The sequence below is a fragment of the Pseudomonas sp. p21 genome (assembly GCF_001642705.1).
Classification (GTDB): domain Bacteria; phylum Pseudomonadota; class Gammaproteobacteria; order Pseudomonadales; family Pseudomonadaceae; genus Aquipseudomonas.
This window is the reverse complement of sequence record NZ_LWBV01000006.1, coordinates 343,403-400,551: the sequence shown is the minus strand read 5'-3', so window position 1 is coordinate 400,551 and position 57,149 is coordinate 343,403. Positions and strand designations below refer to the sequence as shown.

The 57,149-nt window shown below is 64.3% G+C and carries 49 protein-coding genes and 1 tRNA gene (1 of these 50 cut by a window edge); 23 read left to right on the top strand and 27 right to left on the bottom strand.

Features of this window, described 5'->3' with window-relative positions:
• Together A4C63_RS19185 and A4C63_RS19180 are read right to left on the bottom strand one after the other, a co-directional pair.
• Positions 1–630, bottom strand: the 5' portion of a protein-coding gene (locus A4C63_RS19185) for an acyltransferase (protein ID WP_063914065.1). It extends 405 nt beyond the left edge of the window; only the first 630 of its 1,035 coding nucleotides appear in the window; it begins with the start codon at positions 628–630; its stop codon lies beyond the left edge, outside the window.
• A gap of 235 nt (positions 631–865) precedes the next feature.
• Entirely contained in the window at positions 866–3,166 is a 2,301-nt protein-coding gene (locus tag A4C63_RS19180; protein WP_063914088.1) for a fatty acid cis/trans isomerase, read from the bottom strand.
• 183 nt (positions 3,167–3,349) lie between these two features.
• On the opposite strand from A4C63_RS19180, the gene metH reads away from it, so the two are divergent.
• Together metH and A4C63_RS19170 are read left to right on the top strand one after the other, a co-directional pair.
• Positions 3,350–7,057 carry a methionine synthase gene (metH, locus tag A4C63_RS19175; RefSeq protein ID WP_063914064.1) on the top strand — a complete coding sequence of 1,236 codons (3,708 nt, stop codon included), beginning with the start codon at positions 3,350–3,352 and terminating at the stop codon, positions 7,055–7,057.
• A 171-nt stretch (positions 7,058–7,228) separates the two neighbouring features.
• On the top strand, positions 7,229–7,444 hold the full coding sequence (locus tag A4C63_RS19170; protein ID WP_003256398.1) for a DUF2970 domain-containing protein: 216 nt from the start codon (positions 7,229–7,231) through the stop codon (positions 7,442–7,444).
• 290 nt (positions 7,445–7,734) lie between these two features.
• Here A4C63_RS19170 and A4C63_RS19165 read toward each other — a convergent pair whose 3' ends face one another.
• Complete coding sequence (locus A4C63_RS19165; protein ID WP_063914063.1) at positions 7,735–8,811, bottom strand: ABC transporter substrate-binding protein; 1,077 nt, start codon at positions 8,809–8,811, stop codon at positions 7,735–7,737.
• Between the two features lie 213 nt (positions 8,812–9,024).
• Between A4C63_RS19165 and A4C63_RS19160 the strand changes: the two genes are divergently transcribed.
• The 6 genes from A4C63_RS19160 to A4C63_RS19135 all read left to right on the top strand — a co-directional run bounded on the left by A4C63_RS19160 (position 9,025) and on the right by A4C63_RS19135 (position 15,128).
• The gene (locus A4C63_RS19160) at positions 9,025–10,677 is read left to right on the top strand and encodes a nitrite/sulfite reductase (RefSeq protein WP_063914062.1); all 1,653 of its coding nucleotides are present in this window, start codon (positions 9,025–9,027) and stop codon (positions 10,675–10,677) included.
• Positions 10,661–11,155 carry a DUF934 domain-containing protein gene (locus A4C63_RS19155; RefSeq protein WP_063914061.1) on the top strand — a complete coding sequence of 165 codons (495 nt, stop codon included), beginning with the start codon at positions 10,661–10,663 and terminating at the stop codon, positions 11,153–11,155. The genes A4C63_RS19160 and A4C63_RS19155 overlap by 17 nt, the downstream gene beginning before the upstream one ends.
• Before the next feature lie 354 nt (positions 11,156–11,509).
• Positions 11,510–12,313 carry a 2,5-didehydrogluconate reductase DkgB gene (gene dkgB, locus A4C63_RS19150; protein ID WP_063914060.1) on the top strand — a complete coding sequence of 268 codons (804 nt, stop codon included), beginning with the start codon at positions 11,510–11,512 and terminating at the stop codon, positions 12,311–12,313.
• Positions 12,314–12,317: 4 nt separating this feature from the next.
• Positions 12,318–13,310 carry a TIGR03571 family LLM class oxidoreductase gene (locus tag A4C63_RS19145; RefSeq protein ID WP_063914059.1) on the top strand — a complete coding sequence of 331 codons (993 nt, stop codon included), beginning with the start codon at positions 12,318–12,320 and terminating at the stop codon, positions 13,308–13,310.
• Positions 13,307–14,479 (top strand): MFS transporter, encoded by a 1,173-nt coding sequence (locus A4C63_RS19140; protein ID WP_063914058.1) that lies wholly within the window; start codon positions 13,307–13,309, stop codon positions 14,477–14,479. Before A4C63_RS19145 ends, A4C63_RS19140 begins: the two co-directional genes overlap by 4 nt.
• Before the next feature lie 184 nt (positions 14,480–14,663).
• Positions 14,664–15,128 carry a nuclear transport factor 2 family protein gene (locus A4C63_RS19135; protein WP_063914057.1) on the top strand — a complete coding sequence of 155 codons (465 nt, stop codon included), beginning with the start codon at positions 14,664–14,666 and terminating at the stop codon, positions 15,126–15,128.
• On the opposite strand, the gene A4C63_RS19130 is transcribed toward A4C63_RS19135, so the two are convergent.
• A complete protein-coding gene (locus tag A4C63_RS19130) occupies positions 15,129–16,484 on the bottom strand; it encodes an ATP-binding protein (protein WP_063914056.1) in 1,356 nt (451 codons plus the stop codon). It lies immediately after the preceding gene.
• Complete coding sequence (locus A4C63_RS19125) at positions 16,481–17,191, bottom strand: response regulator (protein WP_063914055.1); 711 nt, start codon at positions 17,189–17,191, stop codon at positions 16,481–16,483. Before A4C63_RS19125 ends, A4C63_RS19130 begins: the two co-directional genes overlap by 4 nt.
• 168 nt (positions 17,192–17,359) lie before the next feature.
• On the opposite strand from A4C63_RS19125, the gene A4C63_RS19120 reads away from it, so the two are divergent.
• From A4C63_RS19120 to A4C63_RS19100, 5 genes are all read left to right on the top strand, one after another.
• Positions 17,360–18,142: a VacJ family lipoprotein gene (locus A4C63_RS19120; protein ID WP_063914054.1), complete on the top strand. Its 783-nt coding sequence runs from the start codon at positions 17,360–17,362 to the stop codon at positions 18,140–18,142.
• Entirely contained in the window at positions 18,132–18,365 is a 234-nt protein-coding gene (locus tag A4C63_RS19115) for a hypothetical protein (protein WP_063914053.1), read from the top strand. Before A4C63_RS19120 ends, A4C63_RS19115 begins: the two co-directional genes overlap by 11 nt.
• 241 nt (positions 18,366–18,606) lie before the next feature.
• Complete coding sequence (locus A4C63_RS19110) at positions 18,607–19,839, top strand: MFS transporter (protein ID WP_063914052.1); 1,233 nt, start codon at positions 18,607–18,609, stop codon at positions 19,837–19,839.
• 36 nt (positions 19,840–19,875) lie between these two features.
• Positions 19,876–20,649, top strand: a complete 774-nt coding sequence (locus tag A4C63_RS19105; protein WP_063914051.1) for a helix-turn-helix domain-containing protein — start codon at positions 19,876–19,878, stop codon at positions 20,647–20,649.
• Between the two features lie 108 nt (positions 20,650–20,757).
• Positions 20,758–21,906 carry a M14-type cytosolic carboxypeptidase gene (locus A4C63_RS19100; RefSeq protein WP_063914050.1) on the top strand — a complete coding sequence of 383 codons (1,149 nt, stop codon included), beginning with the start codon at positions 20,758–20,760 and terminating at the stop codon, positions 21,904–21,906.
• Positions 21,907–22,099: 193 nt separating this feature from the next.
• Here A4C63_RS19100 and A4C63_RS19095 read toward each other — a convergent pair whose 3' ends face one another.
• The 8 genes from A4C63_RS19095 to A4C63_RS19060 form a co-directional block, all read right to left on the bottom strand.
• Positions 22,100–23,071, bottom strand: a complete 972-nt coding sequence (locus A4C63_RS19095; RefSeq protein WP_063914049.1) for a spore coat U domain-containing protein — start codon at positions 23,069–23,071, stop codon at positions 22,100–22,102.
• Positions 23,068–25,365 (bottom strand): fimbria/pilus outer membrane usher protein, encoded by a 2,298-nt coding sequence (locus A4C63_RS19090; RefSeq protein ID WP_063914087.1) that lies wholly within the window; start codon positions 25,363–25,365, stop codon positions 23,068–23,070. The genes A4C63_RS19095 and A4C63_RS19090 overlap by 4 nt, the downstream gene beginning before the upstream one ends.
• Before the next feature lie 108 nt (positions 25,366–25,473).
• Complete coding sequence (locus A4C63_RS19085) at positions 25,474–26,250, bottom strand: molecular chaperone (protein WP_063914048.1); 777 nt, start codon at positions 26,248–26,250, stop codon at positions 25,474–25,476.
• A 39-nt stretch (positions 26,251–26,289) separates the two neighbouring features.
• Positions 26,290–26,793 (bottom strand): spore coat U domain-containing protein, encoded by a 504-nt coding sequence (locus A4C63_RS19080; RefSeq protein WP_063914047.1) that lies wholly within the window; start codon positions 26,791–26,793, stop codon positions 26,290–26,292.
• 3 nt (positions 26,794–26,796) lie between these two features.
• Entirely contained in the window at positions 26,797–27,327 is a 531-nt protein-coding gene (locus tag A4C63_RS19075; protein ID WP_063914046.1) for a spore coat U domain-containing protein, read from the bottom strand.
• A gap of 18 nt (positions 27,328–27,345) precedes the next feature.
• Positions 27,346–27,882: a spore coat U domain-containing protein gene (locus A4C63_RS19070; protein ID WP_063914045.1), complete on the bottom strand. Its 537-nt coding sequence runs from the start codon at positions 27,880–27,882 to the stop codon at positions 27,346–27,348.
• A 30-nt stretch (positions 27,883–27,912) separates the two neighbouring features.
• Positions 27,913–28,440 carry a spore coat U domain-containing protein gene (locus A4C63_RS19065; protein WP_063914044.1) on the bottom strand — a complete coding sequence of 176 codons (528 nt, stop codon included), beginning with the start codon at positions 28,438–28,440 and terminating at the stop codon, positions 27,913–27,915.
• A 193-nt stretch (positions 28,441–28,633) separates the two neighbouring features.
• A tRNA-Gln gene (locus tag A4C63_RS19060) sits at positions 28,634–28,708 on the bottom strand.
• A gap of 260 nt (positions 28,709–28,968) precedes the next feature.
• Between A4C63_RS19060 and A4C63_RS19055 the strand changes: the two genes are divergently transcribed.
• Positions 28,969–29,211, top strand: coding sequence for a DUF465 domain-containing protein (locus A4C63_RS19055; protein WP_063914043.1), 243 nt, complete (start codon positions 28,969–28,971; stop codon positions 29,209–29,211).
• A 1-nt stretch (position 29,212) separates the two neighbouring features.
• On the opposite strand, the gene A4C63_RS19050 is transcribed toward A4C63_RS19055, so the two are convergent.
• Positions 29,213–29,638 carry a DUF1810 domain-containing protein gene (locus A4C63_RS19050; RefSeq protein ID WP_063914042.1) on the bottom strand — a complete coding sequence of 142 codons (426 nt, stop codon included), beginning with the start codon at positions 29,636–29,638 and terminating at the stop codon, positions 29,213–29,215.
• Positions 29,639–29,796: 158 nt separating this feature from the next.
• Between A4C63_RS19050 and zapE the strand changes: the two genes are divergently transcribed.
• The gene (gene zapE / locus A4C63_RS19045) at positions 29,797–30,867 is read left to right on the top strand and encodes a cell division protein ZapE (RefSeq protein WP_063914041.1); all 1,071 of its coding nucleotides are present in this window, start codon (positions 29,797–29,799) and stop codon (positions 30,865–30,867) included.
• 127 nt (positions 30,868–30,994) lie between these two features.
• Here the strand turns inward: zapE and A4C63_RS19040 are convergent, their stop codons facing one another.
• Complete coding sequence (locus tag A4C63_RS19040; protein WP_063914040.1) at positions 30,995–32,884, bottom strand: propionyl-CoA synthetase; 1,890 nt, start codon at positions 32,882–32,884, stop codon at positions 30,995–30,997.
• 172 nt (positions 32,885–33,056) lie between these two features.
• On the opposite strand from A4C63_RS19040, the gene A4C63_RS19035 reads away from it, so the two are divergent.
• A complete protein-coding gene (locus A4C63_RS19035; protein WP_063914039.1) occupies positions 33,057–33,923 on the top strand; it encodes a LysR family transcriptional regulator in 867 nt (288 codons plus the stop codon).
• Here the strand turns inward: A4C63_RS19035 and A4C63_RS19030 are convergent.
• The 5 genes from A4C63_RS19030 to A4C63_RS19010 form a co-directional block, all read right to left on the bottom strand.
• Positions 33,897–35,051, bottom strand: a complete 1,155-nt coding sequence (locus A4C63_RS19030; protein ID WP_063914038.1) for an HPP family protein — start codon at positions 35,049–35,051, stop codon at positions 33,897–33,899. The two genes, A4C63_RS19035 and A4C63_RS19030, sit on opposite strands and share 27 nt — an antisense overlap.
• Positions 35,052–35,392: 341 nt before the next feature.
• A complete protein-coding gene (locus A4C63_RS19025) occupies positions 35,393–36,712 on the bottom strand; it encodes a sensor histidine kinase (protein ID WP_063914037.1) in 1,320 nt (439 codons plus the stop codon).
• A complete protein-coding gene (locus tag A4C63_RS19020) occupies positions 36,709–37,377 on the bottom strand; it encodes a response regulator transcription factor (protein WP_063914036.1) in 669 nt (222 codons plus the stop codon). The genes A4C63_RS19025 and A4C63_RS19020 overlap by 4 nt, the downstream gene beginning before the upstream one ends.
• Complete coding sequence (locus A4C63_RS19015; protein ID WP_063914035.1) at positions 37,378–37,692, bottom strand: PepSY domain-containing protein; 315 nt, start codon at positions 37,690–37,692, stop codon at positions 37,378–37,380.
• Positions 37,692–38,003, bottom strand: coding sequence for a PepSY domain-containing protein (locus A4C63_RS19010; RefSeq protein WP_063914034.1), 312 nt, complete (start codon positions 38,001–38,003; stop codon positions 37,692–37,694). Before A4C63_RS19010 ends, A4C63_RS19015 begins: the two co-directional genes overlap by 1 nt.
• A gap of 294 nt (positions 38,004–38,297) precedes the next feature.
• Between A4C63_RS19010 and A4C63_RS19005 the strand changes: the two genes are divergently transcribed.
• Entirely contained in the window at positions 38,298–39,377 is a 1,080-nt protein-coding gene (locus A4C63_RS19005; protein ID WP_063914033.1) for a patatin-like phospholipase family protein, read from the top strand.
• A gap of 53 nt (positions 39,378–39,430) precedes the next feature.
• On the top strand, positions 39,431–39,787 hold the full coding sequence (queD, locus tag A4C63_RS19000) for a 6-carboxytetrahydropterin synthase QueD (RefSeq protein WP_012271598.1): 357 nt from the start codon (positions 39,431–39,433) through the stop codon (positions 39,785–39,787).
• Between the two features lie 130 nt (positions 39,788–39,917).
• Here the strand turns inward: queD and A4C63_RS18995 are convergent, their stop codons facing one another.
• Positions 39,918–40,397 (bottom strand): DUF1289 domain-containing protein, encoded by a 480-nt coding sequence (locus tag A4C63_RS18995; RefSeq protein ID WP_172827536.1) that lies wholly within the window; start codon positions 40,395–40,397, stop codon positions 39,918–39,920.
• A gap of 404 nt (positions 40,398–40,801) precedes the next feature.
• On the opposite strand from A4C63_RS18995, the gene acnB reads away from it, so the two are divergent.
• Positions 40,802–43,411 (top strand): bifunctional aconitate hydratase 2/2-methylisocitrate dehydratase, encoded by a 2,610-nt coding sequence (gene acnB / locus A4C63_RS18990; RefSeq protein ID WP_063914031.1) that lies wholly within the window; start codon positions 40,802–40,804, stop codon positions 43,409–43,411.
• A 208-nt stretch (positions 43,412–43,619) separates the two neighbouring features.
• On the opposite strand, the gene prpD is transcribed toward acnB, so the two are convergent.
• The 6 genes from prpD to A4C63_RS18960 form a co-directional block, all read right to left on the bottom strand.
• Positions 43,620–45,104, bottom strand: a complete 1,485-nt coding sequence (prpD, locus tag A4C63_RS18985; RefSeq protein WP_063914030.1) for a 2-methylcitrate dehydratase — start codon at positions 45,102–45,104, stop codon at positions 43,620–43,622.
• A 170-nt stretch (positions 45,105–45,274) separates the two neighbouring features.
• Positions 45,275–46,465 (bottom strand): 2-methylaconitate cis-trans isomerase PrpF, encoded by a 1,191-nt coding sequence (gene prpF, locus A4C63_RS18980; protein WP_063914029.1) that lies wholly within the window; start codon positions 46,463–46,465, stop codon positions 45,275–45,277.
• Between the two features lie 134 nt (positions 46,466–46,599).
• Positions 46,600–49,188 (bottom strand): Fe/S-dependent 2-methylisocitrate dehydratase AcnD, encoded by a 2,589-nt coding sequence (gene acnD, locus A4C63_RS18975; RefSeq protein WP_025338440.1) that lies wholly within the window; start codon positions 49,186–49,188, stop codon positions 46,600–46,602.
• A gap of 169 nt (positions 49,189–49,357) precedes the next feature.
• Complete coding sequence (gene prpC, locus A4C63_RS18970; protein ID WP_013971911.1) at positions 49,358–50,485, bottom strand: 2-methylcitrate synthase; 1,128 nt, start codon at positions 50,483–50,485, stop codon at positions 49,358–49,360.
• Positions 50,486–50,600: 115 nt separating this feature from the next.
• Positions 50,601–51,491 carry a methylisocitrate lyase gene (gene prpB / locus A4C63_RS18965; protein WP_063914028.1) on the bottom strand — a complete coding sequence of 297 codons (891 nt, stop codon included), beginning with the start codon at positions 51,489–51,491 and terminating at the stop codon, positions 50,601–50,603.
• The gene (locus tag A4C63_RS18960) at positions 51,488–52,204 is read right to left on the bottom strand and encodes a GntR family transcriptional regulator (RefSeq protein WP_063914027.1); all 717 of its coding nucleotides are present in this window, start codon (positions 52,202–52,204) and stop codon (positions 51,488–51,490) included. The genes prpB and A4C63_RS18960 overlap by 4 nt, the downstream gene beginning before the upstream one ends.
• A gap of 329 nt (positions 52,205–52,533) precedes the next feature.
• On the opposite strand from A4C63_RS18960, the gene A4C63_RS18955 reads away from it, so the two are divergent.
• From A4C63_RS18955 to pabB, 4 genes are all read left to right on the top strand, one after another.
• A complete protein-coding gene (locus tag A4C63_RS18955; protein ID WP_016485910.1) occupies positions 52,534–53,070 on the top strand; it encodes an ATP-dependent zinc protease in 537 nt (178 codons plus the stop codon).
• Positions 53,071–53,075: 5 nt separating this feature from the next.
• Entirely contained in the window at positions 53,076–54,611 is a 1,536-nt protein-coding gene (locus tag A4C63_RS18950; RefSeq protein ID WP_063914026.1) for an inactive transglutaminase family protein, read from the top strand.
• Entirely contained in the window at positions 54,611–55,591 is a 981-nt protein-coding gene (locus A4C63_RS18945; protein WP_063914025.1) for an alpha-L-glutamate ligase-like protein, read from the top strand. Before A4C63_RS18950 ends, A4C63_RS18945 begins: the two co-directional genes overlap by 1 nt.
• Positions 55,592–55,792: 201 nt before the next feature.
• Positions 55,793–57,136 (top strand): aminodeoxychorismate synthase component I, encoded by a 1,344-nt coding sequence (pabB, locus tag A4C63_RS18940; protein ID WP_063914024.1) that lies wholly within the window; start codon positions 55,793–55,795, stop codon positions 57,134–57,136.
• The last annotated feature ends 13 nt before the right edge of the window (positions 57,137–57,149 follow it).

Here is a 57,149-nt window from a genome sequence, read left to right as displayed (position 1 = left end):
GCCATGGCGAATCAGCCCGCGACGGTGCAGCACGCCCAGGCCGATGCCGAGCAGGAACTCGTAGATGATGTCGTTGCTGTAGAAGCGGCTGAGCACGCCCAGCCGGCCCAGTACCTCGCTGGCCAGCAACAGTGCGGCGGTGACCAGTAGCTGCTGATGACGCTGGCGCACCAGTAAAGCCAGGCCGAACAGCAGGTAGAAGAACATCTCGAAGTTCAACGTCCAGCCCACGTTCAGGGTCGGGTACAAGCCGTAGCCACCAGGGTTTTCCGCCGGGATGAACAGCAGCGACAACAGCAGGTGGTGCCAGGTGAATGCCTGGTGCGGCAGCCACTGGCTGAAGGCCAGCAGCAGGGTTGCCATCAGCGCCGTGTAGAACCAGTAGGCCGGGACGATACGCAGTGCCCGGTTGAGCAGGAACTGGCGGGGCTCGATGGCTTTGTCGCAGGTCGACAGGTAGATGACCAGCCCGCTGATGACGAAGAAGATATCGACGCCTGCGGCGCCGCGGTCGGTGAGCAGTTGGCCGATGGGGCCGGTGGCATGGAAGTCGAAGAAGATCTGCATGAAATGGTGGCAGACCACCACCCAGGCGGCGAACGCCCGCAGTGCCTGAAGCGAATACAGCATGGAGTACCCTGCGATTGCCGGTGCATTGAGGCCCAGGCTCGGATGCAGGGGCGAGCGCTACGCGCTCGTTCGCGGGTAAACCCGCTCCCACAGGGTTAGCGCTGACCTCGAGAGTGGTGCCATACCTGTGGGAGCGGGTTTACCCGCGAAGGGCTGCAAAGCAGCCCCCTTGCAATCGATCAGGACCACCCAGCAAGTCCGACCGCAGGGTAATCGGAAAGGTCAGCCCGACCGATCAGAGGTTCTCGTAGCGGTTCATGTCCAGCACGCCCGCCTCGACCGGCTCGGTTTCCTTGATGAAGCTGTTCAGGTCATGGAAGTAGCGCCAGAACTCAGGGTGACTGCGACGCACGCCCCAGCGCATGACGATACGCTCGAACTTCGCCGCATCATCCTTCGCATACTCCATGTCCTCGACGAACTCCGGCACATCCTTGGTCGGGATGTTGAAGATGAAGTTGGGGTAGCTGCTGAGCACGCCGGGGTACAGGGTCAGGGTATCCAGCCCCGGCTGGTAGCGGTACGCCTCGCCCAGCAGGAACGCCACGTTGCTGTGCGCGCGGTTGCGCAGCAGGCTGTACACCTGGCGCTGGCCGCCCTGCCCTTCGATGCGCAGCATGGTCGCTTCGGGCAGCTGGTTGATCACCTTCAACCCGGCAGCCGGGCGCGACACCAGGCGGCTGAGCGACTGCTCGGCATTGCGGAACTCTTCGCTCATCTGCGGCCGTGAGCAGAACGCCCCCTGGCAGCGGTTGATCGGGTCAGGCGCGGCATTCAGGCTGCCGGTGCGCTGCAGCAGCTTCAGGCCGAAGTCGCGCTTGGGGTTGCGCGGGTCGAGCTGGATGCCACTCGGGGTGTCGGTGTCGATGTCTTCATAATCCATCCACATCTTCACCTTGCCGCTGTTCTGGTACCAGTCGCCGAGGATCGCCTTGCGCTGATCAGCCGGCATCAGGCGCAGGAAGTTGACCTCGGCGCCGTTGCGGATCAGGTCGAAGTACAGGCGCGTCTGCAACTGGTGCGAGACGTTGCCGAACACATCGAAGTTGACCGCCAGCTGGTAATAGGTACGTTCGAACAGCGGGTAGTCGAACAGCCACACGGTCAGCGGCACGTCACCGATCAGGCCCTTGGTCACCGAGGCGCTGTCGAAGTGGCGGAAGATGCTCAGCAACGCGTTGTCGTTACCGGCCCACAGCGTCGCCCAGCCCGGTGCCGGCATGTCGGCATAAGCTTCGCGGCGCAGTTTTTCGTACTCGTTGCGCTTGTCGCGGTAGGCGTGCCACAGGCTCAGCACACTGCCCACGTCATCAATCTGCCCAGGCATGGCCAGCAGCGGCGTGGCCTCGCCGCGGTACTTGGCATCAGTGACGTAGCGGTCATGGGCCGGTTCCTGGAACAATGCCCAGAAGTTGTCGCGGATCACATCAGTGGCAATCTGCCCACGGCATACCGGGCCACGGATGAAGGTGCGCACGAAGTACTCGGCGTTATCCAGCATGAACTGGTAGCGCGCCACCGCCGGGATCGCCTCGAAGGTTTCGAACGGGTTGGCCCGGTGGCGCGGGCCGTAGCCTGGCAGCGCGGCGGCATGCCAGTCGCCGGCATAGAACAGTTGTTTGACCCGCTTGAGCTTCTGCGGCCCCATCGGGTAGGTGATGTGCGTCTTGTGCACGATCACGCCCTGCACCGGGACCAGCCGGTAATAGAAGTCGGTGCCAGGCGGGTCGTTGGGGCGGCGCGTGGCAATCAGGTCGACCGGCTGGCCGCTCGGTGTACGCGAGCGTACCCACTGGAAGAAGTGGCCCTGCTCGCCATCGACGAAGTAGATGTGCGCCAGGAACAGGTGCTCGTACAGCCAGCGGCCGACCAGCGCCTCGGTGGAACCCGGGCGGTTGAGCAGCTCTTCCCAGTCGGCGATCTGCTTGGCTTCGGCCGCGCTTGGCTTGATCGGCTGGTACTCGACCGGCGCACCGGCGGCCAGCCAGCGGCGCATGGTGTCGTATTCGTTGTCGGTCAGCCCGGTCACCGCCAGTGGCATGCCTTCCTTGGGGTGGGCGCCGGCATAGGCATCGAACTCATGGGGCAACGGGCACATGTTGTTGCGGTTCAGGCCCAGGACGATTTCCTCGGGCAGCTTGGCGTTGGGCGTGAGCGGGGTCTTGTGCCCCAGTTCGAGCATACGCGCCATCAGTGCCGCCTGGCTGCCCTGGTTGTCGAGCACCGAGTAGAAGCCCTTCTTGCGCCACTCGCCCTCGCTGTGGGCGTCATAGAACAGCCGTGTGGTGGGTACTGCCTTGCTGCGCTCGCCCTGGTACACCGGGACCTTGCTGGCCCCGCGCACCGCGCCTTCGGGGCTTTCCAGCTTCAGCTGGCAGGCGGCGTCGTTGCAGGCGTGGCAGGCCACGCATTTCTCGGTGAAGATCGGTTGAATGTCCCGGGTGTAGGAAATAGCCGGGCTCGATTGGGGGGCTTGCCCGAACGCCACACTGCTGATGAGCAGGGCGAAAACGCCGGCAAGAATACGATGCACCATGTGCGGAAAGTCCTGGGTATTGAAAGCCATCACGATTTTTTGCCTGGTCGTCCTTGGGTGCCCTGCTTTGCCGACACCCGCCCAACATGAGCCATTTTCATGCAAATGGGCGATGTGCCTAAAAACCGCGCAGCTTTGTTATGATTCTGCACCTTCTGAAATTCGCCCGACCAGGTAGTTCCTATGTCCGACCGCAGCGCTCGTCTCCAAGCACTCCAGAACGCACTCAAAGAGCGCATCCTGATCCTCGACGGCGGCATGGGTACTATGATCCAAAGCTACCGCCTCGAGGAACACGACTATCGTGGCACGCGTTTCGCCGATTGGCCAAGCGATGTCAAGGGTAACAACGACCTGTTGCTGCTCAGCCGCCCGGATGTGATCGCCGCCATCGAGAAGGCCTACCTGGACGCCGGCGCCGATATCCTCGAAACCAACACCTTCAACGCCACGCAGATTTCCCAGGCCGACTATGGCATGGAATCGCTGGTTTACGAGCTGAACGTCGAGGGCGCTCGCATCGCACGCCAGGTGGCCGATGCCAAGACCCTGGAAACCCCGGACAAGCCGCGCTTCGTCGCCGGCGTGCTCGGCCCTACCAGCCGCACCTGCTCGATTTCCCCGGACGTCAACGACCCCGGCTACCGCAACGTCACCTTCGATGAGCTGGTAACGAACTACATCGAGGCTACCCGCGGCCTGATCGAAGGCGGCGCCGACCTGCTGCTGATCGAGACCATTTTCGACACCCTCAACGCCAAGGCGGCGATCTTCGCCGTGCAGCAGGTGTTCGAGGAAGACGGCATCGAACTGCCGATCATGATCTCCGGCACCATCACCGACGCCTCGGGCCGTACCCTGTCGGGCCAGACCACCGAAGCGTTCTGGAACTCGGTGCGTCACGCCAAGCCGATTTCCGTGGGCCTGAACTGCGCCCTTGGCGCCAAGGACCTGCGCCCGTACCTGGAAGAACTGGCGACCAAGGCCGACACCCACGTCTCGGCCCACCCCAATGCCGGCCTGCCGAACGCCTTCGGTGAATACGACGAAACCCCGGCGGAAATGGCCGTGGTGGTCGAGGAATTCGCCGCCAGCGGCTTCCTCAACATCATCGGCGGCTGCTGCGGCACCACCCCGGGCCACATCCAGGCCATTGCCGAAGCCGTGGCCAAGTACAAGCCGCGCGCGATTCCGGAAATCGCCAAGGCCTGCCGCCTGTCGGGCCTGGAGCCGTTCACCATCGACCGCCAGTCGCTGTTCGTCAACGTCGGCGAGCGCACCAACATCACCGGCTCCGCCAAGTTCGCCCGGCTGATCCGTGAAGAGAACTACACCGAAGCCCTGGAGGTCGCCCTGCAGCAGGTCGAGGCCGGCGCCCAGGTAATCGACATCAACATGGACGAAGGGATGCTCGACTCCCAGGCCGCCATGGTCCGCTTCCTCAACCTGATCGCCGGCGAACCGGACATCTCGCGCGTGCCGATCATGATCGACTCGTCCAAGTGGGAAGTGATCGAAGCCGGCCTGAAGTGCATCCAGGGCAAGGGCATCGTCAACTCCATTTCCATGAAGGAAGGCGTCGAGCAGTTCAAGCACCACGCCCGCCTGTGCAAGCGCTATGGCGCTGCCGTGGTGGTGATGGCCTTCGACGAGGTCGGCCAGGCCGACACCGCCGCGCGCAAGAAGGAAATCTGCCAGCGCAGCTATGACATCCTGGTCAACGAAGTGGGCTTCCCGCCGGAAGACATCATCTTCGACCCGAACATCTTCGCCGTCGCCACCGGCATCGAAGAGCACAACAACTACGCCGTCGATTTCATCGAGGCCTGTGCCTACATCCGCGACCACCTGCCCCACGCCCTGAGTTCGGGCGGTGTGTCCAACGTGTCGTTCTCGTTCCGCGGCAACAACCCGGTGCGTGAGGCGATCCACTCGGTGTTCCTGTATCACGCGATCCAGAACGGCCTGACCATGGGTATCGTCAACGCCGGCCAGCTGGAGATCTATGACGAAATCCCGGCTGCACTGCGTGAAAAGGTCGAGGACGTGGTGCTCAACCGTACCCCGCATGGCACCGACGCGCTGCTGGCCATCGCCGACGACTACAAGGGCGGCGGCGCAACCAAGGAAGTGGAAAACGAAGAGTGGCGCTCGCTGCCGGTGGAAAAACGCCTGGAGCACGCGCTGGTCAAGGGCATCACCGCGTTCATCGTCGAAGACACCGAAGAATGCCGCCAGCAGTGCGCACGCCCGATCGAGGTGATCGAAGGCCCGCTGATGAATGGCATGAACGTGGTCGGCGACCTGTTCGGCGCGGGCAAGATGTTCCTGCCCCAGGTGGTGAAGTCGGCCCGCGTGATGAAACAGGCGGTAGCACACCTGATCCCGTTCATCGAAGCCGAGAAAGGCGACAAGCCGGAAGCCAAGGGCAAGATCCTGATGGCCACGGTAAAAGGCGACGTGCACGACATCGGCAAGAACATCGTCGGCGTGGTGCTGGGCTGTAACGGCTACGACATCGTCGACCTTGGCGTGATGGTGCCGGCCGAGAAGATCCTGCAAACCGCCCGCGACGAGAAGTGCGACATCATCGGCCTGTCCGGCCTGATCACGCCGTCACTGGACGAAATGGTCCACGTTGCCCGCGAAATGCAGCGCCAGGGCTTCGAGTTGCCGCTGATGATCGGCGGCGCCACCACCTCCAAGGCGCACACCGCGGTCAAGATCGAGCCCAAGTACAGCAACGACGCCGTGGTCTACGTCACCGACGCCTCGCGTGCGGTGGGCGTTGCCACCCAGTTGCTGTCCAAGGAGCTGAAAGCCGGCTTCGTCGAAAAGACCCGCCAGGAATACGAAGAAGTACGCGAGCGCACCGCCAACCGCAGTGCCCGCACCGAGCGCCTGAGCTACGCCCAGGCCATCGCCGCCAAGCCGCAGTACGACTGGGCTGGCTACGAGCCAGCGGTACCCTCCTTCACCGGCGTCAAGGTGCTGGAAGACATCGACCTGCGCACCTTGGCCGAGTACATCGACTGGACCCCGTTCTTCATCTCCTGGGACCTGGCTGGCAAGTTCCCGCGCATCCTCACCGACGAAGTGGTCGGCGAGGCTGCCACGGCGCTGTACAAGGATGCCCGCGAGATGCTCGACAAGCTGATCGACGAAAAACTGATCAGTGCCCGAGCGGTGTTCGGCTTCTGGCCGGCCAACCAGGTGGCCGATGACGACATCGAAGTCTATGACGACAACGGCCAGGCACTGGCCACCCTGCACCACCTGCGCCAGCAGACCATCAAGCCGGACGGCAAGCCCAACTGGTCGCTGGCCGACTTCGTCGCGCCGAAGGCCAGTGGTGTCACCGATTATGTCGGTGGTTTCATCACCACCGCCGGCATCGGTGCCGAGGAAGTGGCCAAGGCCTATCAGGACAAGGGCGACGACTACAGCTCGATCATGGTCAAGGCCCTGGCCGACCGCCTGGCCGAGGCCTGTGCCGAATGGTTGCACGAGCAGGTGCGTAAAGAGCACTGGGGTTATGCCCGCGACGAACACCTGGACAACGAGGCGCTGATCAAGGAGCAGTACCGCGGCATTCGCCCGGCTCCCGGCTACCCGGCCTGCCCGGACCACACCGAGAAGGAAACCCTGTTCCGCCTGCTTGATGGCACTGCCATCGGCGAGACCGGGCCGAGCGGCGTGTTCCTCACCGATCACTTCGCGATGTTCCCGGCGGCGGCGGTCAGCGGCTGGTACTTTGCCCACCCGCAGGCGCAGTACTTTGCCGTGGGCAAGGTCGACAAGGACCAGATCGAGCGTTACAGCGCGCGCAAAGGCCAGGATGTAAGCGTGAGCGAGCGCTGGTTGGCGCCTAACCTCGGGTACGATAGCTAAGACCGCGTTGGCTTCTTCGCGGGCTTGCCCGCTCCCACAGGTACAACACAGGCCTCAGGTCCGGTGACATACCTGCGGGAGCGGGCGAGCCCGCGAAGAGGCCGGCAAAGCCAACCTCGATCTCATTGCCTACACTGTCCCTGATTGCCTCTGATTTCCTCAGGAGCCACCATGGACGATTCCAGCCAGGGCAAACCCCCTACCTTCTGGCAGATGCTGCACAGCATCCTCGCTGCCGCCTTCGGCGTGCAAAGCGGCAAGAACCGCGCCCGCGACTTCACCCACGGCAAGGCCAGCCATTTCATTGCGCTGGGGACATTGTTCACCTTGGTGTTCATTGCCGTATTGATCGGCCTGGTGCAGTTGGCCCTGCACCTGGCTCGCTAGCCCGCGAAGAGGCCGGCACAGGCAAAGCAAAAACGCCTGCGAGACTCCCTCCCGCAGGCGCTCTGGCTGCATCACGGTCTTGAATACAAGTCTACTGGTGGCTGACCCAATACACGGCAGTGACCACCACCAGAACGATCAGGCAGAGGATCGCCCAGGCATCGACGCTGCTGTCAGCTTTGCGGACCTTGGTTGAGTTTCCCATTGCATTGCCTCTTGTAGTGGTTATGGGAATGCACTTCACCACCAGCAGTTAAGACGAGCAATGCCCTTCACTCAAGCAGGGTCTTTCAATAATTGATTGGTGACGTCAAAAATGGGTATTGGTAGCCAGGTGGCCGCCCTTCGGCGCTGTACTGCTGGAAATCGACGCCGTAGTCGGCCCGTTCCAGCAGTTTCAGCCAATGCTTCGCCTTGGCCTGGTCGATCGGCTGCAACACCGGCGTGCGATGCTCGCGCAGACCGTCGCGGTTCACTGCCAGCCCCTGGGCATCATCGTGAAGCATCACCATGGCCCAACCGCCGAGGGTGAAATGCCCTCCCATCAGCACGCTCAGGCGCCCGTCGATACGTGCCCGCAGGGCAGCGGGCGAGCTGTTGATGGCGCTGAACAGCACATCGCGCCCCGGCTTGCGCCCCGCCTCCTCAAACGCCTGCATGGCACCAAAGGCCATCTCGTCATTGGCCGACCACACCAGGCGGGTGGCCGGGTAGCGCTCCAGCAGCTGCTGCGCCTGCTCATAGGCGCGCTGGCGGCTCCAGCCGCCATACACCACCTGACGCAAACGCACCTGGGGGAAATCGGCCAGGGCGCGGCGCATGCCTTCCTCGCGCAGCTGCGAGGCCGGCGTGGTCTTGACCCCGGCGAAGGCCACCAGGTCCACCGGCCCGCTGTCGCGGGGCAACTGCGCGACCATCTGGCGCAACATCTGGAAGCCCGCCTGCTCGTCGTTGGCCGTCAAGGTGCCCAGCAGCTCGGCATACTTGTCGGGCTGGGCCTCGATGCTACGGGCCTGGCTGGCCGTCAGGCCGTTGTTGACCAGGAACAGTTTGACCCCGCTGCCACGTGACAGGCGGATGATCTCCGGCGCCACGTACTGCTCGTTGACCAGCACCAGGTAATCCGGCCGCTGCGGCCCGCTCAGGATCGCCTTGGCCTGGGTCAGCGCCAGGTCGGCGCGGCGCTCGCTGTATTCCACGCGCAGGGTCATGCCCAGCTCGTCCGCGGCGGCCTGCATGAAGCGGGTATAACTGGTCCAGAACGTCTCGGTGGACAACCCTGGATTGAGGAAAACCACCGAAGCCGGCTGCGCGTTTGCCGCAAGCGGCAAGGCAAGACACAAGCTATGGCACAACGCCTTGAGCATGGGCTGAAATCCCTGCGAAGCAAACACCGGATTATAAACGCCAGGCCACTCCAAGCGCACAAATGGCAGTCAGTCTCACATAGTCCATTTGGTTCTTTTCATATGCAAAAACATCACTTTAGCGCATAAACACAACCTGCTATCGTTCCTCGGCTCCGAAGCGGAGTGCGCGGCCGTGCGCGCGAATAGCTGCATGCCTGAGACAGGACTTTTATGTACGTATACGACGAGTACGATCAGCGGATCATCGAGGACCGCGTCAAGCAGTTCCGTGATCAGACCCGCCGCTATCTGGCCGGTGAGCTGAGCGAAGAAGAATTCCGCCCTCTGCGCCTGCAGAACGGCCTTTACATCCAACGTTTCGCGCCGATGCTGCGTGTCGCCGTGCCGTACGGCCAGCTGAACGCCACCCAGGTCCGCACGCTGGCCAAGATCGCCCGCGACTACGACAAGGGCTACGCCCACATCTCCACCCGCCAGAACGTGCAATTCAACTGGCCGGCGCTGGAAGACATCCCGGACATCCTCGCCGAACTGGCCACCGTGCAGATGCACGCGATCCAGACCAGCGGCAACTGCCTGCGCAACACCACCACCGACCAGTTCGCCGGTGTGGCCGCAGACGAAATCGTCGACCCGCGCCCTTGGTGCGAAATCGTCCGCCAGTGGACCACCTTCCACCCGGAATTCGCCTACCTGCCGCGCAAGTTCAAGATTGCCATCAACGGCTCGCAGGAAGACCGCGCCGCCATCGAAGTGCACGACATCGGCCTGGAGCCGGTGCGCAATGCCGCTGGTGAACTGGGCTTCCGCGTGCTGGTCGGTGGCGGCCTGGGCCGTACCCCGGTGGTGGGCTCGTTCATCAACGAATTCCTGCCGTGGCAAGACCTGATCAGCTACCTCGATGCCATCCTGCGTGTGTACAACCGTTACGGTCGCCGTGACAACAAGTACAAGGCGCGGATCAAGATCCTGGTCAAGGCCCTTACCCCGGAAGTGTTCGCCGAGAAGGTCGAGGCCGAAATGGTCCACCTGCGCGGCGGCAGCACCACCCTGACCGAAGCCGAAGTGCAGCGTGTATCGCGCCACTTCGTCGACCCGGCCTACCTGGCCCTGGACAACGTCGACTACGCCGCTCAGGACGCCGAGTACCCGGGCTTCGCCCGCTGGCGCTCGCGCAACACCCGCGCTCACAAGCGCCCTGGTTACGTGGCCGTGACCCTGTCGCTGAAGCCCACCGGCGTTGCCCCGGGCGACCTGACCGACAAGCAGCTGGACGCCGTGGCCGACCTGGCCGAGCGCTACAGCTTCGGCTTCCTGCGCACTTCGCACGAGCAGAACATCATCCTTGCCGACGTCGAGCAGCGCCAGCTGCACGCCCTGTGGCTGGAACTGCGCGAAAGCGGCTTCGCCACCCCGAACATCGGCCTGCTGACCGACATCATCTGCTGCCCGGGTGGTGACTACTGCTCGCTGGCCAACGCCAAGTCGATCCCGATCGCCGAATCCATCCAGCGCCGCTTCGACGACCTGGACTACCTGTTCGACATCGGCGAAATCGACCTGAACATCTCCGGCTGCATGAACGCCTGCGGCCACCACCACGTGGGCCACATCGGCATCCTCGGCGTGGACAAGAAGGGCGAGGAGTTCTACCAGGTGTCGCTGGGCGGCAATGCCGCGCGTGGCGCGAGCCTGGGCAAGATCCTCGGCCCGTCCTTCGCCCAGGAAGACATGGCCGATGTGATCGAGAAGCTGATCGCCGTGTACGTCGAGCAACGTACCGAGGAAGAGCGTTTCATCGACACCTACCAGCGTATTGGCATCGACCCCTTCAAGGAACGCGTCTATGCAGCGAATCATTAAGAACAACCAGATCGTCGACGAAACCTGGCACCTGCTGCCCAAGGAAACGTCCTTTGACGAGCTGACCAACTGCGACGACTACATCGTCCCGCTGCAGATGTGGCGCGACCATGCCCACGTACTCAAGGCCCGCGACGGCGGCCTGGGCGTGTGGCTGGACAGCGACGAGCAGGCGGAAGAAATCGGCGAGGACGTACATCACTTCCAGGTCATCGCGCTGAACTTCCCGGCGTTCACCGACGGGCGCAACTACTCCAATGCGCGCCTGCTGCGTGACCGCTACAAGTTCAAGGGCGAGCTGCGCGCCATTGGCGACGTGCTGCGTGACCAGCTGTTCTTCATGGCCCGTTGCGGTTTTGACGCGTTCGCCATCCGTGCCGACAAGGACCCGGAAGACGCGCTGCAAAGCCTGAAGGACTTCTCGGTGACCTACCAGGCCGCCACCGACGAGCCGCTGCCGCTGTTCCGCCGCCGCTGATTGTCGCCTTGCAATGCCAGACGGCCCGCCTTCATGGCGGGCTGTTTCGTTTTCCTGTACCGGCCTCTTCGCGGGTGAACCCGCTCCCACAGGGTCTGCGCCGCACTCAGGAACGGTGCAGTACCTGTAGGAGCGGGTTCACCCGCGAAGAGGCCGGGTCAGGCTTACCCTGCATTCCTGCAGCAACAGTCACGACACAACGGCCTATTCTTGCCTCCCGGTCAAATGACCTTGGCCCCGCCCCACCTTAATCAATCCCCCTCAAAGCCGCACACTGCTCCCCACACGAAAAGCGATCGAACCCGAGCGACCAGGCTCGGCTCGGTTCACCCCTTACGCATCAGGAGCAGATCCATGAGCATTCCATCCTTCGGCCTCGGCACCTTCCGCCTCACCGGCCAGGCCGTCATCGATTCCGTCAAGTCGGCCCTGGAACTGGGCTACCGGGTCATCGACACCGCACAGATCTACAAGAACGAAGCCGACGTTGGCCAGGCTATCGCCGAAAGCGGCGTCAAGCGCGACGAACTGTTCATCACCACCAAGATCTGGATTGAAAACTACGCCGCGGACAAGCTGATCCCCAGCCTGCGCGAGAGCCTGCAGAAACTGCGCACCGACTACGTCGACCTGCTGCTGATCCACTGGCCAGCCCCAGGCAACGGCGTTGAACTGCCCGAATACATGGCCGCCCTGGCCGAAGCCAAGAAGCTCGGCCTGACTCGCCAGATCGGTGTATCCAACTTCAACATCGAACTGACCCGCCAGGCCATCGAAGTGGTCGGCAAAGGCGAAATCGCCACCAACCAGATCGAGCTCAGCCCGTATCTGCAGAACAGCAAGCTGACCGCGTTCCTCAAGGAGCAAGGCGTCACCGTCACCTCGTACATGACCCTGGCTTACGGCAAGGTCCTGAAAGACCCGGTACTGGCCGACATCGCCGCCAAGCACAAGGCCACCGTCGCCCAGGTTGCCCTGGCCTGGGCCCTGCAGCTGGGCTACGCGGTGATCCCGTCGTCGACCAAACGCGAAAACCTGGCCAGCAACCTGCTCGCCCGTGACCTGAAGCTGGACGCCGACGACATGGCGCGCATCGCCAAGCTCGAGCGCAATGGCCGCGAAGTGAGCCCTGACGGCCTGGCGCCAATCTGGGATTGATGCCATGACCACACCCCTCGAACGCCTGACCGCTGGCGGCTTCAGTGTCGGCCTGGAAGCGCCGCTGGACCACGACTGGACGCCCGCCGGTGAACAGGCACGGCGCCGCAACGGCCGCCAGTTCGGCGAGCCGGACCTGGCCCGCCATGCAGAACTGGCACAACTGGCCGACCGCCTGGGCTACCGCGCCCTGTGGATCCGCGATGTGCCGCTGTATGACCCGTCGTTCGGCGACGCCGCCCAGGTGTTCGAGGTGTTTGCCTACCTCGGCTACCTGGCCGGGGTAACCCGCGACATCCTGCTCGGCACGGCTGCCGTGGTGCTGCCGATTCGCGAACCGCTGCTGACCCTGAAGTCGGCCAATAGTGTGCAGCGCCTCAGCGGCAATCGCCTGCTGCTGGGCGTGGCCAGTGGTGACCGGCCAGTGGAATACCCGCTGTTCGGTCGGGATTTCGAGGGGCGCGGCAACGCATTCCGCCAACAGGTCGCGCTGCTGCGTGATGGTGCCAACGGCCACCTGCCCGAAGGTCTGGCCGTATTACCCGGCACCGCCTCGCCGCTGCCGTTGCTGGTAGCCGGCCTGGCCCAGCAAAGCCCGGCATGGATCGGCAGCAACCTGGACGGCTGCCTGGCCTACCCCGGCACGCCGGATGACCACCGGCGGCGGGTCGCCGCCTGGCGCGCGGTGGCGGGCGACAAGCCCTACAGCAGCTTCATCCACCTGGACCTGGCGGACAACCCCGACGAACCGCTGCAACGCTGGCGCTTCGGTTTTCGCGGTGGCCGCAAGGCACTGGCGGCCGAGCTCGGCGCCCTGCGCGCGGCGGGCGTCGACCATATCGGCCTGCACCTGCGGCGTAACGTGCGACCGCTGGACGAAACCCTGCACGAAATCGCCGAATACGTACTGCCACAGTTCCATGAGACACCAGTCAAACTGACGGAGGCCACCCCATGCCCATTGACCGAGTTGGCCGCGCCGGAGCACGCGCAATGAACGCCGGGCGCGTCCTGTTTGCCCTGGCCATCGGTGCCTTCGGCATCGGCACCACCGAGTTCACGCCGATGGGCCTGCTGCCGGTGATCGCCCAAGGTGTCGACGTCAGCATCCCCAGCGCCGGCATGCTGATTACCGCCTACGCCATTGGTGTGATGGTCGGCGCGCCGATCATGACCCTGCTGTTCAGCCGTTTCGGCAAGCGCGCCGCACTGATGGCACTGATGGCCATCTTCACCCTCGGCAACCTGCTGTCGTCGCTGTCACCGGACTACTACACCCTGCTCGCCTCGCGATTGGTCACCAGCCTCAACCACGGCGCATTCTTCGGCCTTGGCGCGGTGGTGGCCGCCAGTGTGGTGCCCAAGGAGAAACAGGCCAGTGCCGTGGCCACCATGTTCATGGGCCTGACCATCGCCAATATCGGCGGCGTGCCGGCCGCCACCTGGATCGGCCAGCAGGTCGGCTGGCGCATGGCCTTTGCCGGTACCGCCGTGCTGGGCCTGCTGGCCATGGCCGCGCTGTGGTACGCCCTGCCCAAGGGTGAACGCGGCAGCGTGCCGCATGTACGCAAGGAGCTGGCGGTCATTGCCCGCCCCAGCGTGCTGCTGGCAATGGCCACCACCGTGCTCGGTGCCGGCGCCATGTTCACCTTGTACACCTACGTGGCACCGGTACTGGCCGAACTGACCGGCGCCTCGGACAGCTTCGTCACCCTGGGCCTGATGCTGATCGGTATCGGCTTCACCCTGGGCAACAGCCTGGGTGGCCGCCTGGCCGACTGGTCGCTGGAGGGTGCGGCGCGGATCGTCCTCGCGGCACTGGCAGTGATCATGCTGCTGATGCCGCTGGTACTGGGCAGCCACATCGGCGCCGCCATCGCCTTGCTGGTGTGGGGCATGTTCACCTTCGCCGTGGTACCGCCGCTGCAGATGCGGGTGATGATCGCCGCCATCGAAGCACCGGGGCTGGCCTCGTCGATCAACGTCGGCGCGTTCAACCTGGGCAACGCCTTGGGCGCGGCGCTGGGTGGTGCGGTGATCAGCCTGGATCTGGGCTTTGCGGCAGTGCCGATGGCCGGTGGCGTGCTGGCGGCTGCCGGGCTGCTGCTGGTGTGGCTGGGTGGCCGTAGCAAGGTCGCCGGGAAAGCCGCAGCCGACGCAGCCTGATAGAGTCCCCCTGTGGGAGCGCAGCCCAAAGGACTGGGCGATCCCCCAGGGGGATTGCGCAAGCTTTCTCGACCGATCTGAATTGTTCCATGCACTGCAATTATGAAGTGCCAGGCACACCCATTCTCTGTTCGGCCATCGGCTACTACTCTCCTTCAAGCCAACCGACCTGAGGAGAACCCCGATGTCCCGCCCACCCCTGCCACCCTTCACCCGTGAAAGCGCCATCGAAAAGGTCCGCCTGGCCGAAGATGGCTGGAACGGCCGCGACCCGGCCAAGGTCGCGCTTGCCTATACCATCGACACCGTCTGGCGTAACCGCGCCGAGTTCCCCCGCGGCCGTGCCGAGGTCGAGGCGTTCCTGGCGCGCAAATGGAACCATGAACTGGAGTACCGCCTGATCAAGGAGCTGTGGGCCTTCACCGGCAACCGCATCGCCGTGCGCTATGTCTACGAGTACCACGACGACAGCGGCCAGTGGTACCGCGCCCATGGCAACGAGAACTGGGAATTTGCCGACGACGGGCTGATGCAGAACCGTCATTCGAGCATCAACGAACACCCAATCAGTGAAGCCGAGCGCAAGTTCCACTGGCCGTTGGGCCGGCGCCCGGATGATCACCCCGGGCTCAGCGAAATGGGGCTCTGATCAGCCCAGCGGCAGCATGATCCTGACTTCCAGACCGCCACCGGGGCGGTTGCCCAGGGTCACGCTGCCTCCCTGCTCCAGCACGATGGCCCGTGCTGCGGGCAGGCCCAGCCCAACACCACCGGTATTGCGGTTGCGTGAACCTTCGATACGGTAGAACGGCGCGAATACCTGCTCATGTAGCTCCGGCGCGATGCCCGGCCCGCGATCCTGCACGGTAATCTCGATCTGCCTGGCGTTTACCGCCAACACCACCATGGGCTCACGGCCATACTTCGCGGCATTGTCGATCAAGTTGACCAGCACTCGCTTGATGCCCACCGGTCGCCCGGTGTACACACAGCGGCGCGGCCCGCTGAGGCCGACCTCGACCCCCGCATCCTTGAAATCGTCCACTACGGTCAGCAGCAATTCGCCCAGGTCGAATACGGTCGTCTGTTCCAGCCGTGCATCATCACGGAAGAACCCCAATGCCGCATCGACCATTGCCTGCATCTCGTCGACGTCCTTGAACAACTTGGCCTGTAGCTGGGCATCGTCGATGAACTCGGCGCGCAAGCGCATGCGCGTAAGCGGTGCACGCAAGTCATGGGAAATGGCCGCAAGCATCTGGGTACGGTCGTTGAGAAAATGCTTGAGCTGCGCCTGGGTGGCATTGAACGCGAGAATGGCCTGGCGCAGGTCATGCGGGCCGACCACCGGAATGGGCGGAGCATTGAAGTCCTTGCCAAAACGCCGCGCACCTTCGGCAAAGCGCTCCAGCGGCTTGGCCAGGTAGCGCGTGGCCAGCAGCGCGACGGCAAGGCTGGAAACCAGCATCAAGCCCAGGATGATCAGGTTGCGCGGCAGTTCATCCAGGCCCCAGCTGCGGTCGGTGGCACGGTACAGCACCCAGGACTTGTCGGTCAGCTCGATCATCAGCGCATAGCCACGCTCAGGTGCGTATTCCGGCATGTCGGACGGTTCGAAGGCCTCGACCCTGGCATCCGGGCGCTTGAGCAGCGCGCGCAGTATAGGCGTACCCTGGCTGAACTCGGCATCGACCAGCGCTGGCACGCCCGCTTCGTCATGGCGGCGCAGCCATCGCACGGAGTACGAGCCGTCGCCCGCCGCACTGGCGATGTTGGCACGCTGCGCCATGGGCGCGGCATCGAGAATGCGGGTGACCGCTGCAACCTTCTCGATCACCCCGCTCTCCAGCAGCGGTGGCTGCGCCCAGACGCTCAGCAACAGGCTGAACAAGCCCTTGAGCAGCAGCAGGAACAACATCGCCGTCAGGGTGGTCAGCGCGATCCAGCGGGCAATGGTGATTTTGGGCCGTGGCAGGGCCTGGCGAACCCTGGCAAACAGCTTCATCGCTTCGCGACCGTGGGCGTGAACAGGTAACCCGCGTTGCGCAGGGTACGGATCAAGGGCTCGTTGCCGTGGTCGGTTTCAAGCTTGCGGCGCAGCCGGCTCACCTGGACGTCAATGCTGCGATCATAGGCGTCGTAGGCATCGCCACGGGCCATGTCCAGCAATTGCTGGCGGCTGAGCACCCGCCGCGGATGTTCGGCGAACACCAGCAACAACTCGAACTCACCGTTGGACAAGGGGATCATGACGTTGTCCGGCGAACGCAGTTCGCGTCGCACCACATCCAGCCGCCAGCCAGCAAACTCCAAAATCGCGCAGGCATGGCCCGCCGCGCCACCGGCCGCTTCACCGGCACGGCGCAGTACTGCCCTCACCCGGGCCAGCAGTTCACGGGCGGCGAACGGTTTGGTCAGGTAGTCGTCTGCCCCCAGCTCCAGGCCAACCACCCGGTCACTCAACTCGCCCATGGCGGTGAGCATGATCACTGCCACCTTGTGCTCGGCCAGCAAGCGCTGGCACAGCACCAGGCCACTGTCGCCAGGCAGCATCACATCCAGAATGACCAGGTCTGGCACCCGCCGCTCAAGGGCCTGCCAGAGCGCCTTGCCATCCCTGGCCACGTCAACCTCGTAACCATGCTGGCAGAGAAACTTCTGCAGCAGGTCGAGCACCTCGACATCATCGTCGACTATCAGCAAATGGCTCACAAAAAAGCACCGCAAAACAAGGTTATCAAGCGGTACTTTAAGGCCATCCCTACACAGCCGTCATATATTTCAACCCGGAAACAAAGTGTCGACACCGAGACAATCCGGACATTCCCAGGCAAAGAAAACTGCGCAGCATCGCCGCCAGTTCTTGCCAGGAATGCATCTATGTCCCGTTCATCATCCGCCTCCCGTTCCGCGCGCTCTGCCGCGCTGGCCTTGTCGCTGCTCGTGGCGGGAGGCTGCAGCCAACGTGCAGCGGCCACGGCTGCCTGCGGCAATGTCGCCTATCAGGTCAGTGACCCGGCCGAGCCCGCCAACCGCGCCGTATTCGCCTTCAACCGCACGGTCGACGACTATCTGCTGGCCCCCGTCGCCCGGGGCTACACCGCGCTGCCCGGTTTTGCCCAACAGGGCATGCACAACTTTGCCAGCAACTTCGGTGAGCCCAAGGTGTTCGTCAACGACCTGCTGCAGGGCAATGGCGAACGGGCGATGACCAGCCTCAGCCGCTTCATCTTCAACACCACCCTGGGTGTGGCGGGGCTGGTCGACGTGTCTGGCAAAATGGGGCTGAGCCAGCACCGCTCGGACTTTGGCCAGACCTTCGGGGTGTGGAACATCGCCGATGGCCCCATCGTCGAGCTGCCGCTGCTGGGCACCCACAACCTGCGCGATGCCACCGGCACGCTACTGGGCCTGGCGCTGGACCCGTTTGGCGGCAACAGCGCTACCGTCGAAACCCTGGGCAACGTAGCCACGGCTGGAGGCATGGTCGACGCACGAGCCGAAGCACTGCCACTGACCGACTTGCTGCGCACCTGGCCTGATTACTACCTCGCGCTGCGTGACTACACCGCGCAGCGGCGCAGCAACCGGGTGGCGGAAGGCAAGGCCGGCGAGCCGGGAGCGTGGCCAGTGGACTGTGCAGGGGGTGCCCGTGACGAATGATGCTCAAGCCGCCGTGCTGCTGTTCAGGCGCCTGGAAGGCGCTGCCCGGCAACCGCTGCTGCTGCACGAATTGGAGGCCCGGGTTTCGGCTGATGGTCGGAGCCTGGTGCTGAGCCGCTATCGCGAACGCTTTACCGCCGAGGGCAAACCCTACCGGCACGAGGTTCATCGCAGCGTACCGATTGCCGCCTTGTTGCGCTGGGTGGCGCGGCAGGGTCAATGAAATTGGGGCCGCCTTGCGGCCCTTCGCGGGCACGCCCGCTCCCACAGGTGTCGCGCTGAGCTCAGGAAATACGCGGTTCCGGTGGGAGCGGGCGTGCCCGCGAAGGGCTGCAAAGTAGCCCCACGTTGGAGATGTCCGAAACGCGACAGTAGCTGCCTGTTCGGCGTGAGACAGGCAACCCGGGTACTGGCTAACCTGCGCCGGCAATGCCTTGCCCCCTTGCCACAGAAGAACCTTGCCCATGACGACCTCCACCGCCTCCATGGCCGCCACCACACCTGCCGACCAACCCCAGGGTTTTCTGGTCCGCATCGTCGGCGCTGCCGCGTTCGCCCACCTGCTCAACGACCTGATCCAGGCCGTGCTGCCGTCGATCTACCCGATGCTCAAGAGCGATTTCGCGCTGAGCTTTGCCCAGATCGGCTGGATCGCCCTCATCTACCAGGTGACCGCCTCCCTGCTGCAACCCTGGGTCGGCCTGTACACCGACAAGCACCCGCAACCCTACCTGCTGCCGGCCGGCATGCTGGTGACTCTGGTAGGCATCGCCCTGCTCGCCTTCGCCGGCAGCTATGAAATGCTGCTGGTGGCCGCCGCGGTGGTCGGCGTGGGCTCGGCGACCTTCCACCCCGAAGCCTCGAGAGTGGCCAGAATGGCTTCCGGTGGGCGCTTCGGCACCGCGCAATCGACCTTCCAGGTCGGCGGCAACACCGGCTCGGCCCTCGGCCCGCTGCTGACCGCTGCCATCGTCATTCCGTATGGCCAGCCGGCCATTGCCTGGTTCATGCTGGCGGCCGCGCTGGCGGTATTCGTGCTGTTACGGGTAACCGGCTGGACCGTGCGCCACGGCCAGACCCGGCTCAAGACCTTCGCCGGCCAGCAGGCAGCCGGCCTGTCGCGCGGTGCCATGTGGCGTGCCGTGGCGGTTATCGCCGTATTGATGTTCGCCAAGTTCGTCTACATCGCCTCGTTCACCAACTACTTCACCTTCTACCTGATGGAGCATTTCGGCCTGAGCGTGCAGCACAGCCAGCTGTACCTGTTCGTGTTCCTCGCGGCCGTGGCAGTGGGCACCTTCGCCGGTGGCCCGGTGGGTGACCGTATCGGGCGCAAGGCGGTGATCTGGGTCTCGTTCCTCGGCGTTGCGCCCTTCGCCCTCGCCCTGCCCTACGCCAACCTGGCCTGGACCGTGGTACTGGCGGTGGCCATCGGCCTGGTGATGTCCTCGGCCTTCGCCGCCCTGGTGGTGTATGCCCAGGAGGCCGTGCCGGGCCGGGTCGGCATGGTGTCGGGGGTGATGTTCGGGTTGATGTTCGGTATCAGCGGCATCGGCGCCGCCGGGCTCGGTGAACTGGCCGATCGGCATGGCATCGAGTGGGTGTACCAGGTCATCTCGTTCCTGCCGCTGCTGGGGCTGGCCACCGCGCTGCTGCCGGCGACCCGCTCGCAAGCCCGCCCCAGCCGCTGCTGTTAAAATGGGCGTGCCGGGCTGCCTGTACAAGAGGTCGAAATGCTAAAGCCGCAGCGTGAATTGCTGGTGGAGGTCGATGAGTGGACCTGGGAAGTGGGCAGCCGTGCGACGGACTACCCGACCGACTGGTTCATCGAGCCCCACAGCCATGCCAAGCACCAACTGATCTATGCCACCAAAGGCCTGATGATCGTCGAGTCCGGGAACGAACGCTGGACCGTGCCCCCCAGCCGCGGCGTCTGGATGCCCTGCGGCCAGGTGCACGCGATCCGCTGCGTGGGCGATGTGAAGATGCGCAGCGTGTTCGTGCGCACCGACGCGGCAGTGCAGTTGCCCGTGCAGAGCAAGGCCATCAGCATCTCGCCGTTGCTCAGCGAACTGATCAAGGCCTCCGTAGGCTTTACCGCGCCGTTTGCCGAAGACTCGCGTGAAGCCCGGGTGATGCGCCTGATCCTCGACGAGATCTGCGTGCTGCCGACTTTGCCGCTGAAGCTGTCGCAGCCCGGCGACAAGCGCCTGCAGGCGATCTGCTCGGCGCTGCATGAGCGACCTGACGATAACGCCACCTTGGCCGACTGGGGCCAGCAGCTGGGGGTGGACGAAAAGACCATCCAGCGCCTGTTCCGCAAGGAAACCGGCATGACCTTCGGCCAGTGGCGCCAGCAGGCGCGGCTGATGCAGGCACTGGAGCGGATCGCCCTGGGCGAGCGGATCATCGATGTGGCGGGGACGCTGGGGTATGACAGCCCCAGTGCCTTCGCCAGCATGTTCAAGCGCCAGTTCGGTATCACGCCGAGTCAGTTCTTCAAATAGCCTGTAGGAAACATATGAGATCGCCCCGCGTCGCCTGATCTCGCGCATCAACCCTGTCAAGCCGTGTACAGTAGCCTCACAACAAAGCCCCCAGAAGGAGCCCGGCACATGACCGTGACGCTGTCCCCCCTGCAGATCGACTGCGATTTCGACTCCGGCAACATCCAGGTGCTGGATGCCAGCAACCCGGCCCAGGTACACCTGGCCATCCGCCCGGACACCCACAGCGGCCACTACCAGTGGTTCCACTTCAAGGTCAGCGGGCTGACGCCGGGCCAGGTCCATCGCTTCAGCCTCGACAACGCCTCCGGCTCCTCCTACAAGAATGCCTGGAGCGGCTACAACGCCGTGGCCTCCTACGATCAGCACACCTGGTTCCGCGTCCCCAGCCAGTTCGACGGCACGGCGCTGTCGTTCGAGGTAAAGGCCGAACAGCCACACATCTGGTTCGCCTACTTCGAGCCCTACCCGCGCGCGCGCCACAACCAGCTGATCGAACGTGCCCGGCAACTGCCAGGGGTCGAATTGCTCGCCAATGGCCGCAGCGTACAGGGCCGCGACATTCCCCTGCTGCGCGCCGGTGACGGTGCCGCTGGCAAGCGCAAGCTGTGGCTGATTGCCCAGCAACACCCGGGCGAACACATGGCCGAGTGGTTCATGGAAGGCGTGATCGACCGCCTGCAGGCCAACGACGCGGTGATCCAGCAGTTGCTCGCCAAGGCCGACCTGTACCTGATCCCCAACATGAACCCCGACGGTGCCTTCCTCGGCCACCTGCGCACCAACTTCAAGGGCAAGGACCTCAACCGTGCCTGGCAGGACGCCAGTGTCGAACTCACCCCAGAGGTGTTCTTCGCCCAGGCGCAGATGAAGCAATACGGCGTGGATGCGTTCATCGACGTGCATGGCGACGAAGAGATTCCCCATGTGTTCACCGCGGCCTGCGAGGGCAACCCGGGCTACACGCCGCGGCTGGCCAAGCTGGAAGAGCAGTTCCGCAGCACCCTGTGCAGCCTGACCCGCGACTTCCAGACGGTGCATGGCTACACCCGCGACGAACCGGGGCAGGCCAACACGACGCTGGCCTGCAACGCGGTGGGGATGGCGCATGACTGCCTGTCGCTGACCCTGGAAATGCCGTTCAAGGACCATGACGACGCGCCAGATGCCGTCACCGGCTGGTCGGGGGCGCGCTCGAAGGCGTTGGCCGGGGCGGTTCTGGAGACATTGGCGAAGATGGTTGGCGATTTGCGTTGACTGAAACGGCCCATCGCCGGCAAGCCGGCTCTCACAGGACTGCACATGACTCATGGCATTAGCAGGGACCCTGTGGGAGCGGCTTTAGCCGCGAACACCGGCGTAGCCGGTGCCATGCACCGCGTTGGATTCTTCGCGGCTAAAGCCGCTCCCACAGGTTACGCGGACCGCCGCTCCCACAAGGTCCCTGCACTCAGAACTGCACATCCAGAATCACACTGTCGGTATAGGTCGCCGCCGGCGGTGTAGCCTGGTCGGTGTAGACCTTGGCGTTGTAGTTGAACACCTGGCTACCGGTGCCGGTACCCGTGCCGGGGTTTACATCGGCATCGGCACTGGCCCGTCGCGCAGCCCCTACCGAACCCCAGCGCACCGCACCGGCGCTCTTGAAAATGTCATAGGCCAGGTAGTTGTTGGCCGCCGACTTCATCCGCCGTCGCCCATTGGCTGCGTTCTGGCCGTCATCCAGGCCCACGGTGTAATTGCTGCCCTTGGTGCACGATACACTCAGGCTCTGGCTCACCGTGCCGAAGCCTGCCACCACCGGCGCACTGGAGAAGCTGATAGTGGGTGTGGTGATCTGGCAGTCGTTGGTCACCGTCAGGCTCACGTACAAATTCTGGCTACCCGAGTTGATGTCACGCCCCGCGCAAAGCCCGCCGAGGCCAATTCCCGCACAGTAATTCCAGCTCCAGGCCACGGTCAGGGTCTCCTGGTACAGGCCTGCTGCGACGTTGCTGCCAGTCTGGGTACGCATGTAGATCGGCACAGTCTTGGGCGTGGAGCTGCCGAGCAACCCCAGCACGTCGATGATACTGTTGCGGGCGAAGTCGTAGGGCTGGCCACGGGTCAGCGGATAGTTGGTACTGTTGTCGGCATACAGCGTGTAGGGGATGACGTCGCCCGTCGGACCGACCAGGCCGCCCGACGCGGGCAGGATGGTGGCGTAGAAGTGATCATCGCTGCTGAGCAGGGTAAGCAGCGAACCGCTGCACTGTAACCCCGAGTTCAGCGTCGAGGTGCTTTGTACCGTGTTGAGTACCTGCCGCGAGCTGAGGCTGCCGAACGCTGCCGGCGACGTCGCGACCGACGAGCACAGCGCCCACGCCGAACCTGCCGGCAGTAACAGTAACCCCGCCCACAACCCACGCCAGCAGGCCGTCATTTGCACACCAACGGACCGATCAAGGGGATCGAGCCTTGCGCTTCAGGCAGGTCGAACGCCACCTGGCAATGCCCGCCCCCTTCCAGCTCCACCTGCAGGCGGTTATGCGCCGCCAGGTTCTCCAGGTACACCAGGCCATCCCAACCGACTACAGCCTGGCCGCCACTTTCAGCATGGGTGACACGGCTGCCCAGCTTGAGCGCCTGCCGGTCAGCGTCCACCAGTTCGACACTGGCCGCCAGCACGCGCCTGAGCGGGAACTCCAGCAAGTAGCCGCTGCCTCGGCGCACCGCCACCCGCTGTTCCACTTCCGGCGCGAGGATGTCCGGCGGCAGGTCCATGGGGTCGATCTCGTACTTGCCGCGGTAGTAACCGCTGCCGTACGGCACCAGCAGGTGGCCGTCAGCATCGGTGCGGCCTACTTCCTGGTTTTCATAGCGCACCGGCACATCGGCGTAGCCACCGGTGCTGACCACCACGAAAGCATCGTCGATACGGTTGGCAGCGAACAGCCCGGCATCCATCCACACCAGCGAACCACTGGCGTCGGCCCAGCGGGTCATTTCGCCACTGCTGCCATACACACCGGCCTGCAACTGCACCGACTGCAGGCGCCAGGTGACATCGGCCTGGCGGTAAGCATCGCGCTCGCTACCGGCGGCATAACCCAGGTTGTACCCGAAACCACCACCCACCGGCGTCGCGCGGCTGTAGTTGACCCGCTGCAAGGTCTCGCCTTCCTGGCTGCGCTCCATGCCCAGGGCCAAGGTGCCGTGCAGGTCGAACGGGATCACCAGTTGTGCCTGCACCGCCCACTGGCTGTCCCCCACTTCACGGTTGGCCGACAGGTACACGCTGCTGTTCCCCCACAGCGGCCTGCTGTAGCTCAGGTTGATCAGCCGGGTACGCGTGCCGTCGCCGGCGCGCACATCGAAGTAGCCGGCACCGATGTTGCCGTATTCGTTCAGGTTCAGGCTCAACGTGACCTGTTCGCTGCGCTGGCTCAGCTGTATGTCCTGGCTGTCGACCCGGGTCAGGTCGGCGTAGTCGCCATGGCGTTGCAGGCGCTGGTAGCTGAAGCCGATGCGCTGGCTGTTGTATTGGTAGCCGAGGGCGACCTGGTGGCCCTTGTCGCCGTCGAACCGGCTCTGCGCCAAGGCAGCGTTGAGCACGCCGAAGTTGCCCAGGCGCAGGTTGCCGCCCAGGCCGCCCAGCATCAGCGATTCGGCAGTTTCGGCATGGGTCTCCAGGGTGAGGATATCGCTGACCCCGTAGCGCAGGCTGGCCGAGGCAACCCCTGGGCCATAGGCAAAATCGCGCACTCCGTAGTCCCGGCGCAGGCTACCGGCTGCCACCGAATAATCCGCCAGGCCCTGCTGCAGCAGGCTGCTGGTGACGTAGAACGGCAAAGTGGTCGACACCTGCCGACCAAGGGCATCGGTGGTGACCACCACCGCTTCCCCGGCGCCGTTGATGAACGGCACGTTGGTCAGTGTGTAGGGGCCCGGCTGCAACTCGGTGGTGCTGGACTTGTAGCCATTGATGAACAGGTCCAGCGAGGTCGGCACCGCTGCTTCACCGGAGAACGCCGGCAACGGGTAGGTGACCAGGTCGGGGCGCACAGCGAAATCGCGCGATAGCTGCAGGCCACCGACCCGCACCGAGCTGCTCCAGGGCAAGGCGCCGGTCACCAGGTCACCGGCTTCGTAGGTCAGCAGGCGCGGCTCGTCGGTGAAGCGCCAGGTGGTGTCGTAACGCAAGAAGCCCTGGCGCGTGTCGTCGGCCGGCGCACCATTGAACGACTGGCGCCACTGCCCGGTGCTGGAGAACGTACCCCAGCTGTCGAACAGGCGCAGTTCGTTCCAGGCTGCCAGGTAGCTGCCGCCGTCATCGGTGTCGTTGAGGTACAGGTCGTAGTTGAACAACGCGCCGAAACTGCTGCGCGCATCGCTGGCCGGGTACAGGTTGCGGTCGCCCAGCTGCTGGTCGGGCAGCCAGGCCGGCGGCACTTGCAGCAGCAGGCGCTGGTTCTGGCTGTCGTAGTCGGCGTGCAGCCCCGCGATGGCCTCCAGCGCCACCTCGCCCTGGGGGTTGCCCGGCAGCGAGACACCGGCCCCGCGCAACACCTCGCTGTCCAGGTACAACTGCCCGGCGCGCTGCTGCACCGGCACCAGTTCAGCTCTGGGCATCTGGTTCACCAGCAGCTCGAGGTACAGCGTGGCGTCGGCGATGGCGGACAGCTCCGTAGGCGGTGGCGGCAGGTCGTCGGCCAGCACCAGGCCAGAACCGACCAGGGCCAGCCCCAGGCACCAGCGGTGCGTCGCCGCCGTCAGCCACCTCACACACGGTTTCCAACCATTGCCAGGTCCTCCCTGGGCCCTGCTCGGCATTCAGGCGCGAGCTCATTGGCTTTGGCGGATGGCGTCCGCACTGCTCTGGCCGTTCAACCTCCCCTTCAGCACACTGCCGGCATTCGGTGCCTGCGGTGCTGGCCAGCGCATGCTGGCCCCCGGCAGCACATAGCCCAGCAGGCCCTCGGCCAGTGGCGTGGTCTGGCTGCCCTGTTGCAGCACTACATCGGTCAGGCGTGCATGCACAGGGCCGGTGTTGCGCAGTTCCACGTAGGGCTTGCCCTGCACGCTTACCGCGCGCCAGCTGAGTTGCGGCTTGCCGACACCCTCGGCATTGCGCTTGCCCGCAGGGTCGGCCTTGCCCCACAGGCCTTCGCCGTAGACGAACAGGGGCACCGAGTAGCGCATCTGCAGGCGGATCGCAGCGGTGGTGCCGGGCTCGGCCTTGTCGACGGGGATGGCGGGCGGGATTTCGTCGATGATGATGCGGTAGGCCTGCTCCTGGCCGACTGGCGAGGGGCCGGTGCGGGTCAGGCGGATTAGTTGCTTCTGCCCGGGGGCGATGTTGGCCACCGGCGGGCTGCCGATGATCTCGCGCTGCGCCTGGTACTGTTCCTGGTAGTCACCCTGGCGCCAGGCGAACACCCGCACCTGCAGGTTGGCCGGTGCAGTGCCGCGGTTTTCCAGCCATAGTGCGCCGGCCTTCTGGTCAGCCTCCAGCACCGGGTCGATCGGCCAGATAAGCACCGAGGTGGCGGCCCCGGCCGGCAGGCTCGCCAGCCACAACGCACCGATCAATCCACGCGCCCACTTCGCGCCTGCCCCCATGAAGCTCTCCTTGGATACTGGTCGTTGGTGCCGATGTATTCACCAGGTCACCGTCACCTGCACTACATCGGTATAGGTCCCTGCCGGCAGCGTACCGCTCAGCTGGAGCCGGCCGTACACCGGCAGCTTGATCGCCGTCGGGTCGGTGTAGCTCACGGCCACGCTCTGGCCGATCCCCAGGCTCTGGCTGTAAGCCGCATCCCGGTACAACTGGTAGGCCAGCACCTGCGTGCCGCCCGTGCGCTTGAGGTAGCGTGTACCGCTGGAACTGTTCTGTCCGCCATCCACACTCATGCTCAAGGCCACCCCCGGGGTGCACTGAAAGGTCACCGTGGTACCGCCCAGCGAGGTGCCGAGGACACTGGTGGCCAGCGCCGACTGCGTGCCATAGTTCAGCGTCCCGTAGTTGCTGACGCCGCCCACCACCAGGCACCCGGCGACGATCTGCGCCGTCACCATGAAGCTGCTGGTGGTCGCCGCATCCAGAGGTGCGGCCAGCAGCACACCGAGGCCGCTCAGGCCGCCCGCCAGCCAGCCGCGCATGGCTCAGAACGACAGCTCGACGGACACCGTGTCGGTATACGCCCCCGCCGGCAAGCCGGCCTTGCCACGCGCCTGACCATACAGGTTGACGGTCTGGGCCGCGCCGCTGCTGGTCGGCAAGGTGATGGTGCCGTCGATGGCCAGCAGCTGCGTGTGCCCGGCATCGGTGTAGAAGTCGTACGGCACGAAGTTGCCGGCGCCATCCGCCAGCGCACGGTTGCCCCCGGCCGACTGGCCATCGTGTAGGCCGCCCCGGACACGGATCACCGGTACCGTGCCGGCCGAACAGAGAATGCTCATCGCCCCTCCGCCGCCGCCGATTACCTGGGCGTCGGCAGTGGTGAACAGGGCATCCTTGGTGCCGAAGTCCAGGGCACCAAAGCTCACCCCCGAGGTGCCTGAGCTGCCATTGACCTGGCACGCTGCGGTCAAGGTCAGCGTCGAGTCGATGGTCCCGGTCGTGGCGGCCTGGGCCTGGGAAGCCAACGCCAGCCCCAGACCGGCGAGGATGCAGCGTGAAAGGTTCATTCGCATCGAAATCTCCTTGCGTCGTTACCAGTCCAGGGTCACCCTGAGGGTGTCACGGTACAGCCCGGCCGGCAGCGCGCGCGGTTGCGCCACTACCACACCGTAGATGGGGATCGGTATCTGCCGGGTACTGCTGATGGTGAAGGCACGCGCCTGGCCGATGCCGTAGCGGCTGTTGCCGCCCGGGTCGATCGCCAGCTGATAGGGGATCAGCTCGCGGCCGTTACTCAGGCGCCGTATGCCGTCACTGCCATTCAGGCCACCGTTGATACGCACGTTGAACGCCCGCACTTCGGGCGTGCAGCTGATCTGCAGGCTGCCCTCGCCGCTCACATCATCGACCTGGCTACGCAGCGGTTGGTCCCAGTGCGGACCGCGCTCGCCGAAGTCCAGCACCCCCGGGTTGCCCACCACTGTCGGTTGCGTCTCGTTGCTGCTGACCTGGCAAGCCGCGCTGATTACCAGCCGCGCCTGGATGAAACCGGTGCTGGTGCCATGCGCGGCACCGCCGGGCACCAGCAGCGGGCCCAGGGTAAGCAGCAGGATCGAGGTGCGGTTCATGGCGTCGCGTCCTTGTGCATGTTGGCATCCCTACCAGGTGACGGTGACTTTGAGCAGGTCGGCATACATACCTGCGTGTGGTACCCAGGCCAGCTTGTCGATCCGTGCATACAGCGGCAGCTCGACCGAGCCGCTGTCCGGCACCCGCGCCGAATGCGCCACATTCACCGCCAATGGTTCGCGCCAGGCGGCGTCGCGGTAAAGGCGATAAGGGATGGGCCGGGCTTTGTCATCGTCGCTGGCCAGGAAACGCAGTTCGCCGACGCCGCCATGCTGACCACCGTCGACGCGGACCTGGTACGGGGTGTCGGGATTGCACTCCAGGCGTGGCGGGCGCTGGCTCAACAGAACGCCGCTGAGCGGCGCGCCAGGGCCATCCAGCCGCGCAGCAGCGCCCATGTCGATCCGCCCCAGCGCCTGTGCACCGGCATCGCGGGGCTGGTTGACCAGCATGCAGCCGCGCTGCACCAGCACCCGTACCTCCACCAGGAAGTCCGTCGCCATGGCACCACTGCTCAACATAAGGCCCAACAGGGCGGCCAGGGAACGCTCCGTCACCTTATTATCCTTGTCGATGTCTGCAGAACTGAGCGTAGCAGCGAGGTGGCATCACGGTGCTGGCATCAAGCCACTTTTTTGTATTAGTGATAAAGCGGGGGGAAGGGCTGCATATGGATGCAAAAGACAGAAACGACAAAGCCCAGCGCTTGTCTTTCAAGCACCGGACCGAGATACGTTTGAAGCAAGAAAATGGCAGGGGCGGCTGGATTCGAACCAACGCATGGCAGGATCAAAACCTGCTGCCTTACCGCTTGGCGACGCCCCTGTATCGGATGCAGCGTTTGCTGCTCTGACAATTCCAACTGAGAGACAACTGGGTTGTTGTCTTGGAATGCGCGGCACTTTAACAACAAACTTTCGGTCTGTGAACCCCCTGATGAAAAAAAATTACCAAAAAACAGCGAGTTAGTCATTTTCGCGGTTGGCGCAGCGACCATCCGTCGTTTTCTCCCCGCTTCGCTTCAACACAATCGCATTCCTCCCTTCCAATCAGATGAGCCAACTGCATTGACCAAGGAGGACCCCATGCCTGTTTCCCACGATCTTTACCAGGACTTGCACTACCCGCGCGAAATCGTCCAGCAGCGCCGTCAGGAGGACAAGGAGCTGGACCGGCTGCTGGACGAGTACATGGACATCGACAACCAGGTGCTGGCCGCCGAGTCGATCTCGGCTGGCAACTTCGAAGATGAGGACCTGCGCCGCCTGAAGGAGCGCCGGCTGGCCGTGAAGTACATGATCGAACGCCAGCTTCAGCACAAGCCCTGAGCTAACCCGACAACATGGCCAAGGTCAGGGCGTCCGGCTCACCGTCGTAGAACTGCACCAGCGCAAACTGGAACAACGGGTTGTCAGGCGCTGCCCGGGCGAACAGGGTCAGGCACGAGCGCAACTTGAGATGGTCGGGGCTACCGAGGATTTCGCGGGCACTCTTGTCGCCGTGCTGCAGCAGTGCGGTCACGCAGGCTTCCAGGCGCGGACCAAGCAGCGGATGAGCCAGATAGGCACGGGCCTCGTCGATGCCAGCCAGTGCATAACGTTCGGCCATGGCACTGTGGCCCAGGCCATCGAGCTGTGGGAACACGTACCACATCCAGTGGCTGCGCTTGCGCCCGGCCTGCAGCTCCTGCATCACCTGGTCATACACACGGTTCTGCGCCTCGACGAAACGCTCCAGATCAAAATTGGTGTGCATGGCTCGCCCTCCTCGCATCGGTTCCAGCCTTTACTGTACGCCTGCATGGCCTACCTATCTCGTCAGGCGATCATTGCCGCGCACTTTCTGTATTAGTCAAAATGGCCGCCCTCGGGCAAGCTGCACGCTCCACCGCCATCGCCCAAGGAGCTTTGCTTTTGTCTGCCTGGATCCCTACCCCGCTACGCCAGCTTGGCCAACGCCTGCGCGGCGCCGCCGCCAACCAGAGCGAACTGCTCGGCTGGTTCGAGGACAAGGCGCACAGCCGCGGTTACCAGCTTAGCGACGGCCAACGCCGGGTGATCCACTGCATGGCCGAGCAACTGGCGCAGCTCGAACAAGGTCAGCCGCGCAGCCTGTACCTGTACGGCTCGGTGGGGCGCGGCAAGAGCTGGCTGCTCGATGGCTTTTTCCAGGCCGTACCGGTGCAGGCCAAGCGGCGCCTGCACTTCCATGACTTCTTTGCCCGCCTGCACCAGGGCATGCACCGCCACCGGGCGCTGGACGACACATTGGGCGCGACCCTCGACGAGCTGGTGGGCGATTGTCGGGTGCTGTGCTTCGACGAATTCCATGTGCACGACATTGGCGATGCCATGTTGCTCACCCGGCTGTTCAACGCCCTGTTCGCCCGTGGCGTGCTCTTGCTGGTCACCTCCAACTATGCGCCCGAAGGGCTGCTGCCCAACCCGCTGTACCACGAGCGCTTCCTGCCGGTGATCCGCCTGATCAACAGCTCGATGGAAGTGCTTGAAGTGGCTGGCGACACCGATTTCCGCAGTTTGCCAGCCAACCGCCAGCATCAGCGCTTCACTCAGGGCCACTATGTATGGCCGGGGAATGTGGCACAGCGCCAAGCGCTGAAGGTGCCGGACGAACAGCCGGTGATGCTGGAAGTGAACAAGCGCCCGTTGCGCGCACTGGCCATCGATGGCCGGCGGGTGGTGTTCGCCTTTGCAGACCTGTGCGAGAAGGCCACGGCGGTCATCGACTATCTGGCGCTGGCCGGGGAGTACGATGAGTGGATCATCGATGGGCTGGATGATCTGGCGGAATGTTCACTGGCGGCGCAGCAGCGCTTCGTCAACCTGGTGGATGTGCTGTATGACCAGGATCGGCAGGTGATGGTGATCGGCAAACGCCCACTGGAAGAGAGCCTGGGCGGGCCGCTTGCCGACCTGATGCGTACCCGTAGCCGGTTGGGGCAGCTGCATCAGGTTGCCCCATAGAACTGCATTGCCTGGGCTGGCCTCTTCGCGGGCTCGCCCGCTCCCACAGGTACGGCGCAGGTTTCAGGGCCTGTGATGAACCTGTGGGAGCGGACGTGCCCGCGAAGAGGCCGGCAAGGTCAAACCCTCAGCCAGCCCTGGGCAAATCCGCCAGCACCGCCTCAATCTCCCCCAGCACCGCCGGGTCATCCAGGGTCGAAGGCGGTACATAGTCCTGCCCGTCGGCAATCTTGCGCAGCACCGCGCGCAAGATTTTCCCCGAGCGGGTCTTGGGCAGCCGCTTCACCAGCCGCACCCGGTTGAAGCATGCCAATGCGCCAATCTCCTCGCGCACGCTGCCCACCAGGTCCACCAGCAACTGCGCTTCGGCAATGCCCTCGCCGTCCTTGACTACCACCAGGGCCAACGGCACCTGCCCCTTGATCTCGTCATGCACGCCAATCACAGCGCACTCGGCCACCGCCGGGTGACGTGCCACCAGGTCTTCCATCTCGCCGGTGGACAGCCGGTGCCCGGACACGTTGATCACGTCATCGGTGCGCCCCATGATGTAGACGAAGCCGTCATCGTCCAGGTAGCCGCCGTCACCGGTGTGGTAATACCCCGGGTAGGTACGCAGGTAAGCCTGCAGGTATCGCTCGTGGTCGCCCCACAGCGTCTGGCTGCACCCGGGCGGCAATGGCAGGGCGATGACGATCGAGCCCTGGTGATTAGGCCCCAGCAAGTGGCCCTCGTCATCCAGCACGCGCACGTGGTAGCCCGGCACCGCCCGGTTGCTCGACCCCGGCTTCGCCGCGCTGCCCTCCAGCCCTACGCAGGGCGCGGTGACCGGCCAGCCGGTCTCGGTCTGCCACCAATGGTCGTGCACCGGCTTGCCACTGACCCGTTCCAGCCATTCGTGGGTGCTGGAATCCAGTTTCTCGCCCGCCAGGAACAACTGGCGCAGCGAGCTCAGGTCGTGCTTGCGGATCAGCTCACCCTCGGGGTCTTCCTTGCGGATGGCGCGCATGGCAGTGGGCGCGCAGAACAACGCGTTGACCTTGTATTGCTCCACCACCCGCCAATAGGCCGAGGCGTCCGGGGTGCGGATCGGCTTGCCTTCGTAGAACACCGTGGTGCAGCCGTTCATCAGCGGCCCATAGACGATCAGCGAATGGCCGACCACCCAGCCCACGTCGGATATGCCCCACCACACATCACCGGCCTGCATGCCGTAGATATGGCGCATGGCGTAGCACAGCGCCACGGCATTGCCGCCGTTTTCCCGCACGATGCCCTTGGGTTTGCCGGTGGTGCCAGAGGTATACATGATGTAAAGCGGGTCGCCGGCATCCAGCTCCACCGGTGGCACCGGCTCGGCCTTGGCCAATGCCGCCTGCCAGTCCAGATCACGGTCTGACTGCAACTGGGCGCGCGCCTGCGGCCGCTGCAGCACCAGCACGTTGCGTGGCTGGTGGCGGGCCAGTTGCAGAGCTCGGTCGACCAGCGGCTTGTATTCGATTACCCGGTCGAACTCCAGCCCGCAGGACGCTGTAAGCAGCAGCGTCGGCCGGGCATCGTCGATGCGCAAGGCCAGCTCGTTGGCGGCAAAGCCACCGAACACCACCGAGTGCACTGCGCCAATCCGCGCGCAGGCCAGCATGGCCATGGCCGCCTGCGGCACCATGGGCATGTAGATGATCACGCCATCGCCCTTGTTCACCCCCAGCTGGCGCAACAAACCGGCCAGACGCGCCACTTCGTCACGCAGTTGATGGTAGGTGTAGGCCTGCTGTACGCCGGTCACCGGCGAATCGTAGATCAGCGCCAACTGCTCGCCACGGCCCTGCTCGATCTGGTGATCCAGGGCCAGGTAGCAGCTGTTAAGGCGGCCATCGGCAAACCAGCGGTGGGTGCCGTCGGCATTGTCTTGCAGCGTGAGGGCAGGCTTGCGGTGCCAGGCCAGGTGCGCGGCCTGTTCCGCCCAGAACGCGGCAGGGTCGGAAATGGAATGGGCGTAGCTGTGCTGGTAGCTCATATCGAAAGAAACCCGGTACTTGTTGTTATTGAAGGGCGAAACTTGAGTATGGACCGCTACACCCGCGCCGCCATGGGACTAAAGTCACAACCGACCTGCAAATTTGCAGAGAACGCCCCACAACGGTGCAAAGCCTCTAGAATAGGCCACCTCTTCAGCCACCGAGCAGCTCATGGACATCGATCAGGCCCGTACCTTCCTGGAAATCGTGCGTTGCGGCAGCCTGGTCGCCGCCGCCGAACGCCTGTTCGTGTCACAGACGGCGATCACCGCACGGGTGCAGCGCCTGGAGCAGCAACTGGGCTGTCAGCTGTTCGTGCGTAGCCGTAACGGCGCCAGCCTGACCAGCGATGGCGAGGCATTCGTCAGTTACGCCAACCAGATGGTACAAACCTGGGAAGCGGCGCGCCGCGACCTGCCGCTGCCCGAAGGCTGCCAGCAAGTGCTGCACGTGGGCGGTGAGGTGAGCCTGGGTAACCCGATGATGCTCGACTGGGTCAGTGCCCTGCACCGCGAGCTGCCTAGCCATGCCATCCGCAGCGAGGTGAGCGACGGCGAATCGCTGCTGCGCAAGGTCGAGATGGGCCTGCTGGACGCGGCGCTGGTCTACCAGCCGACCTACGGCCCGGGCCTGCAGGTGGAGCAGTTGATGGAGGAGAAGCTGATACGTGTGCGCCGGGTCGACCAGCCAGACCCGTACATCTATATCGACTGGGGCGAGGCCTTCCGTCGCCAGCACGATGCCGCCCTGCCCGACTGCGCGCGCCCGGCGCTGAGCTTCAACCTGGGCCCTTTGGCCTTGCAGTTCATACTCGACCAGGGCGGCAGTGGCTACTTCCGCACGCGGGTGGTGCAGGCCTATCTGGACAGCGGGGTGTTCGAGCGGGTACCGCAGGCACCAGAGTTCACCTACCCGACCTTCCTGGTGTACCCGCGCAAACGCGACAGCGAAGCCCTGCAACAGGCCTTCGCCATCCTGCGCCGGCTGGTGGCCGCCGGCGCCAGCGACTGGTCACAACGCTGGGACCCGGTTATCTGAAGCCTCGGCTTTGCTGAGCAGCTGGCGCTTGAGGCCGGCGATCAGGTCGGTCTGGGTTATCACCCCCACCAACTGGTCGGCATCGAGCACCGGCAGGCAATGCAGGCCCTGCTCGCACAGCAATGGCAGCAAGCGCTCCAGCGGATGCTGGCTGCTGACGCTGATTACCCGGCGGCTCATCACCTGCTCCATGCGCACCACCTTGCGGCCGAACAACCCGCGCCAACTGAAGCGGCCACGCTGCATGGCCGGCCCGACCAGGTCGCTGAGGCTGACGATGCCCACCAGCTTGCCCTGTTGCAGCACCGGCAGGGTTTTCAGGTGATGGCTGGCCAGCATCTTCCAGGCCTGCTCCAGGGTGGTATCAGGCGTGGCGAACTGCACGTCGCGGGACATCACCGACGCGGCCGTGATGCCGCCGAGGCTGCGCTGCAGCGCATGTTGTTCGGTGGCCAGGATGATGCGTTCCAGTTCGTCACGGGTGACATCGACGAACTCACCCAGTTCTTCCAGGGCCTGGTCCAGGTCTTCACTGCGGATGCCGACCCGCTCGCCGGGCAGCGGGTCATGGGTGTGGTGCAGGTCCTTGCGTGGCGCCGCGCCTTTCGGGTAGCGCACGCCGGTGAGGCGGTTGTAGAGGATCGCCACCGTTACCAGGATCAGCGCGTTGAGCAGCACCGGCTCCAGCAGATGGTCGCCCAAGGCGGTCAGCCCCGGGTCGGCCAGTACCGCACTCACCGCCACCCCGCCACCCGGTGGGTGCAGGCAGCGCAGCAGGCACATCACCAGGATCGAGATACCCAGGGCGGCGGCGGCCACCCACAACTCCGGGCCGAAGCCCTGGCGCATGGCCAGGCCGACCGTGCCAGCCAGGGCGTAGCTGCCCAGCACCGGCCAGGGCTGGGCCAACGGGCCGGAGTGCACGGCGAACACCAGTACGGCCGAAGCCGCCAGCGGGCCGAGCAGGTGCAAGGCGATGCCGGGGCCATAGGCCATGCTGGTCAGCCAGCCGGCGAGGAACAGGCCGAGCAGCGCGCCGATACCGGCACGCAACCATTCTTTGGGGGGAATATTCAGGGACGCTGGCAACAGCCGCTGCAGACGACTTTCGGAACGCGAGGCAGACATGTAGGTAATCGGAATCTGTGGTTTTTCTGGTTAAAAAGAAAGCCCATCCGAGTTGGCCTGGGCCTCATATTGCAGCTGCAATAGCACAAGGGGCTCCGTCCGTGGAGAGATGGAAACCGCAGGGTTTCGTGGGGGGATTTTGCCGGGAGGGGTGAGATTGGGCCAATTCAAAAAAATGCGCCTGTACTGCAATTTTTTTGCAGTGGTGATATGGCCAGCACATTTCTCAGGCGCACCGCGCAACTTGTGGGAGCGGGTTCACCCGCGAAAAATGCAACACGGTACATGGCACCGGCTTCGCCGGTGTTCGCGGGTAAACCCTCTCCCACAGGGCCCCGGCGTTATCGAGCCTTGCGCGGCAAGTCGATGCTTACCCGCAAGCCGCCGAGGGGGCTATCCTGCAGCGCCAGGCGCCCGCCCCAGGCCTCGACGATGTCGCGCACGATGCCCAGGCCAAGGCCGTGCCCGTCAACCTGCTCGTCCAGCCGCGAACCGCGCTCCAGCACCTGTTGCCGCTGGCTCTCGGGGATACCGGGGCCATCGTCATCGACCCACACCTGGTAACCCTCGGCATTGGGCGCAATACCCAGCCGCACCTCGCTGTCGGCCCACTTGCAGGCGTTGTCCAGCAGGTTGCCGAGCAGCTCCAGGAAGTCCTCGCGGTCCCACGGCAGCAGCAGCCCGGGCGGCACATCCCTGGCCAGCAGCAGGCCCTCGCCATGGATCATGCCCAGCGTCCCCAGCAACCCCGGCAGCTCGACGTCGCAGTCGAACTGCGCGCCAGGCAGCGCATCCCCCGCCAGGCGCGCACGGTTCAGCTCACGCGCCAGGCGCTGCTGAATCTGCTCCAGCTGCTCGCGCATCTGCGCGCGAACATCAGGCAGATCCTTCAGGCGCTCGCTGGCGGCCAGGCTCATCAACACCGCCAGCGGCGTCTTCAGCGCGTGGCCCAGGTTGCCCAAGGCATTGCGCGAGCGGCGCAGGCTGTCTTCGGTATGGCTCAGCAAATGGTTGATCTGCCCCACCAGCGGCGCCAGTTCGCTGGGCACTTCGGCATCCAGCTGCGAGCGCTGGCCCTGCTGCAACTGGGCGATCTGCTGGCGTGCCCGCTCCAGTGGCCGCAGCGAGCGGGTCACGGTGATGCGCTGCAACACCAGCACCAGGATCAGCGCCACCAGGCCCATGCCCAGGCCGATCTGTTGCAGGCGCCGGAAACCTTCGCGTACCGGCGAATAATCCTGTGCCACGCTGATCGAGATGTCCTGGCCCAGGCGCCGGTAGTCGGCACGCAGGGCCAGCAGTTGCTGGCCTTCCGGGCCGAGTTCGTGGCTGTCGGAAAGGCCCGGAACGGCGGGCTTGGGCATGTCCAGATCCCACAGCGAGCGGGAACGCCAGGTGCCTTTATCGAAATCGATGCGGAAGTAGTAGCCGGAAAACGGCCGCTGGTAGGCGGCCGAGATACGCCGCTCATCCAGCTGCAGGCCCGAAGGCCCGCGCACCAAGGCCACCAGCAGGTTTTCGCTTTCCTTGCGCAGGCCGTTTTCCAGGTAGCGCTGCAGGCCGACCTCGAACAGCCACAAGGTCAGTTGCGCCAGCACCAGGCCGACCACCACCAGCACCGCCACCAGGCCCAGGCTCAGGCGCGCCTGGATCGACTTCACGCGGCGCTCCCGGCGTAGATGTAGCCTTGCCCGCGGCGGGTCTCGATGACGCTGCGGCCCAGCTTGCGCCGCAAGTGGTTGACGTGCACCTCCAGCACGTTGGAGTCGCGCTCGGTTTCACCGTCGTAGAGGTGCTCGGCCAGGTGGCTCTTGGACAGGATCTGCTGCGGATGCAGCATGAAGTATCGCAGCAGGCGGAACTCGGCGGCGGTCAGCTGGATATCCACGCCGTCACGGTTCACGCACTGCCGGCTTTCGTCCAGCTGGAGGCCGGCCGCTTCCAGCGTCGGCTGGTTGGCCAGGCCACGGGCACGGCGCAACAAAGCCTGGATGCGCAGCTGCAGTTCTTCGGGGTGGAAGGGTTTGCTCAGGTAGTCATCGGCCCCGGCCTTCAGCCCTTCGATACGCTCGGCCCACGAGCCACGGGCGGTGAGGATCAACACCGGCGTGACCAGGCCGGCAGCGCGCCACTGGGCCAGCACCTCCAGGCCCGGCAAGCCCGGCAGGCCAAGGTCCAGGATGATCAGGTCGTAAGGTTCGCTCTGGCCCTGGTACACCGCGTCACGGCCGTCGGCCAGCCAGTCCACGGCGTAGCCCTGGCGCTGCAGGCCGGCGATCAGTTCATCGGCCAGCGGCACATTGTCCTCGACAAGCAACAGGCGCATTCAGTCGTCTTCCTCGTCTTTGAGCAGGGCACCGCTGCTGGCGTCGAGCTTGATCTCGCGCACCACACCTTCAGCCGTCAGCACCTCGACTTCGTATTCGTAGCGACCGTCGTCTTCTTCCAGCTCGGCCTCCAGCAGACGCGCCCCGGGGTAACGCCCCAGGGCGGTTTCCAGCAGATGTTCGAGCGGCAGGATGATGCCCTTCTGGCGTAGTTCCAGGGCTTCGTCCTGGTCAAGGTCGCGGGCAACGGCCAGGGAGCAGACCGCCAGCAGCGCCAGCGCGAGGTAGCGCGCCGGCTGCGGTAGGTGGATCATCAGTTGTCCCGCTCGTCCTTCAGCACTTCACCGGTCTTGGCGTCCAGCGCCACATCCCATTCGACGTTCTGCGCGTCACGCAGCTCGACCTTGTAGATGTAGCGGCCGTATTCGTCTTCAAGCTCGGAGTCGGTGACGGTGGCGCCGGGGTGCTTGGCCACGGCGGCGGCCTTGAGTTCGTCCAGCGACTTGACGGTCTTGGCGTTGACCAGTTTGACCACTTCGTCGGGCTGCACATCCTTGGCGATGGCGGAATGGGCGCCCAAGGCAAGGGCGGCTGCGACGGTGAACAGGGCAGTCAAGGGTTTCATCGTTCTTCTCTCCTGAGAACTGTGCAAGTTGTCTACGGGGTTAAGATTAACCACCGGTCCTTAATTCAACCTGAAAACAACTGGCGCCATGATAGCGCAGCACCCACAGGTTCATCACAGGCCTCGGCAATGGGGCAATACCTGTAGGAGCAGCCTTGTGCTGCGAAGAGGCCATTACTGGCGAAGAAAATTTATTGCCCTACCGGCCTCTTCGCAGCACAAGGCTGCTCCTACAGGTCCTGCGTATACCTTGAACCCTTTACAATGATCCGCCTGCCGCCCAAGAGACCCGCCATGAGCGCCATTCACATCAAATACCCCGCCCTCACCTTCAAGGCCGGCCAGCGTGCCCTGCGGCAGATCCGCGAGCGCGGCCTGCAAGCAGCCGATGTCGGTGTGCTGCCGGGTGCGGCAGGCGGACCGAAGCCGCTGGGCATCCAGGGCCTGGACCTGGCGCTGTTCGGTGAATGGCTGCCGTCGGCACCACGCCAGCGTGCGCTGATCGGTGCCTCGATCGGCGCCTGGCGCTTCGCCAGTGCCTGCCTGGACGACCCGGTCGCAGGCATCCGTCGCCTGGGCGAACTGTACACCGAACAGGATTTCGCCAAGGGCGTCACCCCAGCCGAAATCAGCCGCAGCTGCCAACACATGCTCGATAACCTGCTGCAAGGCCGCGACGGCCAGCTGCTGGCCAACCCGCACTATCGCCTGAACATCCTGGTGGTAAAGAGCCATGGCCAGCTCGCCCACGACCATCGCGCCCGCCTCGGCCTCGGCCTGGGTTCGGTGATCGCCAGCAACCTGCTCGGCCGTTCGCGCCTGGGCCGGCACTTCGAGCGCATCATCCTGCACGACGGCCGCGCCGCGCCGCCGCTCGACACGCTGACCGACTTCCCCTCGCGCTGCCTGCCGCTGGACCTGGCCAACCTGCGCCATGCCCTGCTCGCCTCCGGTTCCATCCCTATGGTCATGGAAGGTGTTAAAGACATCCCCGGTGCAGGTGCAGGCACTTACCGCGACGGCGGCCTGCTCGACTACCACCTCGACCTGCCCTACCGCGGCGACGACCTGGTGCTGTACCCGCACTTCACCGACAAGGTCGTACCCGGCTGGTTCGACAAGGCCCTGCCCTGGCGCAAGGGCGATGCCACCCGCCTGCAGAACGTGCTGCTGATGACACCCTCGCCGCAGTACCTGGCGGCCCTGCCCTACGGCAAGCTGCCCGACCGCAACGACTTCAAGCGTTTCATGGGCGATGCGCCTGGCCGCAAGCGCTACTGGTACAAGGCCATTGCCGAGAGCCAGCGGCTGGGCGACGAGCTGCTGGAGCTGATTGCCACCGGGCGGTTGCATGAACGCCTGCAAGCCTTGTAGCGGCCATGCTGGTAGACTGCGCGCATTCTTGATTCACATAGAGTTATGACAGCGTGGAAATCTTCAAGGAATTCACATTCGAATCGGCCCACCGCCTGCCCCACGTCCCGGAAGGGCACAAATGCGGTCGCCTGCATGGTCACTCGTTCAAGGTCGGCCTGCACCTGACCGGCCCGCTCGACCCGCACACCGGCTGGATCCGCGACTTTGCCGAGGTCAAGGCGATCTTCAAGCCGATCTACGAGCAGTTGGACCACAACTACCTGAACGACATCCCGGGCCTGGAAAACCCCACCAGCGAAGTGATCGCCAAGTGGATCTGGGACCAGGTCAAGCCGTTGATGCCAGAGCTGTCGAAGGTGCGCATCCACGAAACCTGCACCAGCGGTTGCGAATATACCGGCGACTGATTTGCTAAACGCACCCGCCCATTCGCGGGCATGCCCGCTCCCACAGGATGACCACCGTTCTTGAGCTCTGTGATACACCTGTGGGAGCGGGCGTGCCCGCGAAGAGGCCGGTAGCCTCGCCAATAAAGCTTCAGCCTTGCCCCGCCTCCAAGGCATCGCGCAGGAAGCCGGGGGCGATATAGCGCTGGTAATGCGCTTCTGAAAGCAGGAAGAACTCGCGGTCGATGGCGTCACGCAGCTGCGGCAGTTCCCAGTCGCGAAATTCCGGCAGCAGCACCATGCCGTAGGCCTCCAGATCACGGATCATCCGCGCCCCGCGGGCAATCAGCTGGTACGCCCAGCAGTATTCCGACTGCTGCTCGACAAAGCGGATGGAGCGCTGCTCCAGTTGCTGGCGCAGCAGGCCTTTGTCGAACACTTCCAGCTTGGCCATCATCACCTGCACCAGCAGTTGCTCCAGGCGCAGCCACACGGCGCGCTTCTGCGCATCGTCGTAGCCGTTCCAGTGGATCACTTCGTGGTGGAACCGCTTGCAGCCACGGCACACCGTGTCTCCGTACACCGTGGAGCACAGGCCGACGCAAGGGGTCTTGATGGACTTGTTGGACATGAAAAACAACAGCTTGGCGGTGGAACACGGGCCCATGTTAGCCCTTTGTCTAACCAGGGTCACTCGTTAAAGTCATCTTCACCGCCTTACCTTCAGGCTTTTTTTACCGTAGAATCATTCGGCCTTTTCAAGGCAACAATGTCCGTTGGAAGCTGTTTTCAAAGCGTCACGAGCACAGTTCATCCGGTAGAACGGCGTTGGCCCGGGCCATGCATCCCTCGCATGCCCGTGCCAGCCCTCATCAGCTCCCGTTCTGCAGGCGTAAAACTTTGAAAGCAGCTTCTGTAAGGATTCTTTGCGACTCTGGCTGGGCGGCCCACAAAGCCGTGGCAGCGCATGGGTGCATCGAATGCTGGATGAGCGTCCCGGACTCCCTTTAGGGACCACTGATGAGGGTAATAACTGTGCTTGAAGCCTACCGCAAACACATCGAAGAGCGTGCCGCCCTGGGTATCGTGCCCCAGCCGCTGAACGCCGAACAAACTGCAGGCCTGGTCGAGCTGCTGAAAAACCCGCCGGCCGGCGAAGAAGCCTTCCTCGTAGACCTGATCACCCACCGCGTACCACCAGGGGTCGACGAAGCTGCCTACGTCAAGGCCGCTTTCCTCTCCGCCGTTGCCAAGGGCGAAGCCAAGTCGCCTCTGATCGACCGCAAGCACGCCACCGAACTGCTGGGTACCATGCAGGGCGGCTACAACATCGAAACGCTGGTCGCACTGCTGGATGACGCCGAACTGGGCGCCGTCGCGGCCGAACAGCTCAAGCACACCCTGCTGATGTTCGATGCCTTCCACGACGTGGCCGAAAAGGCCAAGGCCGGCAATGTTCACGCCAAGGCCGTGCTGGAGTCCTGGGCTGCCGGCGAGTGGTTCACTTCGCGTCCGGCCATCGCCGACAAGTACACCCTGACCGTGTTCAAGGTGCCTGGCGAAACCAACACCGACGACCTGTCCCCTGCCCCGGACGCCTGGTCGCGCCCTGACATCCCGCTGCACGCCCTGGCCATGCTGAAAATGGCCCGTGATGGCATCGAGCCGCAGCAGCCTGGTTCGGTCGGCCCGCTGGCCCAGATCGAAGCGGTCAAGGCCAAAGGCTTCCCGGTTGCCTACGTCGGTGACGTGGTCGGTACCGGTTCCTCGCGCAAATCCGCCACCAACTCGGTGCTGTGGTTCTTCGGCGACGACATCCCGTACGTACCGAACAAGCGCGCCGGTGGCTTCTGCTTCGGCACCAAGATCGCCCCGATCTTCTACAACACCATGGAAGACGCCGGCGCCCTGCCGATCGAATTCGACTGCACCAACCTGGCCATGGGCGACGTCATCGACGTTTACCCGTTCAAGGGCGAAGTACGCCGTCACGGTAGCGACGAGCTGGTTACCAACTTCGCGCTGAAAACCGAAGTGCTGCTGGATGAAGTCCGCGCTGGCGGCCGTATCCCGCTGATCGTCGGCCGTGGCCTGACCGAAAAAGCCCGCGCCGAGCTGGGCCTGGGTAGCTCCGACCTGTTCAAGAAGCCAGAGCAGCCTGCCGATTCGGGCAAGGGCTTCACCCTGGCACAGAAAATGGTCGGCCGTGCCTGCGGCCTGCCGGAAGGCCAAGGCGTGCGCCCAGGTGCCTACTGCGAGCCGAAGATGACCACCGTCGGCTCCCAGGACACCACTGGCCCGATGACCCGCGACGAGCTGAAAGACCTGGCGTGCCTGGGCTTCTCCGCTGACCTGGTGATGCAGTCGTTCTGCCACACCGCGGCTTATCCGAAGCCGATCGACGTCACCACCCACCACACCCTGCCAGACTTCATCCGCACCCGTGGCGGCGTGTCGCTGCGCCCGGGCGACGGCATCATCCACAGCTGGCTGAACCGCATGCTGATGCCTGACACCGTGGGTACCGGTGGCGACTCGCACACCCGCTTCCCGATCGGCATCTCGTTCCCGGCCGGTTCCGGCCTGGTGGCCTTCGCCGCCGCCACCGGCGTCATGCCGCTGGACATGCCAGAATCCGTGCTGGTGCGCTTCAAGGGCAAACTGCAGCCAGGCATCACCCTGCGTGACCTGGTCCACGCCATCCCTTACTACGCCATCCAGAAGGGCCTGCTGACCGTCGAGAAGAAGGGCAAGAAGAACATCTTCTCCGGCCGCATCCTCGAGATCGAAGGCCTGAACGAGCTGACCGTCGAGCAAGCCTTCGAGCTGTCCGACGCCTCGGCCGAGCGTTCCGCTGCCGGTTGCACCATCAAGCTGCCAGAAAAGGCCATCGCCGAGTACCTGCAGTCCAACATCACCCTGCTGCGCTGGATGATCGGCGAAGGCTACGGCGATGCCCGCACCCTGGAGCGCCGTGCCCAGGCCATGGAAGCCTGGCTGGCCAAGCCTGAGCTGCTGTCGGCCGACGCCGATGCCGAATACGCCGAAATCATCGAAATCGACCTGGCCGACGTGAAAGAGCCTGTGCTCTGCGCGCCGAACGACCCGGACGATGCCCGCCTGCTGTCCTCGGTACAGGGCGAGAAGATCGACGAAGTGTTCATCGGTTCGTGCATGACCAACATCGGCCACTTCCGCGCTGCCGGCAAGCTGCTGGACAAGGTCAAGGGCGGTATCCCGACCCGTCTGTGGCTGGCTCCGCCAACCAAGATGGACGCTCACCAGCTGACCGAAGAAGGCTACTACGGCATCTACGGCAAGGCCGGCGCGCGCATGGAAATGCCAGGCTGCTCGCTGTGCATGGGTAACCAGGCACGCGTGCAGACCGGTTCGACCGTGGTCTCCACCTCGACCCGCAACTTCCCGAACCGTCTGGGCGACGCCACCAACGTGTACCTGGCATCGGCCGAGCTGGCTGCTGTCGCTTCGATCATCGGCAAGCTGCCGACCGTCGAAGAGTACATGCAGTACGCGAAAGACATCGACAGCATGGCTGCCGACGTTTACCGCTACCTGAGCTTCGACCAGATCGCCGAGTTCCGCGAAGCGGCAGAAAACGCCAAGATCCCGGTGGTTCAGGCGTAAGCTGAGTTGTAGGATGTAAAGGAAAGCCCCGGCAGAAATGCCGGGGCTTTCTTGTTTTGCCCGCACCTGCCGAGATCCCTGTAGGAGCAGCCTTGTGCTGCGAAGAGTCCAGCAAGGCGACAGACTCTCTTGGGCTTTAATGGCCTCTTCGCAGCGCAAGGCTGCTCCTACAGGGGTCGCACAGGCCTCGAGCGCTGTGCAGACCGGCTCAGATCACGAACAGGTCGACAAACCTGTGCACCGCCATCTGTTCCAGCTTCTGCTGGTCCTTGCACACCTCAAGAATCTCCCCACACCGCTGCCGCGCAAAGCGCGTCGCCAGGTTGTCCCTGAACTTGGCCTCCAGCAACGGTATGCCCTCCCCTCGCCGCCGGCGATGCCCGATCGGGTACTCCACCACCACCTGCTCAGTATTGCTGCCGTCCTTGAAGAACACCTGCAGCGCATTGGCGATCGAGCGCTTGTCCGGCTCCAGGTACTCGCGGCTGAAGCGCGGGTCCTCCACCACCTCCATCTTCTCGCGCAGGCGGTCGATACTTGGGTGGTTGGCATGGAAGGTGTCTTCATAATGCTCGGCCACCAAATGACCGAAAATCAGTGGCACCGCCACCATGTACTGCAAGCAGTGGTCGCGGTCGGCGGCATTGGCCAGCGGGCCGCTCTTGGAAATGATGCGGATCGCCGATTCCTGGGTGGTGATGACGATACGGTCGATTTCGTGCAGGCGGTTACGCACCAGTGGGTGCAGGGTTACCGCCGCCTCACAGGCGGTCTGGGCGTGGAACTCGGCCGGGAAACTGACCTTGAACAGCACGTTTTCCATCACGTAGCTACCCAAGGCTTGCGGCACGCGCAGTTCTTGCTGCTCGGAAGGCTTGAGTGCCAGGTCCTTGTTGGTGTGGCTGAACAGCACATCGTAAAAACCCCACTGGGGCGCGGTGAGCACGCCCGGCACGCCCATCTCGCCACGCAGGGCAATATCGGCCAGGCGCACGCCACGGCTGGAAGCATCACCGGCGGCCCACGATTTGCGCGAACCGGCGTTGGGCGCATGGCGGTAGGTGCGCAGCGCCTGGCCGTCGACGAAGGCGTGGGACAAGGCACTCAACATCTGCTCACGGTTGGCCCCCATCAGCCTGGCGCATACGGCGGTGGAGGCCACCTTGACCAGTATCACGTGGTCGAGGCCAACGCGGTTGAAGGCGTTTTCCAGCGCCAGCACGCCCTGGATCTCGTGAGCCATGACCATGGCTTCAAGCACATCGCGCATCAGCAGCGGTGCTTCACCAGCGGCCACACGCTTCTGCGACAGGTGATCGGCAACGGCCAGGATGCCGCCGAGGTTGTCCGAGGGGTGGGCCCATTCGGCGGCCAGCCAGGTATCGTTGTAGTCCAGCCAGCGCACCGTGCAGCCGATGTCCCAGGCGGCCTTGACCGGGTCGAGGCGGTAGGCGGTACCGGGGACGCGGGCGCCATTGGGCACAAGGGTGCCTTCCACCTGGGGGCCGAGCAGCTTGGTGCATTCGGGGAAGCGCAGGGCCAGCAGGCCGCAGCCGAGGGTGTCCATCAGGCAGTTGCGTGCGGTGTCCAGGGCTTCGGCGGATTCGACCCGATACGTGAGGGCGTAATCGGCGAGGGTTTGCAGCACCCGGTCGTAGTCCGGGCGGGCGTTGAGGTCTGCGTTGGCGCTCATATGCAGCTCCGTTCAGAATTGCCGGGGCTGCTGTGCAGCCCTTCGCGGGCTCGCCCGCCCCCACAAGTACACCACAGCCTTCGGAACCTGTGATTACCTGTGGGAGCGGGCAAGCCCGCGAAGGGCCGCAAAGCGACCCCAACGAACTAAAGCCGAGCGCCAGTGGTGCGTTAGAAGCTATCGCCAGGCACGCGAACCCAGCCCTCCATCAGCACGCGAGCACTGCGGCTCATGATTGCCTTGGTCACTGTCCACTCACCATTCACCTGGCGCGCCTCGGCCCCCACCCGCAGGGTGCCCGAGGGGTGGCCGAAACGCACGGCGCTGCGCTCGCCCCCGCCCGCGGCGAGGTTGACCAGCGTGCCCGGAATGGCCGCCGCGGTACCGATGGCCACCGCGGCCGTCCCCATCATTGCATGATGCAGCTTGCCCATCGACAAGGCCCGTACCAGCAGGTCGATATCACCCGCCTGCACCGCCTTGCCACTGGACGCAGTGTAGGTGTTCGGCGGCGCGACGAAAGCCACTTTCGGCGTGTGCTGACGCCCGGCAGCCTGGTCGACGTTGTCGATCAGCCCCATGCGCACGGCGCCATAGGCGCGAATCGTCTCGAAGCGCAGCAGCGCCTGCGGGTCGCCGTTGATGGCGTCCTGCAGTTCGGTACCGGTGTAGCCAATATCCGCCGCATTGACGAAAATGGTCGGGATACCGGCATTGATCAGGGTCGCCTTGAAGGTACCGACACCCGGCACTTCGAGGTCATCGACCAGGTTGCCGGTGGGGAACATAGCCCCGCCGTCGCCATCTTCGTCGGCCGCCGGGTCGAGGAACTCCAGTTGCACCTCGGCGGCCGGGAAGGTTACCCCGTCCAGCTCGAAGTCGCCGGTTTCCTGCACTTCACCTTCAGTGATCGGCACATGGGCGATGATGGTCTTGCCGATGTTGGCCTGCCAGATGCGCACGGTGGCGATGCCGTTGCGCGGAATGCGTGCGGGGTCGACCAGGCCGCTGCTGATGGCGAACGAACCGACCGCGGCGGAAAGGTTGCCGCAGTTGCCGCTCCAGTCGACGAAGGCCTTGTCGATGCTGACCTGGCCGAACAGGTAGTCGACATCGTGTTCAGGCTTGATGCTTTGCGACAGGATCACGGTCTTGCTGGTGCTCGAAGTGGCACCGCCCATGCCGTCGATCTGCTTGCCGTACGGGTCGGGGCTACCGATCACCCGCAGCAGCAGTGCATCGCGGGCCGGGCCGGGGATTTGCGCCTGCTCGGGCAGGTCTTGCAGGCGGAAGAACACGCCTTTGCTGGTGCCGCCACGGATGTAGGTGGCGGGGATTTTTACTTGCGGTACATGAGCCATGTTCAATTCCTGTCTTGCGCAGCCCCCTGTGGGAGCGGGTTCACCCGCGAAAGCGTCCGATCAGAAAACAATGTTGTATCTGCTGACGCATTCGCGGGTAAACCCGCTCCCACAGAGGACCGCGCTGCTCTTGATTAGGCGGTCGCTTCGAGGAAGTCCTGGGCAAAGCGCTGCAGCACCCCGCCGGCCTCGTAGATCGACACTTCCTCGGCAGTGTCCAGTCGGCAGGTCACCGGTACCTCCAGGCGCTCGCCGTTGGCGCGGGTAACCACCAGGGTCAGTGTCGCCCGCGGCGTACGCGCGCCCAGCACGTCATAGGTCTCGCTGCCGTCCAGGCCGAGAGTCTTGCGGTCGGTGCCCGGCTTGAACTCCAGTGGCAGTACGCCCATGCCCACCAGGTTGGTACGGTGAATACGCTCGAAGCCTTCGGCGACGATCGCCTCGACACCGGCCAGGCGCACACCCTTGGCCGCCCAGTCACGGGACGAACCCTGGCCGTAGTCGGCACCGGCGACGATGATCAGTGGCTGCTTGCGATCCATGTAGGTTTCGATGGCCTCCCACATGCGGGTGACCTTGCCTTCCGGCTCGATACGCGCCAGCGAGCCCTGCTTCACGCTACCGTCTTCCTTGCGCACCATTTCGTTGAACAGCTTGGGGTTGGCGAAGGTGGCGCGCTGGGCGGTCAGGTGGTCGCCACGGTGGGTAGCGTAGGAGTTGAAGTCCTCCTCCGGCAGGCCCATCTTCGCCAGGTACTCACCAGCAGCGCTGTCGAGCATGATAGCGTTGGACGGCGACAGGTGGTCGGTGGTGATGTTGTCCGGCAACACTGCCAGCGGGCGCATGCCGCGCAGGGTACGCTCGCCGGCCAAGGCACCTTCCCAGTACGGCGGGCGGCGGATATAGGTGCTCATCGGGCGCCAGTCGTACAGCGGCGCCACCTTCGGCCCACGGTCTTCCTCGATGGCGAACATCGGGATGTACACCTTGCGGAACTGCTCCGGCTTGACCGCGGCACGCACCACAGCGTCGATCTCTTCGTCGCTGGGCCAGATGTCCTTGAGGCGGATTTCCTTGCCATCGACCACGCCCAGCACATCCTTCTCGATGTCGAAGCGGATGGTACCGGCGATGGCGTAGGCCACCACCAGCGGCGGCGAGGCGAGGAAGGCCTGCTTGGCATACGGGTGGATACGCCCGTCGAAGTTGCGGTTGCCCGACAGCACGGCAGTGGCGTAAAGATCACGGTCGATGATCTCTTGCTGGATCACCGGGTCCAGGGCGCCGGACATGCCGTTGCAGGTGGTGCAGGCGAAGGCGACGATGCCAAAGCCGAGCTGTTCCAGCTCCTTCTCCAGCCCAGCCTCTTCCAGGTACAGCTGCACGGCCTTGGAGCCAGGCGCCAGCGACGATTTGACCCACGGCTTGCGGGCCAGGCCCAGCTTGTTGGCATTGCGCGCCAGCAGGCCTGCGGCAATCACGTTGCGCGGGTTGCTGGTGTTGGTGCAGCTGGTGATGGCGGCAATGATCACCGCGCCATCAGGCATTTGCCCCGGCACTTCTTCCCAGCTGCCGGCGATGCCTTTGGCCGCCAGGTCGCTGGTGGCGACGCGGGCATGCGGGTTGGACGGGCCGGCCATGTTGCGCACCACGCTCGACAGATCGAAGCTCAGGGTGCGCTCGTAGACGGCGCCGCCCAGGCTGTCGGCCCACAGGCCGGTGGCCTTGGCATAGGTTTCCACCAACTTGACCTGCTGCTCTTCGCGGCCGGTCAGGCGCAGGTAGTCGATAGTCTGCTGGTCGATGGCGAACATCGCCGCGGTAGCGCCATATTCCGGGGCCATGTTGGAGATGGTGGCGCGGTCGCCCAGGGTCAGGGCACGAGCGCCCTCGCCGTGGAACTCCAGGTAGGCGCCGACGACCTTCTGCTTGCGCAGGAATTCGGTCAGGGCCAGCACCAGGTCGGTGGCGGTGATGTTCGGCGCCAGCTTGCCGGTCAGCTCGACGCCGACGATTTCCGGCAGGCGCATCCATGAGGCACGGCCGAGCATCACGTTCTCGGCCTCCAGGCCGCCCACGCCAATGGCGATCACGCCCAAGGCGTCGACATGCGGGGTGTGGCTGTCGGTGCCGACGCAGGTGTCCGGGTAGGCCACGCCACGGTCGTTGTGGATCACCGGCGACATCTTCTCCAGGTTGATCTGGTGCATGATGCCGTTGCCCGGCTGGATCACGTCAACGTTCTTGAACGCCTTCTTGGTCCAGTTGATGAAATGGAAGCGGTCTTCGTTGCGGCGGTCTTCGATGGCGCGGTTCTTTTCGAAGGCCTGCGGGTCGAAACCACCGCACTCGACGGCCAGCGAGTGGTCGACGATCAGCTGTACCGGTACTACCGGGTTGACCTGGGCCGGGTCGCCACCTTTGTCGGCAATGGCGTCACGCAGGCCGGCGAGGTCGACCAGCGCGGTCTGGCCAAGAATGTCGTGGCACACCACACGCGCCGGGAACCACGGGAAGTCGAGGTCGCGCTTGCGCTCGATCAGCTGGCCCAGCGAGGCGTCGAGGGTGGCCGGGTCGCAGCGGCGCACCAGGTTTTCGGCGAGTACGCGAGAGGTGTAAGGCAGGCCATCGTAGGCGCCGGGCTTGATGGCCTCGACCGCCGCGCGGGCATCGAAGTAGTCCAGGTCGGTGCCTGGCAGGTGCTTGCGGAATGCAGTGTTCATATCGTTATCAGGCTCGGTCACGGTATTCGGGGGCAGGTGCGGCTCAGGCCTCGGGGGCGCTACGCGCCCCTTTCGCGACACAAGGCCGCTCCCACTGGTACTGCGCCGTCCCTGCGGGAGCGGCCTTGTGTCGCGAAAGGGCTGCACAGCAGCCCCAGCGATCTATGACTCAGCGCTGTTCGATCGGTACGAACTGGCGCTGCTCGACGCCGACATACTCGGCGCTCGGGCGGATGATGCGGTTGTTGGCACGCTGCTCGAAGACGTGCGCCGCCCAGCCAGTCAGGCGCGAGCAGACGAAGATCGGGGTGAACAGCTTGGTCGGGATGCCCATGAAGTGGTACGCCGAGGCATGGTAGAAGTCGGCGTTGGGGAACAGGCGCTTCTGCTCCCACATGGTCTTGTCGATGGCTTCGGAAACCGGGTACAGCACCTTGTCGCCCACTTCGTCAGCCAGCTGCTTCGACCAGCCCTTGATCACCTCGTTGCGCGGGTCGGACTCTTTGTAGATGGCATGGCCAAAGCCCATGATCTTGTCCTTGCGCTCGAGCATGCGCAGCAACTCGGCAGTGGCTTCCTGCGGGCTCTGGAAGCGCTCGATCAGCTCCATCGCTGCCTCGTTGGCACCGCCGTGCAGCGGGCCGCGCAGCGAACCGATGGCCGCGGTGACGCAGGAGTACAAGTCGGACAGGGTCGAGGCACAGACGCGGGCGGTGAAGGTCGAGGCGTTGAACTCGTGCTCGGCGTAGAGGATCAGCGACACGTTCATCACCTTGACGTGCAGCTCGCTGGGCTTCTTGCCGTGCAGCAAGTGCAGGAAGTGGCCACCGAGGGTGTCTTCGTCGCTGGTGCAGTCGATGCGCACGCCGTCGTGGGTGAAGCGGTACCAGTAGCACATCACCGCCGGGAACAGCGCCAGCAGGCGGTCGGTCTTGTCGCGCTGGGCTTCGAAGGTCAGTTCGGGCTCCAGGGTACCCAGCACCGAGCAACCCGTGCGCATCACGTCCATCGGGTGGGCATCGCGCGGGATGCGCTCGAGTACTTCCTTCAGGGCTTGCGGCAGGTCACGCAGGCCCTTGAGCTTGCGCTTGTAGTCGGCCAGCTCGGCCTTGCTCGGCAGCTCACCGTACAGCAGCAGGTAGGCGACTTCTTCGAACTCGGCACCGGCGGCCAGGTCACGCACGTCGTAACCACGGTAGGTCAGCCCGGCACCGGCCTGGCCCACGGTCGACAGCGCGGTCTGGCCGGCCACCTGGCCGCGCAGGCCTGCGCCACTGAGTACTTTTGCTTCGGCCATGGTGTTTCTCCTTTCTTGAATTTGTTTTGGAAATCTAACTGGCTAATCAGTTTTGCCTGTGCCGGCCTCTTCGCGGGCGCGCCCGCGAAGAGGGCAGCCGCTCCAACAAAAGCCTTCAGCCCTTCTTCTGGGCAAACAACGCATCGAGGCTCTGCTCGAAAGCGTGGTAACCAATGGCATCGTAGAGTTCCATGCGGGTCTGCATGGTGTCGATCACGTTCTTCTGCGTGCCGTCGCGGCGCAGCGCGGTGTACACGTTCTCGGCCGCCTTGTTCATGGCGCGGAACGCCGACAGCGGGTACAGCACCAGCGACACGTCGACCGAGGCCAGCTCTTCGGTGGTGTACAACGGCGTGGCGCCGAACTCGGTGATGTTGGCCAGGATCGGGGCCTTCACCCGGTCGGCGAAGGTCTTGTACATCTGCAGTTCGGTGATGGCTTCCGGGAAGATCATGTCGGCGCCAGCCTCGACGCAGGCGGCGGCGCGGTCCAGGGCGGCGTTCAGGCCCTCGACGGCCAGGGCGTCGGTACGCGCCATGATCACGAAGCTGTCATCGGTACGGGCATCGACTGCGGCCTTGATGCGGTCGACCATTTCCTGCTGGCTGACGATTTCCTTGTTCGGGCGGTGGCCGCAGCGCTTGGCGCCAACCTGATCCTCGATATGGATGGCGGCAGCGCCGAACTTGCACATCGAGCGCACGGTACGGGCGACGTTGAAGGCCGAGGCACCGAAACCGGTGTCGACATCCACCAGCAGCGGCAGGTCGCACACGTCGGTGATGCGGCGCACGTCGGTAAGTACGTCGTCCAGGCCACTGATGCCCAGGTCCGGCAGGCCCAGCGAACCGGCGGCGACGCCGCCACCGGACAGGTAGATGGCCTTGAAGCCGGCGCGCTTGGCCAGCAGGGCATGGTTGGCGTTGATGGCGCCAACCACCTGCAGCGGATGTTCAGCGGCAACGGCGTCGCGGAAACGCTGACCGGGGGTGCTCTTCACAGTCATTTCTCACCTCGTGGGCTGTTGTTGTGGGCGTCCAGGTAATGACGCTCGATATTGCGCTTGGACGCGCCGATGTGGCGGCGCATCAGGAGTTCGGCCAGCTCGCCGTCACGGTCGGCGATGGCATCGAGAATACGGTGGTGCTCGGCAAAGGCCTGGCGTGGCCGGTTGGGCGTGCCCGAGAACTGGATGCGGTACATGCGCACCAGCTGGTACAGCTCACCGCAGAGCATCTTGACCAGGGTCTGGTTGCCACTGCCCTGGATGATCCGGTAATGGAAGTCGTAGTCACCTTCCTGCTGGTAGTAACCCTGGCCGGCCTGGAATGCGGCATCGCGCTCGTGAGTGTCGAGCACGCGGCGCAGTTCGTCGATGTCGGCCTGGCTCATGCGTTCGGCAGCCAGGCGGCAGGCCATACCCTCCAGCGACTCGCGAATTTCGTACAACTCGATCAGTTCGGCGTGATTGAGCGACACCACTCGTGCCCCCACGTGCGGCACGCGCACCAGCAGGCGCTGGCCTTCGAGGCGGTGGATAGCCTCGCGCAGCGGCCCGCGGCTGATGCCGTAGGTGCGCGCCAGCTCCGGCTCGGAAATCTTGCTGCCGGGGGCGATATCGCCCTTGACGATGGCCGCCTGAATGCGCCGGAAGACGTTTTCGGACAAGGTTTCCGTTTCGTCTGTCAGCACCGGGCTGGGGGTGGATAGGTCCTGCATATTGTCGACACCTTGAGAATCTCTTCGCCAGAAATTAGCTAATCCAGCCGCAGCAGTCAAAGACAAAATGAATATTGTCGACAATCGTCTAAGAACGAACTAACGCCAGTGCGCCGCTGTCAGATCGCGCACCGCTGGCGTCAAGACGCCGGCGTGATAGAATGCCGCGCCTCCGTTGGAGTATGGATAGCCTGTCTGTCATCCATTCATGCTGTTGACAGATGAACGAGGAAGCTTGCGCAGTCGCTGCCAGTCGCCTTGGCCTGAACACGGCTCTGAACATGGCTCTGAACATAGCCCCGAACCTTGCACTGCACCGCGCCAGGAATATGAGACTTACACCCGTATTATTGCTGCTCTGCCTCACCCTGCTGCCGGCCCTTGGCCAGGCTGCGGGCAAGACCGTGTACGGTCTCAACGAATATGCACGCCTGGGCGACCTGGACCTGGAAGTGGCCGCCAAACTCGACACCGGCGCCAAGACCGCATCGCTCAGCGCCCGCGACATCAAGCGCTTCAAGCGCAACGGTGAAAGCTGGGTGCGCTTCTACCTGGCCATCGACGCCGCCCATTCGCACCCCATCGAACGCCCGCTGGCACGCGTAAGCAAGATCAAGCGCCGGGCCGGCGACTATGATGCCGAATCGGGCAAGGCCTACACCGCACGCCCGGTCATCGAACTTGAAATCTGCATGGGCCAGGCCATGCGCACCATCGAAGTCAACCTCACCGACCGCAGCGCCTTCCAGTTCCCGCTGCTGATCGGTTCCGAGGCGCTCAAGCACTTCGACGCGCTGGTCGACCCAAGCCTTAAATATGCGGCCGGCAAACCTGCCTGTGCCACCGACGCTCCCAAAGCAGAGTAATCCCGATGCGCTCTCTTACCCTCCATCTGAAAGTCCTGATCACCGTGCTGGTGCTGTTGGGCGTGGCGGTCACGGCTTATCAGATCTTCGTACTCGGCATCCCGGTAACCGAGGATGAAACCGACGACCTGTGGAACATCGACGCCAAGGTCGAGTTCGTGGCCAGCACCAAGGACCCGGTCAAGGTGCAGATGTTCGTGCCACCGCTGAACCGCGACTACGTCAGCCTCAACGAGAGCTTCATCTCCAACAACTACGGGGTGAGCGTCAACCGTGCCGACGGCAACCGCAAGGTCACCTGGTCGGCCCGTCGCGCCAGCGGCAACCAGACCCTCTACTACCGCCTGGTGCTGACCAAGCGCTACAGCAACGAGAAGACCAAGATCAAAGGCCCGACCTTCCGTGACAGCCTGGCCGTGGAAGGCCCCGAGAAGATCGCCGCCGAGGCCCTGATGGCGCCGATCCGCCAGCACTCGGCCGACGTCGAGACCTTCGTCAGCGAGACCATCAAGCGGGTCAACAACCTCAACGACGACAACGTCAAGCTGCTGCTGGCCGGCGACACCACGACAATGAAGAAGGCCCAGGTCATCGACCTGCTGCTGTCGATCGCCCACGTACCGATGGAGAAGGTGCACACCATCCGCCTGGTGGCCGACACCCCGCAAACCCCGGAACTGTGGCTGCGCAGCTTCAACGGTACCGACTGGCTGTACTTCAACCCGGACACCGGCGAGCAGGGCCTGCCCAGCGATCGCCTGCTGTGGTGGACCGGTGACGACAACCTGATCACCGTCGATGGCGGCAAGAAGGCCAACGTTACCTTCAGCATGAACAACAGCGAGATGAACGCCATCCGCCTGGCCAAGCTGACCGACGAGAATACCGACGCCGACTTCCTCGAATATTCGCTGTACGGCCTGCCGCTGCAAACCCAGCAAACCTTCATGATCATGGTGATGATCCCTATCGGCGTGCTGGTGATCCTGGTGCTGCGCAACCTGATCGGCCTGCAGACCCTGGGTACCTTCACCCCGGTGCTGATCGCCCTGGCCTTCCGCGAGACCCAGCTGGGCTTCGGTATCATGCTGTTCACGGTAATTACCGCGCTGGGCCTGTCGCTGCGCTCGTACCTGGAGCACCTGAAGCTGCAAATGCTGCCACGCCTGTCGGTGGTACTGACCTTCGTCGTGGTGCTGATCGCAGCCATCAGCCTGTTCAGCCACAAGCTGGGCCTGGAGCGCGGTCTGTCGGTAGCACTGTTCCCGATGGTGATCCTGACCATGACCATCGAGCGCCTGTCCATTACCTGGGAAGAGCGTGGCGGCGGCCATGCCATGAAAGTGGCCATCGGCACCCTGTTCGCCGCTTCCCTGGCACACCTGTTGATGATGGTGCCGGAGCTGGTGTACTTCGTGTTCACCTTCCCTGCCGTGCTGTTGATCCTGGTGGGCTTCATGCTGGCGATGGGTCGCTACCGCGGCTACCGCCTGACCGAGCTCGTGCGCTTCAAGGCATTCCTGAAGAAGGCTGACGCCTGATGTTTGGCCTGATCAAGACATGGAAAGCCCTGGAGGCCCGGGGCATCATGGGTATCAACCGGCGCAACGCGGACTACGTGTTGAAGTACAACAAGCGCCACCTGTACCCGATCGTCGACGACAAGATCATCACCAAGGAGCGTGCCCTGGCGGCCGGTATCCATGTGCCGGAAATGTACGGCATCATCGAGACCGAAAAAGAGATCGAGAAACTCCACCAGATCATTGGTGGGCGCAGCGATTTCGTCATCAAGCCGGCGCAGGGCGCCGGCGGTGACGGCATTCTGGTGATCGCCGACCGCTTCGAGGACCGCTACCGCACGGTGTCGGGCAAGATCATCAGCCACGAGGAAATCGAGCACCAGATCTCGAGCATCCTCACCGGCCTGTACTCGCTGGGCGGCCACCGCGACCGCGCGCTGATCGAGTACCGGGTCACGCCCGACCAGATCTTCAAGAGCATCAGCTACGAAGGCGTGCCGGACATCCGCATCATCGTGCTGATGGGCTACCCGGTGATGGCCATGCTGCGCCTGCCGACCCGTCAGTCCGGCGGCAAGGCCAACCTGCACCAGGGCGCCATCGGCGTGGGTGTCGACCTGGCCACCGGCGTGACCCTGCGCGGCACCTGGCTGAACAACATCATCAGCAAGCACCCGGACACCACCAACGCGGTGGATGGCGTGCAACTGCCGAACTGGGACGGCTTCATGAAGCTGGCCGCCGGCTGCTACGAGCTGTGCGGCCTGGGCTACATCGGTGTCGACATGGTGCTGGACCAGGACAAGGGGCCGCTGATTCTCGAGCTCAACGCCCGCCCGGGCCTGAACATCCAGATCGCCAACGACTGCGGCCTGACCCAGCGTACCCATGCCATCGAGGCGCACATCGAAGCACTGGCCAAGGATGGCATCAGCGAAGATGCCGAACAGCGCGTGCGAGTATCGCAAGGGCTGTTCGGGCACGTGCATCCGCGCTGAAATCGCCATGGGCTGCCCTGCAGCCCATTCGCAGCACAAGGCTGCTCCTACAGGATTACGCGATCTCCTGTAGGAGCAGCCTTGTGCTGCGAATGGGCCGCAAGGGCGAAACGCAGTGTTTGAATGTCGCCACAAAGCTAGGCGCATTTCCTGCACAGGTCTACAATCGCCCTCCTCGCTTTTACATCGCCGTCCACACTGATGCCGACCTGTACGCTCCACCCCCTGCCCTACCAGCCCGACCCTGCCGCCTATTTCGCCCGCCTGCGCCAGGCCCCCGGTGCGATCCTGCTGGACAGCGCCCGCCCCGGCGCCGAGCGCGGCCGCTTCGACCTGCTCAGCGCCTGGCCGCTGCAACACTTGCAGGCGCAGCCCGACGAAGATGGCCGCGCCTTCCTCCAGCGCCTGCGCGCCGGCCTGGCGCAACTGGGCCACGCGCAGCTGCCCGCAGGCAGTGAGCTGCCGTTCGCTGGCGGCCTGATCGGCTACCTGAGCTATGACTTCGGCCGCCGCCTGGAACACCTGCCCAGCCTGGCCGTGGACGACCTCGGTCTGCCAGACGCGCAACTGGGCCTGTATGCCTGGGCGCTGGTAACCGACCACCAGTGCGCGACCAGCCAGCTGGTATTCCACCCGAGCCTGTCGGGCAGCGAACGCGAACGCCTGATCGCCCTGTTCGAAGCTGTCGACAACGCTGAAAGCGGTAGTTTCCAGCTACTTGCGCCGATGGCCGGCGACCTGCAGCCCGAGCAGTACAAGGCTGCCTTTGACCAGGTGCAGCGCTACATCCAGGCCGGCGACTGCTACCAGATCAACCTTACCCAGCGCTTCCGCGCGCCCTGCCAGGGCGACCCGTGGCACGCTTACCAGGCCCTGCGCAAAGCCTGCCCCACCCCCTTCTCCGGCTACCAGCAACTGGCCGACGGCAGCGCTCTGCTGAGCTTTTCGCCCGAGCGCTTCATCCGCGTCAGCCAGCGCCAGGTGGAAACCCGGCCGATCAAGGGCACCCGCCCGCGCGCCAGCAACCCGGCCGATGACGCGCGCAATGCCGAGGAGCTGCTGCATAGCCCCAAGGATCGCTCGGAAAACCTGATGATCGTCGACCTGCTGCGCAACGACCTGGGACGCACCTGCGAGATCGGCTCGGTGAAGGTGCCGGAGCTGTTCAGCCTGGAGAGCTACCCCAACGTACACCACCTGGTCAGCAGCATTACCGGCCAGCTGGCCAGCGACAAGGACGCACTGGATCTGATCGGTGACAGTTTCCCCGGTGGTTCGATCACCGGCGCCCCGAAAATCCGCGCCATGCAGATCATCGACGAACTGGAGCCGGCGCGCCGGGCGCTGTACTGCGGCTCACTGCTTTACGTGGATGTGCGCGGGGAGATGGACAGCTCGATTGCCATTCGCAGCCTGCTGGTCAAGGGCGGACAGGTCAGCTGCTGGGGCGGCGGCGCGGTGGTGGCCGACTCCGAGTGGCAGGCCGAGTATGAAGAGTCGATTGCCAAGGTGCGGGTGTTGATGGAGACCCTGCAAGGCTTGTGATCGGTGGTGAATT

What these genes read in the sequence shown, in the direction of transcription:
- A4C63_RS19180 (WP_063914088.1), bottom strand. Translation starts at nt 3,166, where the DNA reads ATGGTGCATCGTATTCTTGCCGGCGTTTTCGCCCTGCTCATCAGCAGT.
- metH (WP_063914064.1), top strand. Translation starts at nt 3,350, where the DNA reads ATGTCCGACCGCAGCGCTCGTCTCCAAGCACTCCAGAACGCACTCAAA.
- A4C63_RS19170 (WP_003256398.1), top strand. Translation starts at nt 7,229, where the DNA reads ATGGACGATTCCAGCCAGGGCAAACCCCCTACCTTCTGGCAGATGCTG.
- A4C63_RS19165 (WP_063914063.1), bottom strand. Translation starts at nt 8,811, where the DNA reads ATGCTCAAGGCGTTGTGCCATAGCTTGTGTCTTGCCTTGCCGCTTGCG.
- A4C63_RS19160 (WP_063914062.1), top strand. Translation starts at nt 9,025, where the DNA reads ATGTACGTATACGACGAGTACGATCAGCGGATCATCGAGGACCGCGTC.
- A4C63_RS19155 (WP_063914061.1), top strand. Translation starts at nt 10,661, where the DNA reads ATGCAGCGAATCATTAAGAACAACCAGATCGTCGACGAAACCTGGCAC.
- dkgB (WP_063914060.1), top strand. Translation starts at nt 11,510, where the DNA reads ATGAGCATTCCATCCTTCGGCCTCGGCACCTTCCGCCTCACCGGCCAG.
- A4C63_RS19145 (WP_063914059.1), top strand. Translation starts at nt 12,318, where the DNA reads ATGACCACACCCCTCGAACGCCTGACCGCTGGCGGCTTCAGTGTCGGC.
- A4C63_RS19140 (WP_063914058.1), top strand. Translation starts at nt 13,307, where the DNA reads ATGAACGCCGGGCGCGTCCTGTTTGCCCTGGCCATCGGTGCCTTCGGC.
- A4C63_RS19135 (WP_063914057.1), top strand. Translation starts at nt 14,664, where the DNA reads ATGTCCCGCCCACCCCTGCCACCCTTCACCCGTGAAAGCGCCATCGAA.
- A4C63_RS19130 (WP_063914056.1), bottom strand. Translation starts at nt 16,484, where the DNA reads ATGAAGCTGTTTGCCAGGGTTCGCCAGGCCCTGCCACGGCCCAAAATC.
- A4C63_RS19120 (WP_063914054.1), top strand. Translation starts at nt 17,360, where the DNA reads ATGTCCCGTTCATCATCCGCCTCCCGTTCCGCGCGCTCTGCCGCGCTG.
- A4C63_RS19110 (WP_063914052.1), top strand. Translation starts at nt 18,607, where the DNA reads ATGACGACCTCCACCGCCTCCATGGCCGCCACCACACCTGCCGACCAA.
- A4C63_RS19105 (WP_063914051.1), top strand. Translation starts at nt 19,876, where the DNA reads ATGCTAAAGCCGCAGCGTGAATTGCTGGTGGAGGTCGATGAGTGGACC.
- A4C63_RS19100 (WP_063914050.1), top strand. Translation starts at nt 20,758, where the DNA reads ATGACCGTGACGCTGTCCCCCCTGCAGATCGACTGCGATTTCGACTCC.
- A4C63_RS19095 (WP_063914049.1), bottom strand. Translation starts at nt 23,071, where the DNA reads ATGACGGCCTGCTGGCGTGGGTTGTGGGCGGGGTTACTGTTACTGCCG.
- A4C63_RS19085 (WP_063914048.1), bottom strand. Translation starts at nt 26,250, where the DNA reads ATGGGGGCAGGCGCGAAGTGGGCGCGTGGATTGATCGGTGCGTTGTGG.
- A4C63_RS19080 (WP_063914047.1), bottom strand. Translation starts at nt 26,793, where the DNA reads ATGCGCGGCTGGCTGGCGGGCGGCCTGAGCGGCCTCGGTGTGCTGCTG.
- A4C63_RS19075 (WP_063914046.1), bottom strand. Translation starts at nt 27,327, where the DNA reads ATGCGAATGAACCTTTCACGCTGCATCCTCGCCGGTCTGGGGCTGGCG.
- A4C63_RS19070 (WP_063914045.1), bottom strand. Translation starts at nt 27,882, where the DNA reads ATGAACCGCACCTCGATCCTGCTGCTTACCCTGGGCCCGCTGCTGGTG.
- A4C63_RS19055 (WP_063914043.1), top strand. Translation starts at nt 28,969, where the DNA reads ATGCCTGTTTCCCACGATCTTTACCAGGACTTGCACTACCCGCGCGAA.
- A4C63_RS19050 (WP_063914042.1), bottom strand. Translation starts at nt 29,638, where the DNA reads ATGCACACCAATTTTGATCTGGAGCGTTTCGTCGAGGCGCAGAACCGT.
- A4C63_RS19040 (WP_063914040.1), bottom strand. Translation starts at nt 32,884, where the DNA reads ATGAGCTACCAGCACAGCTACGCCCATTCCATTTCCGACCCTGCCGCG.
- A4C63_RS19035 (WP_063914039.1), top strand. Translation starts at nt 33,057, where the DNA reads ATGGACATCGATCAGGCCCGTACCTTCCTGGAAATCGTGCGTTGCGGC.
- A4C63_RS19030 (WP_063914038.1), bottom strand. Translation starts at nt 35,051, where the DNA reads ATGTCTGCCTCGCGTTCCGAAAGTCGTCTGCAGCGGCTGTTGCCAGCG.
- A4C63_RS19020 (WP_063914036.1), bottom strand. Translation starts at nt 37,377, where the DNA reads ATGCGCCTGTTGCTTGTCGAGGACAATGTGCCGCTGGCCGATGAACTG.
- A4C63_RS19015 (WP_063914035.1), bottom strand. Translation starts at nt 37,692, where the DNA reads ATGATCCACCTACCGCAGCCGGCGCGCTACCTCGCGCTGGCGCTGCTG.
- A4C63_RS19010 (WP_063914034.1), bottom strand. Translation starts at nt 38,003, where the DNA reads ATGAAACCCTTGACTGCCCTGTTCACCGTCGCAGCCGCCCTTGCCTTG.
- A4C63_RS19005 (WP_063914033.1), top strand. Translation starts at nt 38,298, where the DNA reads ATGAGCGCCATTCACATCAAATACCCCGCCCTCACCTTCAAGGCCGGC.
- A4C63_RS18995 (WP_172827536.1), bottom strand. Translation starts at nt 40,397, where the DNA reads ATGTCCAACAAGTCCATCAAGACCCCTTGCGTCGGCCTGTGCTCCACG.
- prpD (WP_063914030.1), bottom strand. Translation starts at nt 45,104, where the DNA reads ATGAGCGCCAACGCAGACCTCAACGCCCGCCCGGACTACGACCGGGTG.
- prpF (WP_063914029.1), bottom strand. Translation starts at nt 46,465, where the DNA reads ATGGCTCATGTACCGCAAGTAAAAATCCCCGCCACCTACATCCGTGGC.
- acnD (WP_025338440.1), bottom strand. Translation starts at nt 49,188, where the DNA reads ATGAACACTGCATTCCGCAAGCACCTGCCAGGCACCGACCTGGACTAC.
- prpC (WP_013971911.1), bottom strand. Translation starts at nt 50,485, where the DNA reads ATGGCCGAAGCAAAAGTACTCAGTGGCGCAGGCCTGCGCGGCCAGGTG.
- prpB (WP_063914028.1), bottom strand. Translation starts at nt 51,491, where the DNA reads ATGACTGTGAAGAGCACCCCCGGTCAGCGTTTCCGCGACGCCGTTGCC.
- A4C63_RS18960 (WP_063914027.1), bottom strand. Translation starts at nt 52,204, where the DNA reads ATGCAGGACCTATCCACCCCCAGCCCGGTGCTGACAGACGAAACGGAA.
- A4C63_RS18955 (WP_016485910.1), top strand. Translation starts at nt 52,534, where the DNA reads ATGAGACTTACACCCGTATTATTGCTGCTCTGCCTCACCCTGCTGCCG.
- A4C63_RS18950 (WP_063914026.1), top strand. Translation starts at nt 53,076, where the DNA reads ATGCGCTCTCTTACCCTCCATCTGAAAGTCCTGATCACCGTGCTGGTG.
- A4C63_RS18945 (WP_063914025.1), top strand. Translation starts at nt 54,611, where the DNA reads ATGTTTGGCCTGATCAAGACATGGAAAGCCCTGGAGGCCCGGGGCATC.
- pabB (WP_063914024.1), top strand. Translation starts at nt 55,793, where the DNA reads ATGCCGACCTGTACGCTCCACCCCCTGCCCTACCAGCCCGACCCTGCC.